This window comes from Variovorax sp. Soil_C_26 (genome assembly GCF_057657075.1).
This window is the reverse complement of the sequence record NZ_JBDGJC010000005.1, coordinates 1-52,541: the sequence shown is the minus strand read 5'-3', so window position 1 is coordinate 52,541 and position 52,541 is coordinate 1. Positions and strand designations below refer to the sequence as shown.

Below are 52,541 nucleotides of genomic sequence, written 5' to 3'. Positions count from 1 at the left end.
ATAGAGACTGCGCGCCGCCAGCAGTCGCTCGCGGTCGAACAGACCCGGAAACTGCGCCAGCTTGGCCAGCGCCTTGGGCTTCATGGTCGCGAGGAACATGCGCGTGTAGACCAGGCGGTTGAAGCCGCGGCCGATCGCCTGGCCGCCCGCCGCGAGGTCGAGCGGCGCGCACACCGAGGCCACGGCGGCCACGACGGCGCGCGCGCTCTCGCCCGCCTCGCAGGCCCAGCGCAGCAGCGCGTTGCCGCCGAGCGAGACGCCCGCGGCCAGCACCGGGCCGCCGCCCTGGCGCACATGCTGGTCGCGCAGGCGGCGCAGGATCCAGTCGATCTCCTCGTGGTCGCCAGAATGGTAGGCGCGCGGCGCGAGGTTGAGTTCGCCGCTGCAGCCCCTGAAATGCGGCACCGCGAACGCCATGCCGCGCTCGCTTGCGAAGGCGGCGAAGGCCTCGGCATAGTGGCTGCGCGACGATCCCTCGAGCCCGTGGAACAGCACCAGCAGTGGTCGCGCGCCGGGCTGCGACGCGAGCGGCTCGGCAAAATCCACGTCGATGAAGTCGCCGTCGGGCGTGGCCCAGCGTTCGCGGCGGTAGGCCGGGGGCGGCCCATGGAAACGCCGGGCATAGAGCGCCGGCCAGATGGTCTGCAGGTTGCCGCCGGGCAGCCAGCGCGGGGCCGCGTAGTCCACCGGAATCCTCCGTCAGTGCAGCGTCTGGGGCGACTCGCTCGCGTCGTTCGGTTCGCGCGCGCTGCCGGGGCTCGCATGGTGCGCCACGAGGCGCCAGCCCTCGGCGGCCTTGTGATAGACGTTGGTGGCGAGCACGAAGGCGTGCCGGGGGCCTTCGGCCGTGAGCACCTCGATGCGTTCGAGCACGTTGTGCACCGCGCTCCCGAGCGACTCGATCTTGCGCACGCGCGCCGGCGTGGCATGAATGGCGCCGTTCGCGAACATCTGCTCGAAAGCCGCGCGGATCGCCGTCGCGCCGACCAGCCGGGGACCGCCCGGATGGACGCAGAACACCTCGTCCTCGTCGGCCCAGCAGGCCATCAGCGCATCGATGTCGCCGCGCTGCAGCGCCTCGTAGAAGGCGGCTTCGACGTCGTCGGCGGTGCCGCCGACGGCCGCGGCCGCACGGAGTGGTGTTTTGGGCATGGCGTGATTTTGCCGCGCCGCCCGTGACGGCGGTGCTGCACCCCTTCTCATTCCCCCACGGGCAGACCCAGCCAACGCGCGGCCACGGCCTGCATGTCGCCCTGCGCGGCCTGCCACACCAGTTCGGGCGACGCCACGTGCACGCCCGGCGGTGCGATGCGCAGCGCGAGCTCGACGAGGGCGGCCACCTTCGACGCGCGCACCGGCTGCTCGCTGCTCGGCACCATGTAGCGCAGCGTCGACAGCATCCATGCGGCCAGCCGCTCGGCAGGGTTGGCGAGGCGCGCGTCGGCGGGCTTGCGCGCCGAGCGCACGATGATCACGCGCTGGAAGCCGCAGGCCACGACCGCATGCTCGTCGAGGTTCGCCAGGCCGCGCTTGAGCGCCTCGGGCAGGCGGCCCTGGTCGTGCGGCTGCACGATGGCCAGCGTGCGCACGCCACTCGCACGCAGCCAAAGCGCCAGCGCGGGCAGGTCGCCGGGCTGCGGTGCCCAGAAGGCGCGCTCGCGGTCGTGGTAGAGGCGCGGCGGATCGAAGGCGACGACGGCGGTATCGGCCGGCGCCAGCGGCCATTGCGCGAACGGCACGGCCGGGTCGGCCATGCAGGTCTCGACGCCGCGCATGCCATCGCGCACCGGCTCGCTGGCCAGGAGCCGCACGCGCGCGAAGCGCTTGTTGCCGGCAAAAAGATGCAGCAACTCCTGACCCAGCGCACCGGTGGCCCCGGCGATCAGCACGGTGCCCATGGGCGCCTTCGCTGCGGGCGGCAGTGCGCGGTTCGCGGCCTGCAGGGCCTGGAGGGGATCGAGGGACATGGCCGGCTATGCTACCTTCCGGCTCTTCTGCGGAGGTAATGCAAATGATGTTCGTGAAACGCTGGTTCCTGATTCTTGCCGCTGTGCTCTCGCTCAGCGGTTGCGGCTACAACCAGTTCCAGTCGCTGGACGAAGCCAGCAAATCGGCCTGGAGCGAGGTGCTCAACCAGTACCAGCGGCGCGCCGACCTGGTGCCCAACATCGTCGCCACCGTGAAGGGCGAGGCCAGTTTCGAGCAGGACACGCTGACCCAGGTGATCGAGGCGCGCGCCAAGGCCACGTCGATCCAGGTCACGCCCGAAACGCTCAACAACCCCGAGGCGTTCAACAAGTTCCAGCAGGCGCAGGGCGAGCTGTCGTCGGCGCTGTCGCGGCTCATGGTGGTGTCGGAGCGCTACCCCGAACTCAAGGCCAACCAGGCCTTCCGCGACCTGCGCGTGACGCTCGAGGGCACCGAGAACCGCATTACCGTGGCGCGAAACCGCTACATCCAGACGGTGCAGGAGTACAACGTGCTGGCGCGCAGCTTCCCGACCAACCTCACTGCGATGGTCTTCAGCTACGACCCGAAGCCCAACTTCTCGGTACAGAACGAAGCGCAGATCTCGACGCCGCCGACGGTCGATTTCTCGGCGCCGAAGAAGTAACACGGCCGGTCGATGGGCTTCGCCCTGACGATTCGCCACGCGCTGGCCGCCGTCCTGCTGGGGGCGGCCGCGTGGGCCGGTCTCGTGGCCACGGCCGCGGCGCAAGACTTGCTGCCCGTGCCCGCGCTCACCGCGCGCGTGATCGACCAGACCGCGACGCTCGGTGAAGCCGAGCGCGCCGAACTCGACGCCAAGCTCGCCGCCTTCGAACAGCGCAAGGGCTTGCAGATGGTGGTGCTGATGGTCCCCACCACCGCGCCCGAGGACATCGCGAGCTATGCCAACCGCGTCGGAAATGCCTGGAAGATCGGCCGCCGCGACGTCGGCGACGGCATCCTGGTGATCGTGGCCAAGGACGACCGCCGCATGCGCATCGAAGTGGCCAAGACGCTCGAGGGTGCTGTGCCCGACCTGGCGGCGATCCGCATCATCGACGAGGAGATGAAGCCGCGCTTTCGCAACAACGACTTCGCGGGCGGCGTGAATGCGGCCGTGGCCCGGCTGATCGGCCTGGTCGACGGCGAGGCGCTGCCCGAGCCGTCGCAGGGAGGCGGTGCGGGCACGGGCGATGGCGACATCGACTGGGAAAACCTTGCGATCTTCCTGTTCATCGGCGTATTCGTCGCGGCGCCGATCCTGCGTTCGATGGCGGGCAAGAAGCTCGGCTCGGTGGTGATGGGCGGCGGCATCGGCGTGGTCGCATTCCTCATCACCACCAGCGTGGTCATCGCGGTGCTGGCGGCCATGGCCGCCTTCATGGTGTCGCTGTTCTCCGCCGTGGCCGCATCGAGCCCGCGGCTCGGCAGCCGCAGCGGTCGCAGCGGCGCGAGCACCGGCGGGTTCGGCGGCTGGGGCGGCGGTGGTGGCGGCGGCTGGAGCAGTGGCGGCGGCGGCGGTGGCTTCAGCTCCGGCGGTGGCGGCGATTTCGGCGGCGGCGGCGCCTCGGGGGATTGGTAGGCATGGCAGCAGCAGCAACGACGACGACGACCCCAGGCTTCTTCGGCAAGCTGGGCCGCATCTGGCGCCATCGGTGGATGGACGAGTCCGACGTGCGGCGCGTGCTCCCCCCCGACGCCCTGGAGCGGCTGGGCGCGCGCGTGGCCGCGAGCGAGCGCCGCCACAGCGGCGAGATCCGCATCTGCATCGAGGCGGGACTGCCCTGGTCGTACCTGCGGCGCCACGCCGCGCCGCGCGAACGCGCCGTGACGCTGTTCGGCAAGCTGCGCGTGTGGGACACCGCGAACAACAACGGCGTGCTGATCTATCTGCTGCTGGCCGAGCACGCGATCGAGATCGTGGCCGACCGCGGCATCAGCGCGCAGGTCGATGCGGCCGAATGGGCCGCCATGGCCCGGCGCATGGGCGCGGCCTTCCGCGAAGGCCGCTTCGAGGACGGGCTCACGCAGGCGCTGGGCGAGGTCTCGGCGCTGCTGGTGGCGCACTTTCCGCTGGCCGACGACCAGCCCGACAGCAACGAACTGCCGGACGAACCCGTGGTGCTCTGATTTGTCTTTCTCCCTCCCCCGCCGGGGGAAGGAGCCGGATTCGTTAGCCCTCGCCCGGCAGCGCCCACACCGCGTCGCCACCCACCGCATGGAAGCGCCGCCCCGGCGCCCGCTCCACCAGCCAGCCGCCCGTGAACTCGCCGAAGGCCGGCAGCACCGCCTGGCCCGCCTCGCTCACGAAACACGGCAGTCGCACGCTGTCGCGCCCCGGCCCGTAGAGCCGGCACACCGGGTGCAGGTGGCCTGCCAGCACGAAATGGCCCGCATGCGGCTGCGGATGGTGGCAACAGGCGAACGGGCCGAGCAGCCAGGGCTCGTCGACCACGTCGATGGCGAGGGCCGCGGGCGGATCGCCAGCGCGGCTGTCGTGGTTGCCGCGCACCAGCGTCATGCCGACCTGCGCATGCATCGCGCGCCAGTCGGCCAGCGCCGCGAGCACCTCGCGCGTGCGCGCCTGCGCCGCGTGCAGGAAGTCGCCCAAAAACACGATGCGCTGCGGCGCGAGGCGCGCGATCAGCGCGTCGAGCCGGGCCAGGTTCTGCCGCGTGGTGCCGCCGGGCACGGGCTGGCCGAGGGCGCGGTAGGTCGCGGCCTTGCCGAGGTGCAGGTCGGCCACGAACAGCACGCGCGCGTCCGGCCACCAGACGGCGCGCTCGGGCAGCAGGTGCAACGACGCGCCCGCCCATTCGACGGCGAGCGCGGCGGCGGGGGCATGCGGGGAACTCACGGCTTGCATTTTCGCCCGGCGGACCCCAGTTCGTCGGTATGACCGGATCGCAACCCCTGCACATCGTCTGCCCACACTGCCACACCACCAACCGCGTGCGCGCGGACCAGTTGGGCAGTGCCCCTGACTGCGGCAGCTGCCATCGGCCGCTGTTCGCGGGCCATTCGACGGCCCTGCCCGACGAGAGAACCTTCGACCGGCACATCGCGCGCAGCGAGATCCCGGTGCTGGTCGACTTCTGGGCGCCCTGGTGCGGCCCCTGCCGGCAGATGGCGCCGGCCTACGAGCAGGCGGCGGCGCAGCTCGAGCCGCAGGTGCGGCTCGCCAAGGTCGACACCGAGGCGGTGCCGGCGCTGGGCACGCGCTTCAACATCCGCAGCATCCCGACGCTCGCGCTGTTTCGCGGCGGCCGCGAGGTGGCGCGGCAGGCTGGGGCCATGGGCGCAGCGGACATCGTGCGCTGGGTGAAGACGCACGGCGCCGGCTGACGCGGCAAGGTTGCTCACAGCGGCGGCAAGGGCCGGGAGCGCTGTGACGGCGGCCTGCGCGCGCGGCGCGGCGCCGCCGGCGCTTTGCCCGGGCCTTCCTGCCCGAAGGCGAGCGTGCCCTTCACGCGCTCCACGCCGCCGGCCGTGACCACCCCGCCCGCGGCTTTCTCGAGCTGCTCGACCATGCGCGCGATGCGGTCGGCCACGTTCTCGTTCGAGAGCTTCTCGCGGAACAGCTCGACCATGAGCGGGAATGCAAATGGCGTCGGCCGCTCGAGCGGCTGGAGCACCAGCCGCTGGCCCGCCATGCGCGCGAGGCTCGCGCCGAGGCGTCCGATCTCGAGCTCCTGCGCGAGCAGTTCCTGCTCGGCCTGCAGCAGCAGCCGGTTGGCCGGGTCGTACTTGCGGAACACCTCCCAGAAGAGCGATGACGAGGCCTGGAGCTGCCTGCTGCTGCGCTTCTCGCCCGGGTAGCCCTGGAACACCAGGCCGGAGACGCGCGCGATCTCCCGGAAACGGCGCTGCGCGAGTTCGCCCGCATTGAGCGAGGCCAGCACCTCGTGCAGCAGTTCGGCGTGCGCATCGTCGCCCTGCGGCAATGCCAGCACCTGCGGCAGCAACGCGGGCCAGTCGACCGGCACCGCGCTCAGCAATTCGAAGCCGTAGTCGTTCACCGCGATCGAGAAGGTGCGGGCCTCGTGCTGCGCGACGCGCCATGCGAGCAGGCTCGCGAGCCCCATGTGCACCTGCCGCCCCGCGAAGGGGTAGAGGAACAGGTGCGAGCCTTCGCGCGTGGTGAGCGTCTCGGCGAGCAGGGTCTGCGGGGTCGGCAGTGCCGACCATTGCTGCTGGATGTCGAGCAGCGGCCGCACGCATTGCAGCTCGGGCGAGCCGTAGCGTCCCTCGCCGGCCAGTGCGAGCTGCTGCACCACGGCGTCGGCCAGCGTCGACGAGAGCGGCATGCGCCCGCCGTTCCAGCGCGGCACCGCGGCGCGCCTGCCGGTGGCGCGCCGCACCCAGGCCGTCATGTCGTGGATGCGCACGAGTTCGAGCAGCCGCCCGCCGAAGAGGAAGCAGTCGCCCGGCTTCATGCGCGCGACAAAACTCTCCTCGACGCTGCCGATGCGGCCGCCACCGAGGTACTGCACCGCCATGCTCGCATCGCTCACGATGGTGCCGATGTTCATGCGGTGGCGCCGCGCGAGCCGCGTGTCGGGCACGCGCCACACACCCTCGGCATCGGGAATGGCACGCCGGTAGTCGGGGTAGGCCGCGAGCGAAGGCCCGCCCTGCGACACGAAGTCGAGGCACCAGGACCAGCTCTCGCGCGAGAGCCCGGCATAGGCCGCCGTGCCGCGCACCTCGTCGTAGAGATCGTCGGGGCGGAAGCCGCCGCCGAGCGCCACCGTGACCAGGTGTTGCACCAGCACGTCGAGCGGCTGCTGCGGCGTCTGGCGCGCCTCGATGTGGCCGGCGGCAATGGCCGCGCGCGCTGCGGCGCCTTCGACCATCTCGATGCTGTGCGTGGGCACCAGCGTGATCCGCGACGGGCGTCCCGGCGCGTGGCCCGAGCGGCCCGCGCGCTGCAGCAGCCGCGCCACGCCCTTGGGCGAGCCGATCTGCAGCACGCGCTCGACCGGCAGAAAGTCCACGCCGAGGTCGAGGCTCGAGGTGCAGACCACGGCCTTGAGTTCGCCGCTCTTGAGCCCGAGCTCGACCCATTCGCGCACCGCGCGGTCGAGCGAGCCATGGTGCAGCGCGATGGTGCCGGCCCATTCCGGCCGCGCCTCGAGCATGGCCTGATACCAGATCTCGGCCTGCGAACGCGTGTTGGTGAACACCAGCGTGGTGCTGCTCGTGGCGATCTCGTCGAGCACCTGCGGCAGCATCGTGAGGCCCAGGTGGCCGCCCCACGGGAAGCGCTCGGCGCGGCCCGGCAGCAGCGAATCGACGACGAGCTTCTTGGGCACCGCGCCTTGCACGAGCACGCCCTCTTCGCTCTTCGCGCCACCCAGCAGGGCATGCATGGCTTCCTGCAGGTTGCCGAGCGTGGCCGACATGCCCCAGACCGAGAGCCCGGCATTCCAGCGCCGAAGCCGCGCGAGCGCGAGCTGCACCTGCACGCCGCGCTTGTTGCCGAGCAGCTCGTGCCATTCGTCGACCACCACCATGCGCACATGGCCCAGCACCTCGCTGGCGTCGGCGCGTGCGAGCAGCAGCGACAGGCTCTCGGGCGTGGTGACGAGCGCCGTGGGCAGGCGCTCGTTCTGCGCGCTGCGCTCGGCCGACGAGGTGTCGCCGCTGCGCGCACCGGCGCTCCAGCGGTGGTGCGCCTCGGCGCCGAGCGCCTCGAGCGGCTGCTGCAGCGCGCGCAGCGTGTCAGCGGCGAGCGCGCGCATCGGCGTGATCCACAGCACCGTCAGCGGCGGGGCGATGGCCTTGCCGCTGCGCGACGGTAGTGCGGGCGCCGTCGAGAACGCCTGCAGTGCGCCGAGCCACACGGCGTAGGTCTTGCCCGCGCCCGTGGTGGCGTGCAGCAGGCCGGACCTTCCTTCGACGATGGCCTTCCACACCTCGCGCTGGAACTTGAACGGCTTCCAGCCGCGGCCTGCGAACCATGTGTCGAGCGCGGCCTTGACGTTCTTGCTCCTTCCCCCTTTGGGGGAAGGTTGGGATGGGGGCTCGCGGCCTTCGAGCGACGGCTGACGCCGGATGCGCCGCCTGCCCCCACCCCTGCCCTCCCCAAAAGGGGGAGGGAGAGAGTCGGGGTCCGATGCAGCGGTCATACCGGCAGCAGCGCTGCCAGCGTCTGCAGCGTGTCGGCGTCTTCCACCAGCTTGTCCTCGCGCCAGCGCAGCATGCGCGGAAAGCGCACCGCGATGCCGCTCTTGTGGCGCGTGCTGCGCGCGATACCCTCGAAGCCGAGCTCGAACACCAGCGTGGGCGCGACGCTCTTCACCGGCCCGAAGCTTTCGACCGTGGTCTTGCGGATGATCGCGTCCACACGCCCCATCTCGGCGTCGGTGAGGCCCGAGTAGGCCTTGGCGAAGGGCACGAGCTTGCGCCCCTCCTGCCCGGGCGGGCCGTCCCACACCGCGAAGGTGTAGTCGCTGTAGAGGCTCGCACGCCGGCCGTGGCCGCGCTGCGCATAGATCAGCACCGCGTCGACGCTGAGCGGATCGATCTTCCACTTCCACCAGACGCCCACGTCCTTGGTGCGGCCAACGCCGTACTGCGCATGGCGGCGCTTGAGCATCATGCCTTCCACGCCCATGCTGCGCGCCGCCTCGCGCTGGCGCGCCAGGTCTTGCCAGTCGGCGCCGTCGAGCACGGGGCTCGGCAACAGCGAAGGATGCTGCAGCTGCGCGACGAGCTCGTCGAGCCGCGCGCGACGCTCGGATTGCGGCAGCGCGCGCAGGTCGCGCCCTTCCCATTCGAGGATGTCGTAGGCCAGCAGCACCACCGGAACCTCGCGCAGCAGCTTGGCGCCGAGGGTCTTGCGCCCGATGCGCTTCTGCAGCTCGGCAAAGGGCTGCACGCGACCGTCGCGCCAGACGGCGATCTCGCCGTCGAGCACCGTGCCGTCGGGCAGCGCCTCGCCCAGCACGGCCAATTCGGGAAAGCGCTCGGTCACGAGTTCTTCGCCGCGCGACCACAGCCAGACCTCGCCCGCGCGCTTGACGAGCTGCGCGCGGATGCCGTCCCACTTCCACTCGACGATCCAGTCCGAAGGCGGGCCGAGCGTGGCGTCGAACTGGTCGAGCGGCAGATTGAAAGGATGCGCGAGAAAAAACGGATAGGGCTGGCCGCTGGTCTTCAGCACCTGCTCGGCATCGGACTCGGGCGCGATCAGCGCGCGATAGTCCGCCGCGCGCGGACGGCCGCCGATGTGGGTGTAGCCCATGAGCCGCTGCGCCACGCGCTTGGGATCGATGCCGCCCACGGCCGCGAGCGCCTGCGTGACCTGCAGTTTCGAGACGCCGACGCGGAAGGCGCCGGTGATGAGCTTGAAGTACACCAACCTCTCCTCGGCCGCGAGCCGGGCCCACTGCGCGCGCAGCCGCGAAGGCAGCGCGTCGGGCGCCGACTTGCCGGCCTCACGCAGCGGCAGCAGGTGGTCCTCCACCCACGCTGCCAGGCCGAGGTCGTGCGCCTCGGTGGGCAGCGGCAGCAGCAACGCGATGGTTTCGGCCAGGTCGCCGACGGCGTCGTAGCTTTCGTCGAACAGCCACTCGGGCAGGCCCGCCGCCTCGCGCGCGAGCAGCCGCAGCAGCTTGGTCGGCACCAGCTGGCGCGGCTTGCCGCCCGCGAGGAAATACACGGCCCATGCCGCATCGGCGGGATCCGCTTCGCGCAGGTAGCGCTGCAGCGCGGCCTGCTTCGCGAGGTTCGAGGTGCTCGCGTCGAGCTCGCGGTAGAGCGCGGCGAAGTCCTTCATGGTTTTGCTCCTTCCCCCTCCGGGGGAAGGTCGGGATGGGGGCCGGCGGCGGCGGATACGTCCTGATCGTCCTCGTCGCCATACTCCGTCTTGAAGCCCTGCGCATCGAGCCCGTTCTCGCGCAGCCAGCGCACCATCACCTGCACGCTGCCGTGCGTGACGAACACGCGCTCGGCACCGGTGCCCGCGATGGCCTGCTGCAAGCCGGGCCAGTCGGCATGGTCGGACATCACGAAGCCGCGGTCCACGCCGCGCCGCCGCCGCGTGCCGCGCAGCTGCATCCAGCCGCTCGCGAACGCATCGGCGTGCTGGCCGAAGCGCTTCATCCACGGCGTGCCCTGTGCCGAGGGCGGCGCCAGCACGAGCGCACGCTTCAGCAAGGCCGCATCCACGCCCGGATCGGTGACGCGCAGCGTCGCGGGCAAGGCCACGCCCGCCGCGCGGTACACCGCGTTGAGCGGCTCGACGGCGCCATGCACCACGATCGGCCCGATCGATGCGTCCACGCCGTGCAGGATGCGCTGCGCCTTGCCGAAGGCATAGCAGAAGAGCACCGATGCACGCCCGGCCTCGGCGTTGGCGCGCCACCAGGCGTCGATCTCGGCAAAGAGCGCGGCCTGCGTGGGCCAGCGGTAAATCGGCAGGCCGAAGGTCGACTCGGTGATGAAGGTGTCGCAAGGCACGGGCTCGAAGGGCGCGCAGGTGCCGTCGGGCTCGGTCTTGTAGTCGCCCGACGCCACCCACACGCGCCCGCCGTGTTCGAGCCGCACCTGTGCCGACCCCAGCACATGGCCCGCGGGATGCAGCGACACGCGCACCCCGTGGTGCGCGATGGCCTCGCCATACGGCAGCGTCTGCAGCGCGATGTCGGCGCCGAGCCGCGTGCGCAGCGTGCCGGCGCTGTCGGCGTGGGCCAGGTAGTGCACATGGCCGATGCGCGCATGGTCCGAATGCGCATGCGTGATGACGGCGCGTGCCACCGGCCGCCAGGGGTCGATGTAGAAATCGCCGGGCGGGCAATACAGCCCCTCGGGCCGGGCGACGACGAGATCTTCAGCGGGCATGGCACGCCATCGTAGGCGCCGCAGGGCTGTCTTGCCGCCGAAGCTCGGCCGCGATGCGGTGTGGGCCGGCGCCTACTTGCCCCCTACCAGCCGCGGCCCGCAGGCGCTACCAGGCGGTCCACTTCGCGTCGCTCGCCGCCGAGGCCACGGTGCGCTCGATGAAGCGCACGCCGCGTGCGCCGTCTTCCACGCGCGGATAGTCGGCCGCGAGGGCATCGGCCGGCTGGCCGGCGAGGCGCGCACGGATGTCGGCGGCCACGCCGGCATAGATGTTGGCGAAGGCCTCGATGAAGCCTTCGGGATGGCCGGCCGGCAGCCGGCTCGCGCGCTGCGCCGATTCGCAGAGCCAGGGCGCGCCGCGCGTGAGGATGCGCTTTGGCCCGTCGTGCGGCAGGTGCACGAGCTGGCTCGGCTGCTCCTGCCGCCAGGCGAGCGTGCCGAGCGTGCCCGAGATGCGCAGGCGCAGGTCGTTCTCGAGGCCGGTGTTGATCTGCGAGGCGATCAGCACGCCGCGCGCGCCGCCCCGGAAGCGCAGCAACAGGCTGCCGTCGTCGTCGAGCATGCGGCCCGGCACCAGCGCACCGAGGTCGGCGCAGAGGCTCTCGATCTCGAGGCCGGTGACGCTTGAGACGAGGTTCTCGGCATGCGAGCCGATGTCGCCGATGGCGCCCGCGGCGCCGCTCTTCGCGGGGTCGGTGCGCCAGTCGGCCTGCTTGTTGCCGCTGCCTTCGAGCTGGCTCGCGAGCCAACCCTGGTTGTATTCGACGACGATCTTGCGGATCTCACCGAGTTGGCCTGAGCGCACCATCTCGCGCGCCTGGCGCACCATCGGGTAGCCGGTGTAGTTGTAGGTCACGCCGAAGACCGTGCCCTGCTTCGCCACGCTCGCCACCAGCGCATCGGCCTGCGCGCGCGTGTGCACGAGCGGCTTGTCGCACACCACGTGGAAGCCGGCCTCGACGAAGGCCTGCGCCACTGGAAAGTGCACGTGGTTCGGCGTGACGATCGAGACGAAATCGATGCGCTCGTCCGCGGGCCGCGCCAGCTCGTCGGCTAGAAGCGCCTGCCAGTCGCCGTGGTTGCGGTCGTCGGCAAGGCCGAGGTCGGCGCCCGACGCGCGCGCCTTCTCGGGGCTCGACGACAGCGCGCCCGCGACGAGCGTGATCTGGCCGTCGAGCGCCATGGCCTTGCGGTGCACGGCGCCGATGAAGGCGTCGCGGCCGCCGCCGACCATGGCAGCGCGGAGCTTGCGAAGGGGTGTGTCGCTCATCAATCTTCTCGATCTTGCTGGCTTGGTCGTTGTTCCCTCTCCCTCTGGGAGAGGGTTAGGGTGAGGGCATCGGCGCTGGCGCGCGCACGGCGTTTGCCATCGCTGCCGCCCTCACCCCGACCCTCTCCCGGAGGGAGAGGGAGTGAAGCGATCGGCCACTGGGCCGATGGCATTCAGAAGGGAGAGTTCGGATGGTAGAAGTCCTTCGCGTTCTCCTTGGTGATCAGCACCGAGGGAATGATCGTCGTCGCGGGCAGCTTCTCGCCCTTCAGCCGCGCTTCAGCCGTGAGCTTGATCGCGTCGTAGATGAACTTGGGCGAGTAGCTCACGTCGGCGCCGATGCGCTTGTCCTTGCCGTCCATGATGGTCTTGACCATGCCCTTGGCGCCCGCGCCGCCGAACACGATCTTGATGTCGTCGCGCTTGGCCTGCTCGATGGCCTTGAGCACGCCCACGGCCATGTCGTCGTCGGCGGCCCAGATCGCGTCGATCTGCTTGAAGCGCGTGAGGTAGTCCTGCGTGACCTTGAAGGCGTCGTCGCGGTTCCAGTTGGCGTACTTGGCGTCGAGCAGCTTGATGTCCGGATGGTTCTTGAGCACGGCGTTGAAGGCGTCCATGCGCTCGTTGTCGAGCGTGGTGGCAATGCCGCGCAGCGCGACCACGTTGCCCTTGCCGCCGAGCTGCTTGACGATGTACTCGGCCGGAATACGGCCGAAGGCCGTGTTGTCGCCGGCCACGTAGGCGTCCTGCGCGCTCGTGTCGGTCAGGCCGCGGTCGACCACGGTCACGTAGGCGCCCTTGGCCTTGACCTGCGCCACTGGCTTGGTCAGCGCGGCCGATTCGAACGGAAACACCACCAGCGCGTTGATCTTGGTGACGGTCGAGAGATCTTGCAGCTGGTTGGCCTGCTCGGGCGCGTTGGCCGCGGTCTTGATCGTGATCTTCAGGTCCTTGTGCTGCTTCTCGAGGTCCTTCTTCGCCTGGTTGGCCCAGTAGTTGATGCCGCCCATGAAGCTGTGCGTGGCTGCGGGGATCGAAACGCCGAGGTTGACCTTCTCGGCGGCGAGTGCGGGCAGGCTGGCGAACGCCGCAGCGGCAACTGCCGTGAGTGCGAGGCGTCGGGTGAAAGTCGTCATGCTGGATGTCTCCTCTTGGTGGGTGGAATGGAACGGGAAAGGAACGAACTCACGAGAACTAGCGGCGTCCGCGCTGCAGGAACGCGACGATGATGATCACGAAGCCCTGCACCGCGGCGTTGAGGTACACGCTGATGATGCTGGTGAGGTTCAGGATGTTGCTGATGACCGAGAGCAGGATGGCGCCCACGACAGTGCCCGTGATGCTGCCCGCGCCGCCCTTGAGCGCGGTGCCGCCGACGATCACCGCGGCGATCGCCTCGAGCTCCCAGAGCAGGCCCGTGGTGGGCGACGCCGAACCGAGGCGCGGCACATAGAGCAATGTGGCGATGCCCACGCACACGCCGAGCAGCATGTAGGTCATGATCTTCACGCGGTCAACGTCGACGGCGGCATAACGCGCAACCTGTTCGTTCGAGCCGATGGCCTGCACGTAGCGTCCGTAGGCCGTGCGGTTGAGGATCACGCCGCCGACGATCGCCACGGCCACGAACACCCACACGGGCACCGGCACGCCCGCAAGGCTTGCGTAGTACACCGGCGCGTAGAGGTCGGACAGGTCGTTGTCGAGCGTGAGCGCGCCGCCGTCCGCAAAAAATGTGAGGTAGGCGCGAAAGATGCCCAGCGTGCCCAACGTCACGATGAAGGGTTCGATGCGCCCCTTGGTGATGAGCAGCCCGTGCGCCAGCCCGAACAGCGCACCGAGCACCACTGCGAGCACCGCGCCCATCACCACCGCCATCAGCGGCGAGCCCGAGGCCGGACCGGCCCAGTTGATGAACATGATCACGCTGCCCGCGATGAGCGCGGCCATCGAACCCACCGACAGGTCGATGCCGCCCGAGATGATCACGAAGCACATGCCCACCGCGATGATGCCGATGAAGGCCGTGCGCGTGAGCACGTTCATCGCGTTGTCGACGGTGGCGAAGTCGCTGTTGAGCAGCGTGCCGGCGATGCACAGCAGCGCGAGCCCGATGACCGGACCGAGCCCGTGCAGGTGCTCGGTCCAGCGCGTCCGGCCCTGGCCGCGGTGCTGCCCGCCTTCAGGCTGCGGCGGAGGTGTCTGCTGTTCCGGTGGCATGAGCGATGAGCTCCTCTTCTGTCAGTTGGCCCGCGTCGAGCGTGGCGACCAGTCGGCCTGCGCGCATCACCGCAACGCGGTGGCACAGGCCGATCAGCTCCATCAGCTCCGACGAGACGACGATCACCGCGAGCCCTTCACGGGCCAATCGCTGGATCAGGAAATAGATGTCGCGCTTGGCGCCCACGTCGACGCCGCGCGTGGGCTCGTCGAGCACCACCACCTTCGGCTTCGGCTGCAGCACCTTGGCGAGCGCGAGTTTCTGCTGGTTGCCGCCCGAAAGCGACGAGGCGCGCACGTCGAGCGAGCCGGTACGGATGCCGTAGTCCTTCACGGCCTCGGCGAGCGCGCCGCGCTCGGCGTCGGGCTTGAGCCATGGCGTCGCGTAGCGCTCCAGCGCCATCAGCGTGAGGTTCTGGCGCAGGCCGAAATCCACGTGCAGGCCTTTGCCCTTGCGGTCTTCGCTCAGGTAGGTAAGGCCGTGCTTCGCCGCATCGCGCGGATTGCGCCAGCCCCTGCCGTGGGGCACCGGGCGGCCGAGCATCTCGACCTCGCCGCTCGCGGGCCGCAGGCCGAGCAACCCCTCGAACAGCTCGGTGCGGCCGGCGCCGACCAGGCCCGCGAAGCCGAGGATCTCGCCGGCGCGCACCTCGAAGCCGATGTCCTGTGCCCAGCCGGGCACGCTGAAGCCGCGCACGCGCATCGCCGGCGCGCTGTGCGTGTGCACCGGGTCGCGCGGCGGGTACAGGTCGGCGAGCTCCCGGCCCACCATGAGGTTGGCCATCTTCTGGCGCGAGACCTCGGCCGTGGCCGCCTGCGCCACGAAGCGGCCGTCGCGCATCACGATCACCTCGTCGGTCACGCGCTCCACCTCGTCGAGCTTGTGCGAGATGTAGACGATGGTCACGCCGTCGGCGCGCAGCTGCGCAATGAGCTTGAAGAGGCGCTCGGTCTCGCCGGGCGTCAGCGTGGCGGTCGGCTCGTCCATGATCAGGAGCCGCGCGCGCCGCGCGATGGCCTTGGCGATCTCGACGAGCTGCTTCTCGGCCACGATGAGCCGGCGCACCTTGGTGCGCGGATCGATGGCCAGGCCGACGGCCGCGAGCGCGGCGGCGGCCTCGCGCTCCATGCCCGCGTCGTCGAGGAAAAGCCCCTTCTTCCTTTCGTGGCCGAGGAAGATGTTCTGCGCCACGCTGAGGTCTTCGGCGAGGTTGAACTCCTGATGGATCAGCACGATGCCGAGCGCTTCGGCATCGCGCGAGCCTGTAAAGCTGCGCGCCTCGCCGTTGACCCGCAACGTGCCGCCGCTCAGGCTTTCGTAGCCCGAGAGGATCTTCATCAGCGTGGACTTGCCCGCGCCGTTCTCGCCGAGCAGGCCGTAGACCTTGCCCGGCTGGAGCGCAAAACTCACGCCGTGCAGCACCTGCACCGGGCCAAAGGCCTTCACCACGCCATCGAACTCGACGGCGACGCTGCCGTTCGTCGCACCCGCAGCGGTCATGGCGCCACCCCCCGGACCTTGAGCGTCTCGTGCATGGCGAGCACACCGGCGCCGATCAGCCCGCCCTGCGTGCCGAGCGGCGTGTACTGGATCTCCAGGTGCCGCGTCGACAGCGCGAGCGAGCGCTGGTACACGCTCTGCCGCACGGCCGCGAGAAACAGCGGCCCGATCCGCGTGATGCCGCCGCCGATGAACACATGCGACGGATTGAAGAAATTGACGACGGAAGCGAGCATCTGGCCGATCAGGTTGCCGGCACGCTGGATGATGCCGTTGGCCGCGGTGTCGCCGGCGCGGCTGGCCTGACCGACGTCGACCGCGTCGATGCGGCCGCGTTCGCGCAGGCATGCGGCGAGCATGTCGCTTTCGCCGGCTTCGGCCGCTTGCACCGCCATGCGCGTGATCGCGGGGCCGGCGGCCATCGCCTCGACGCAGCCGAGGTTGCCGCAATGGCAGCGCGGCCCTTCCTGGTCGACGCAGATGTGGCCCACGTCGCCGGCCGACCCGGCCGCGCCGCGGTACACCTCGCCATGGCAGACGATGCCGCAGCCGATGCCGGTGCCGATCTTGATCACGAGGAAGTTGCTGAGCGAGCGCTTGCGCTGCCAGAGTTCGCCGAGGGCCATCAGGTTCACGTCGTTGTCGACGAAGACGGGCGCCGCATAATCTTCGCGCAGGTAGTCGCGGATCGAGAAACTGTCCCAAGCCGGCATGAGCGGCGGGTTCACGAGCTGGCCGATGTCGAAGTTGACGGGGCCGGGCACGCCGATGCCGATGCCCAGCACGTCCTTGGCGCCCGCGTCGCAGCGGGCGAGCAGTTCGCGCATCAGCGTGCGCACGCGCGCCAGCACCACGGCCGGACCCTCGCGCACGTCGGCGGGCTCTTCGTGCTGCGCAAGCACCGTGAGGTCGGGCCGCAGCACGGCCACGTCGAGGCTGGTGGCGCCGATGTCGATGCCGACCAGCACGCCGAGCCCGGCATGCAGTTGCAGGTTCTCGGCACGCCGCCCACCCGACGAGCGCTGCAGGCCCGCTTCGGCGAGCAGGCCCTGGTCGACGAGGCCCGCGATCAGCGCGTTGGCCTTGCTCTTGGAGAAGCCGAGCTGCTCGGCCATGGCATGGCGCGAGCCGCCGGCCGACCAGAAGGTCGTTTCCAGCAGCCGCATTTCATCGGCGGTAATGCCACTCCAGCGTGCCACGCGTGATGTCTCCGGTGTTCTCTTGTCGTCTGGCGGCGAATACTAGGCGCGGCGCTTCAGCCAGACAAGGCTTAACTTCGATCTATTTCAGGCCAAAGCTGGTTTCGATCCGGGCCCCATGAGGCCAGACGCAAAAAAGCCGCCCGGAGGCGGCTTTTCATGTTCGAGCCGGTGACCGGCTACTTCTTCTGGCGGTACTTGCGCAGTGCCGCGATCTGGGCGGCCATGACCGCCAGCTCGGATTGCGCCATCGCGATGTCGATGTCGCTCTTGGCATTCTTGAGCGCTTCCTCGGCGGCAGCACGGGCCTGGTTGGCCTTCTCGTCGTCGAGGTCCTTGCCGCGGATTGCGGTGTCGGACAGCACGGTGACCGTGCCGGGCTGCACTTCGAGGATGCCGCCAGCCACGAAGACGAATTCCTCGCCGCCGTCGGCCGTCTCGATGCGCACCGCACCGGGGCGGATGCGCGTGATCAGCGGGGTGTGGCGCGGGTAGATGCCGAGCTCGCCGGCTTCACCGGGCAGCGCGACGAACGTGGCCTCGCCCGAGAAGATCGACTCTTCCGCGCTGACCACGTCGACGTGAATGGTGTTTGCCATGTGCGTTCCTGCGTCGCCTTAGGCGACTTTCTTGGCCTTCTCGAAAGCCTCGTCGATCGTGCCGACCATGTAGAACGCTTGTTCCGGCAGGTGGTCGGCTTCGCCGTTCACGATCATCTTGAAGCCACGGATGGTTTCCGACAGCGGCACGTACTTGCCGGGCGAGCCCGTGAACACTTCGGCCACGTGGAACGGCTGCGACAGGAAACGCTGGATCTTGCGGGCACGGGCCACGGCCAGCTTGTCGTCGGGCGCAAGCTCGTCCATGCCGAGAATCGCGATGATGTCGCGCAGTTCCTTGTAGCGCTGCAGCGTGCCTTGCACGGCGCGGGCCACGTTGTAGTGCTCTTCGCCGACCACGTTCGGGTCGAGCTGGCGCGAGGTCGAATCGAGCGGGTCCACAGCGGGGTAGATACCGAGCGAGGCGATGTCGCGCGACAGCACCACGGTGGAGTCCAGGTGGGCGAAGGTGGTGGCGGGCGACGGGTCGGTCAAGTCGTCGGCCGGCACGTACACGGCCTGGATCGAGGTGATCGAGCCGACCTTGGTCGAGGTGATCCGCTCTTGCAGGCGGCCCATTTCCTCGGCCAGCGTCGGCTGGTAGCCCACGGCCGAAGGCATGCGGCCCAGCAGTGCCGACACTTCGGTACCGGCCAGCGTGTAGCGGTAGATGTTGTCCACGAAGAACAGCACGTCGCGGCCTTCGTCGCGGAACGACTCGGCGATCGTCAGGCCGGTCAGCGCCACGCGCAGACGGTTGCCCGGGGGCTCGTTCATCTGGCCGTAGACCATGGCCACTTTCGACTCCTCGAGCTTCTCGAGGTTCACGACGCCGGAGTCGGCCATCTCGTGATAGAAGTCGTTGCCCTCGCGGGTACGTTCACCCACACCGGCGAACACCGACAGGCCCGAGTGTGCCTTGGCGATGTTGTTGATGAGTTCCATCATGTTCACGGTCTTGCCCACGCCGGCGCCGCCGAACAGGCCCACCTTGCCGCCCTTGGCGAACGGGCACACGAGGTCGATCACCTTGATGCCGGTTTCCAGCAGGTCTTGCGAAGGCGAGAGTTCGTCGTACGCGGGCGCCTTGCGGTGGATCGAGGCGGTGAGTTCCTGGCCGACCGGGCCGCGCTCGTCGATGGGCGAGCCCAGCACGTCCATGATGCGGCCGAGCGTGGCCTTGCCGACCGGCACGGTGATGGGCGCGCCGGTGTTCTTGACCATGAGGCCGCGGCGCAGGCCGTCGGACGAGCCGAGCGCAATGGTGCGCACCACGCCGTCGCCGAGCTGCTGCTGCACTTCAAGGGTCAGCGCGCTGCCCTCGAGCTTCAAGGCGTCGTACACCTTGGGCATCTGGTCACGCGGGAACTCCACGTCGACCACGGCGCCGATACATTGGACAATTTTTCCTTCAGCCATGGCGATTCCTTCTGGATCTCAATAATGTTGCGACAGGTTCTTGCAGAAGCGTCCTTGTGCCATTGCGGGCCGCTTTTGCAAGAATGCCGGCCAGGCCGGCACCCTTGATTTCAGATCGATGCGATCAGACCCCGGCCGCGGCAGCCGCGCCGGACACGATCTCGGAAAGCTCCTTCGTGATGCCGGCCTGGCGGGTCTTGTTGTAGACCAGCTTGAGTTCGCTGATCACGTTGCCTGCGTTGTCGGTCGCAGCCTTCATGGCCACCATGCGCGCAGAGTGCTCGGAAGCCATGTTCTCGGCCACGGCCTGGTAGACCAGCGACTCCACGTAGCGCACCAGCAGTTCGTCGATGACGCTCTCGGGATCGGGCTCGTAGATGTAGTCCCACGAGTGATGGCCTTCCTGCACCTGGAGCGAGTCCGCCGCCAGCGGCAGCAGGTGTTCGACCACCGGCTCCTGCTTGATGGTGTTGATGAACTTCGTGTAGCACAGGTACACGGCCGACAGCTTGCCCTCGGCGTACGCGTCGAGCAGGGTCTTGACCGGCCCGATGAGCTTGTCGAGGTGCGGCGTGTCGCCCAGATGGGTGACGTTCGCCACCACGCGTGCGCCGACGCGGTTCAGGAAGCCCAGGCCCTTGCCGCCGATGGCCACCGTCTCGATCGCAACGCCCGCGGCCTGCGCCTCGCGCAACTTGGTCGTCACGGCGCGCAACAGGTTGGTGTTCAGCCCGCCGCACAGGCCCTTGTCGCTCGTCACGATGATGAAGCCGATGGCCTTGGCCTCGTTCGTCTTCATGAACGTGTGAACGTACTCGGGATTCGCCTGGCCCAGGTTGGCCGCGATGTTGCGGATCTTCTCGCTGTAGGGGCGTGCCGCGCGCATGCGCTCCTGCGCCTTGCGCATCTTGGAGACCGAGACCATTTCCATGGCCTTGGTGATCTTCTTGGTGTTTTCCACCGATTTGATCTTGCCGCGAATCTCTTTACCTGCAGCCATCTTTTTAGCTCCTGAGCTTCTTCGCGGGGCAGCCGTGGAACCGGCTTTGCCGGGCCATTGGCTGCGCCCCCTCGAGGGGGAAACGGCCGAAGGCCGCTTCGGGGGTGAGCCAGTTCTTCATCAGGCGAACGACTTCTTGAACGCGGTGATCGCGCTCGTCAGTTCGGCCTCGGCATCCTTGTCGAGTGCCTTGGCTTGCTCGATCTTGTCGAGCAGGGCCGCGTGGCTGGTCTTCAGGAACTGGTGCAGGCCATGCTCGAAGGGCAGAACCTTCTTGATGTCCAGGTCGTCCATGAAACCCTTGTTCACGGCGAACAGCGTCGCGCCCATCAGCGAGATCGGCAGCGGGCTGTACTGGGCCTGCTTGAGCAGTTCGGTCACGCGGGCACCGCGGTCGAGCTGCTTGCGGGTGGCTTCGTCCAGGTCGGAAGCGAACTGCGCGAACGCAGCCAGCTCGCGGTACTGCGCGAGGTCGGTACGGATACCGCCCGACAGGCTCTTGATGATCTTGGTCTGTGCCGCCGAACCCACGCGCGACACCGAGATACCGGCGTTGATGGCGGGGCGAATGCCTGCGTTGAACAGGCTGGTTTCCAGGAAGATCTGGCCGTCGGTGATCGAGATCACGTTCGTCGGCACGAACGCGGACACGTCGCCGGCCTGCGTCTCGATGATCGGCAGCGCGGTCAGCGAGCCGGTCTTGCCCTTGACTTCACCCTTGGTGAAGGCTTCGACGTAGTCGGCGTTCACGCGGGCTGCGCGCTCGAGCAGGCGGCTGTGGAGATAGAACACGTCGCCGGGATAGGCTTCGCGGCCCGGCGGGCGGCGCAGCAGCAGCGAAACCTGGCGGTAGGCCACGGCCTGCTTCGACAGGTCGTCATAGACGATCAGCGCGTCCTGGCCACGGTCGCGGAAGTACTCGCCCATCGTGCAGCCCGAATAGGCCGACACGTACTGCATGGCCGCCGATTCGGAGGCCGAGGCGGCCACCACGATCGTGTAGTCCATGGCACCGGCCTGCTCGAGCGAACGCACCACGTTCTTGATCGACGACGCCTTCTGGCCGATGGCGACGTAGATGCAGGTCACGCCCTGGCCCTTCTGGGCAATGATCGCGTCGATGGCCACGGCCGTCTTGCCAGTCTGGCGGTCGCCGATGATCAGCTCGCGCTGGCCACGGCCGATCGGCACCATCGAGTCGATGGACTTGAGGCCGGTCTGCAGCGGCTGGTCGACCGACTTGCGGGCGATCACGCCCGGGGCGACCTTCTCGATCACGTCGGTCATCTTGGCGTTGATCGGGCCCTTGCCGTCGATCGGCTGGCCCAGCGCGTTGACGACGCGGCCGATGAGTTCGGGGCCGACGGGCACTTCCAGGATGCGGCCGGTGCACTTGACCGTGTCGCCTTCGGAGATGTGCTCGTACTCGCCCAGGATCACGGCGCCGACCGAGTCGCGCTCGAGGTTCAGCGCCAGGCCGAACGACGGCGTGCCGTCGGGGCTCGGGGGGAACTCGAGCATTTCGCCCTGCATCGCGTCGGACAGGCCGTGCACGCGCACGATGCCGTCGGTCACCGAGACCACGGAGCCTTCATTGCGGATGTTGGCGCTGACGCCCAGACCCTCGATGCGGCTCTTGATCAGTTCGGAAATTTCTGCGGGATTGAGTTGCATGACTCTTTCCTTCTTTCTGTAAATGGGGCCAACTGGCTGCCGCCCGCCCTCAGGCGGTCAGCGCCGCTTTCATTTGTTCGAGGCGCGCCTTGACCGAAGTGTCGAGCACTTCGTCGCCGACCACGGCGCGGATGCCGCCGATCAGCGAGGGGTCGAGTTCGACCCGTGTCGTGAGCTGGCGCCCAAAGCGCCGCTCCAGCGCCGCGCCCACTTCGGCCAGCGCTGCGTCGTCGATCGGGAAAGCGCTGTAGACCACGGCATCGGCAGCCCCGCTGCGCGCATTGCACAGGACACGGAACTGCAGCGCCACTTCGGGCAGCGTGGCGAGCCGGCCGTTGTCGATAACGGTGCGCAGAAAGTTCTTGCCCGCCTCCGGCAGCGGCTGCTTCAACATCCCGGTGACCAGCTCGAACACCTGCTCGGGCGGCACCTTCGGATTGGCAGCGAACTGCAGGAGCTGCGGATTGCCGGCAATGGCCGTCAGCGGGTCGAGCCAGCCGGCCGTGCCGTCGAGGTCTGCGACGCAGGCCTTGAACAGCGCTTCGGCGTAGGGACGGGCGATGGTCGCGAGTTCGGCCATGTCGTCCTCAGAGCTCGGTCTTCAGGCGGTTGAGCAGGTCGGCATGAACGCCGGCATTGACTTCCTTACGGAGAATCTGCTCGGCACCCTTGACGGCCAGTGCGGCCACCTGCTCGCGCAGCGCCTCACGCGCACGCACGGATTGCTGCTCGGCCTCGTCGCGCGCGGCGGCCACGATCTTGTTGGCCTCCTCGGTGGCGCGGCTCTTGGCCTCTTCGATGATCTGCTGGGCACGGCGGTCGGCGTCGGCCAGGCGGCTGGTGGTCTCGTTGCGAGACGCCACCAGTTCCTGCTCGACGCGCTGGTTGGCGGAGGCCAGTTCGGCCTTGGCCTTCTCGGCGGCCGCCAGGCCCGCAGCGATCTTTTGTGCTCGTTCGTCCAGGGCCTTCGCAATCGGCGGCCACACGAACTTCATCGTGAACAGCACAAGCAGCAGGAAGACGATGGCCTGAACGAACAGGGTCGCGTTGATACTCACGGCAACACCTTTCTGGAGTGGCGTTGAACGGAATTACTTCGGCAGCGCGGCGATGAACGGGTTGGCGAAGGCGAACAGCAGCGCGATGGCCACACCGATCAGGAATGCGGCGTCGATCAGACCGGCCAAGATGAACATCTTGGTCTGCAGGTCGTTCATGAGCTCGGGTTGACGAGCCGATGCCTCGAGGAACTTGCCGCCCATCAGCGCGATACCGATGGAAGCACCGATCGCGCCGAGACCGACGATCAAACCACAAGCCAGAGCGACGAGACCGAGAACGTTTTCCATGATGACTCCTTAGGACAGATTGAAAGCAAACGAAAAGAAAAAGGGGAACTCAATGCGCTTCATGAGCCTGGCCGAGATAGATCAAGGTCAGCATCATGAAAATGAATGCCTGAAGCGTGATCACCAGGATGTGGAAGATCGCCCAGACGGTACCGGCAACGACGTGCCCGATCGGCAACATCACTCCCGAGAACGAGGCTGCCATCGCGCCACCCATGAGCGCGATCAGCATGAAAACGAGTTCACCCGCATACATGTTGCCGAACAACCGCATGCCGTGCGAGACGGTCTTTGCGAGGTATTCGATGACCTGCATCAGCAGGTTGATGGGCCAGAGCACCGGGTGGGCACCGAATGGCGCCGTGATGAGCTCATGGCCCCAGCCGCCCAGACCCTTGATCTTGACGCTGTAGAACAGGCACAGCAGCAGCACCGAGGTCGACAGGCCGAGCGTGGTGGAGAGGTCGGCCGTGGGCACGACGCGCATGTAGGCATGGTGCGGATCGTGACCGGCGGCCTCGTAGGCCTTGGCCCAGAGCGAAGGCAGCAGGTCGACCGGCAGCAGGTCCATGGCGTTCAGCAGGAAGATCCAGACGAACACCGTGAGCGCCAATGGCGCGATGAACTGCCGGCTCTTGGCATTGCGGATGTTGGCCTTGGCCTGGTTGTCGACCATCTCGACCAGGATCTCGACGGCCGCCTGGAAGCGCCCGGGCACGCCGGGCGTGGCCTTGCGCGCGGCGAGCCACAGCACGAAGCAACCCAACGCGCCCACGGTCAGCGCATAGAGCACGGAGTCGAGGTTGATGACGTTGAAGTCGACGATCGCCTTCTGGACGACGGGATTGAGGCTCCAGTCAACTTGCCAGTGCTGGAGGTGGTGAACGATGTATTCACTCGCGGTCGGGGCGTTTCCTTCGGCGGCCATCTTTCAGCGTCTCTTCTTAAACAGTCAAATCCGGTTCAACAACCCGGGCCGCACCAACAGCGCCACCCAGTACATCTTCATGGCGGCCACCACGCCAGCCACCAAGGCCAGCCAGTTGATGCCCTCGATCAGCCACGGCGCTGCGGCCAGCAAGGCCACGGTCAGTCCGATCTTGATCATCTCCCACACAAAAAACCTCAACATGGCCGCAGACTGCGCAACGGCAACACCCGCCCTGCGCACACCCCGGACGAACAACGCCGCCGGGATCGCCACCGCCATGGCCCCATAAAAACCCGAGACCGCCGCGCCGATGCGCTGCGTCCAGATCCATGCCGCTCCAGCCACAAGCAATCCCACGGCCACCTGGGCCCCAATCACCCACCAGGGCGACAATTCGGGATTTTTCTCGCGAAGCCGCTGCGCCTCCTCGGCGGTCAGTGGCTTGAAGTCGGAGACTTCGGCATCGATCTCGGAGACGGGAGCGTTGGTTGTCATTGGAATGCCGCTCGCGCTGTCAGCCGGGAATTTAACAAAGCCATTGATTATAAGTAGAAACCCAGGCGCCTCGGCCACTTCAGGCCTCACGTTTGAAAAAGGGTCGCTGCATGCCACCCGGAAGCCAACCCGGCCACAGCGCCGCCAGGGGGACCGGCCGATAATTCCGGCATGCATCCCCTCACCGCCGCTCTCCCCTCCACCACCTGCTACCTCGACGGCGAATACACCGCCCTGAAGGACGCGAAGGTCAGCGTTCTCGACCGCGGCTTCATCTTCGGCGACGGCATCTACGAAGTCGTCCCGGTCTACCACGGCCAGCCCTTCTGCTTCGAAGAACACATGGCGCGGCTCGACCGCTCGCTGGCCGAACTGCAGATCGCCAACCCGCTCTCGCTGGCCGAATGGCGCGACATCGTGATGCGGCTGGTCGCGCCGGGCGGCGAGGCGCCGCAATCCGTGTACTTCCAGGTGACGCGCGGCGTGGCGCCGCGCGAACATGGCATGACCCGCGGCATTCGCCCCACGGTGTTCGTGATGGTGAATCCGCTGCCGCCCGTGGCCGATGCGGTGCGCGCCAAGGGCGTGGCCTGCGTGAGCGCGGCCGACTTCCGCTGGCAGAAGGCCCACATCAAGAGCACCAGCCTCCTGGGCGCGGTGCTGGCGCGTCAGATCAGCGTCGAGGCCGGCGCCGCCGAAACCGTCATGTTCCGCGACGAATGGCTCAGCGAAGCCTCGTCGAGCAACGTCTGGATCGTGAAGGACGGCAGCCTGCTGGGGCCGCCCAAGGACAACCTGGTGCTGACCGGCATCCGCTACGGCCTGCTCGAGCGCCTGTGCGCCGAGCACGGCATTCCGTTCGCGCTGCGCCGCATCGCGCGCGACGAGGTGTTCGCCGCCGACGAGTTGCTGCTGTCGTCGGCCACCAAGGAAGTGCTGCCGGTCTCCACGCTCGACGGCCAGCCCATTGGAAATGGCCGCCCCGGCCCCATCTACCAAGCCTTGTATGCAGCCTATCAAGAGGCCAAGCAGCGCAACGCCCGACAGCAGCACCCAACACAAGGAGCGACCACCGCATGAACGACATCAGCATCACCGACACCGGCACCACGGCCGCTCCCGACCCGCGCAAGGAGTCGCTGATCGAGTACCCGTCGCAGTTCCCGATCAAGGTCATGGGCGCCAAGGCCGACGGCTTCGTGCATGCCGTGACCCAGATCGCCGAACGCTTCGACCCGGCTTTCGACGCCACCACGGTCGAGTTGCGCAACAGCAAGGCCGGCAACTACCTGGGCGTCACGATCACCGTGACCGCCACCAGCCGCGAGCAGCTCGACGACCTGTACCGCGCGCTGTCGAGCCATCCGATGGTAAAGGTCGTCCTTTGACGCGATGACCGCCGGGACCGCAGAACGCGCGGCGGACGCGGCCGGCGTGGCCATCGAGGTGCAATGGCTCGGCCGCGCCGACTACGCGGCCACCTACGAGGCCATGCGCCGGTTCACGCACGAGCGCCACCCCGCAACGCCCGACGCGCTCTGGCTCTGCGAGCACGAGCCCGTCTTCACGCAGGGGATCGCGGGCCGGCAGGACCACATCCTCGCGCCCGGCGACATCCCCGTGGTGCAGACCGACCGCGGCGGGCAGGTGACCTTCCATGGCCCGGGCCAGGTGGTCGCCTATCCGCTGATCGACCTGCGGCGCGCGGGCTACTACGTGAAGGAGTACGTCTACCGCATCGAGGAATCCGTGCTGCGCACGCTGGCGCATTTCGGCGTGACCGGGCACCGCGTCGCGGGCGCGCCGGGCATCTACGTACGGCTCGACGACCCGTTCTCGCACGCGGCGCTGACCGGCCCGCGGCCCGCGGCCGAACCGTTTCGCGGCCTCGGCAAGATCGCCGCGCTGGGCATCAAGGTGAGCCGCCACGCCACCTACCACGGGGTGGCGCTCAACGTCGGCATGGACCTCGAACCCTTCTCGCGCATCAACCCTTGCGGCTACGCCGGGCTGCAAACGGTCGATCTTTCTACAATCGGGGTCCAAACCACATGGGAAGACGCTGCCCGGGTGCTGAGCCAGAAGCTCGCCACCTACCTGGCACGTTGACACGCCAATGAGCACCACCACCGAAGCCGTTCCCGCACCCGTCGTGCGAGAGGCGCAAAGCGCCGAAAACTACAACCCGATGGCCAAGCAGAAGGCCGCGGCCAAGCTCTCGCGGATTCCCGTCAAGGTGGTCCAGGGCGGCGAAGTGCTCAAGAAGCCCGAGTGGATCCGGGTGAAGGCCGGCAGCCCCACTACGCGCTTCTACGAGATCAAGCAGATCCTGCGCGAGAGCAACCTGCACACGGTCTGCGAAGAAGCCTCGTGCCCGAACATCGGCGAATGCTTCGGCAAGGGCACGGCCACCTTCATGATCATGGGCGACAAGTGCACGCGCCGCTGCCCGTTCTGCGACGTGGGCCACGGCCGCCCCGATCCGCTCGACAAGGACGAGCCGCTCAACCTCGCCAAGACCATCGCCAAGCTGCGCCTGAAGTACGTGGTGATCACCAGCGTCGACCGCGACGACCTGCGCGACGGCGGCAGCCAGCATTTCGTCGACTGCATCCGCAACGTGCGCGAGCTCTCGCCGGCGACGCAGATCGAGATCCTGGTGCCCGACTTCCGCGGCCGCGACGACCGCGCGCTCGAGATCCTCAAGCTCGCGCCACCCGACGTGATGAACCACAACCTCGAGACCGCGCCGCGCCTCTACAAGGAAGCACGCCCGGGCAGCGACTACCAGTTCAGCCTGAACCTGCTCAAGAAGTTCAAGGCGCTGCACCCGAAGGTGCCGACCAAGAGCGGCATCATGGTGGGCCTGGGCGAGACCGACGAAGAGATCCTGCAGGTGATGCGCGACATGCGCGCGCACGACATCGACATGCTGACCATCGGCCAGTACCTGTCGCCGTCGGGCTCGCACCTGCCGGTGCGCCGCTACGTGCACCCCGACACCTTCAAGATGTTCGAGGAAGAGGCCTACAAGATGGGCTTCTCGCACGCGGCGGTGGGCGCCATGGTGCGCTCGAGCTACCACGCCGATCAGCAGGCGCACGCGGCCGGCGTCTGAGCCCTTGTTGCGACGGGCCGCCGCAGGGCGCCCGTCGCGCGCGGCTCACCGATCGCTGTCCTTCTTCGCTATCCTGCCGGCTGGCCAAGATGAAGGACTGATTCTCTCCATGCACACCGCTGTTCAAGCCCTGATGGAACGCGACTTCGGCACCATTGCCGACCTGATTCGCCTCCATGCCCGACATTCCCCCGACCACGCCGCGCTGGCCGATGCGCAGCACACGTTGAGCTACGGCGCGCTCGACGCGCTGATGGACCGCATCGCGGCCGGCCTGCAGCGCGACGGCCTCACGGCCGGCGACGCGATCGCCGTCTGCGCCCTCTCGTCGGTGCACTACGCGGCCGTGTTCCTCGGTGCGCTGCGCGCGGGCGTCGCGGTCGCGCCGCTGGCGCCCGGCTCCACGCCCGCCAGCCTGGCGCGCATGATCGCCGACGCCGACGCGCGCATTCTCTTCACCGACGCCTCGGCCGCCGAGGTCGTCGGCCCCGCGCAGCCGGACGGCATTTTGCGCGTGGCGCTAGACGGCTCGCAGGCGGGGTGCAACCTCGAGGACTGGCTCCCGCCGGCCGGCACGACGCTCCGCGCCGCCGAGGTGCAGCCCTCGACGCCCTTCAACATCATCTATTCGTCGGGCACGACGGGCGAGCCCAAGGGCATCGTCCAGGGGCACGGCATGCGCTGGGCCCATGTGCAGCGCGGCGCCCAGTACGAATACGGGAGCGACACCGTCACGCTGCTGTCGACGCCGCTCTACTCCAACACCACGCTGGTGGTGTTCTTCCCGACCATCGCCTTCGGCGGCTGCGTGATGCTGATGCCCAAGTTCGACGCGCTCGGCTACCTGCAGCTCGCCGAGAAGCACCGCGTGACGCACACCATGCTCGTGCCGGTGCAATACCAGCGCCTGATGGCGCACCCGCGCTTCGGCGAGCACGACCTGTCGTCGTTCCGCTTCAAGTTCAGTACCAGCGCGCCTTTCAATGCGGCGCTCAAGGCCGACGTGCTCGCGCGCTGGCCCGGCGGGCTGATCGAGTTCTACGGCATGACCGAAGGCGGCGGCACCTGCATCCTCGAGGCGCACCTGCACCCGACCAAGCTGCACACGGTGGGGCAGCCGGCAACGGGCAGCGACATCCGCCTGATCGACGAGGACGGCAACGAGCTGCCGCGCAACGACCCCGAGGCCGCAGGCGAGGTGGTGGGCCACTCGGCCGGCATGATGACCGGCTACCACCGCCAGCCCGAGAAGACGCGCGAGGCCGAATGGTTCGACGCCACGGGCAAGCGTTTCATCCGCACCGGCGACGTGGGCCGCTTCGACGCCGACGGCTTCCTGACGCTGTTCGACCGCAAGAAGGACATGATCATCAGCGGCGGCTTCAACATCTACCCGAGCGACCTCGAGGCCGTGCTGCGCGGCCATGCCGCCGTGGCCGACGTCGCGGTGGTCGGCGTGCCGTCCGAACAGTGGGGCGAGACACCGGTGGCTTTCGTGGTGCGCCGCGAGGGCGACGGCACCGCGGCGAGCGAACTGCTGCAATGGACCAACGCCCAGCTCGGCAAGACGCAGCGCCTCGCGGACCTGCGCCTGATCGACGAACTGCCGCGCAGCGCGATCGGCAAGGTGCTCAAGCGCGAGCTGCGTGAGCTCGCGCGCTGACGCGAGCGACGGGCCGCCCCGCGAGGGCGGCGGCCACGGGTTGCTGTGGGTGCTGGCCGCGGTGGCCGTGGCTTTCGCGGTGCTTCGGCCACGCGCACCGATGGACTGGCTCGCGCTCGTCGACTGGCAGACCATCGGAGCGCTCGCGGGCCTGCTCGCGATCACCCAGGGCGTGGAAAAGAGCGGCATGCTCCAGGCCGCCGCGCAGCGCCTGCTGGCCCGCACGCACGACCAGCGCAGCCTCGCGCTCTGGCTGACCGGCGGCGCGGCGCTGCTGTCGGCGCTGGTGACCAACGACGTGAGCCTGTTCCTGCTGGTGCCGCTCACGCGCGTGCTCGCGACCCAGGCGCACCTGCCGCTCGCGCGGCTCGTGGTGCTCGAGGCGCTGGCCGTCAATGCGGGCTCGGCGCTCACGCCGATCGGCAATCCGCAGAACCTCTACCTCTGGCACCGGTCCGGCGAAAGCTTCGTGGCCTTCATGGGCATGATGCTGCCGACGGTCGCGGTGATGCTGTTCTGGCTGTTCGTGGCGGTGTGGCTGCTCGTGCCGCGCACGCCGGTCGCGCTCCGGCCCCAGGCCGAGGCCGCGCCGCTGCAGCCGAAGCTGCTGGGCCTCGCGGCGCTGCTGTTCGTCGGTTTCGTCGTTGCGCTCGAACGCCGCTGGCTGCTGCCGGGGCTGGGCGTGGTGCTGGCTGCGTTCCTGGTGTTCCATCCGCGCGTGCTGCGCGACGTCGACTGGGCACTGCTCGCGATCATCGCGCTGATGTTCGTGGACCTGCGGCAGCTCGCCGAGCTGCCGGTCATGGACGCGCTGCTGAACCACTGGCCGATCACGGAAGGCTGGCGCGCCTATCTGGCGGCCATCGCCGCCTCGCAGCTCATCAGCAACGTGCCCGCTGCGATCCTGCTCGACGGCCATGTGCGCGACCTGCCCGCGCTCGCGGCGGGCGTGAGCGTGGGCGGTTTCGGCTTCGTGCTCGGCTCGCTGGCCAACCTGATCGCGCTGCGGCTTGCGAAGGTGCCGCACGGGCTGCGCGAGTTCCACCGCATCAGCATTCCGTTTCTTCTGGTGGTGGGGATTTCGGCACTGCTGCTGCGGCTGGCGTGACAATCGGTCGCCTGCCTGCCGCCATGCACACGCCCACCCCGCCCCAACTTTCCGTGCGCCACTACGGCCCGTCGCGCGGCAGCCATGCGCACGACCATTTCCAGGTGCTGATCGGCCTCGAGGGCCTGCTGCAGATCGAAGTCGAGGGCCACGGCGCGGGCATCGGTGTGGGCGCCGCGCAGGTGATCGCGCCCGGCGACCGGCACGACTTCGAGGCGCGCTGCGGCGGCAGCGCGTGCTTGGTGCTCGACACGCCGAACGCGCATTGGGCGCATTGCGCCGGACGGGCGCCGTCCGACCCGGCGCAGCTGCATGCGCTCGCGCGCTATCTCGCGCATTGCCTGCGCAAGGAGCCGCAGCCGTTTTCGCAGGCTCTGCTGCACGGGCCGGCGCTGCTGCTCGAAACCTGGCGCCCCGATGCACCGGTCGCCGCTGCGCGCCGCCGCCGCATCGACTGGGCCGCGCTCGCGGCCTGGGCCGGGGCGCGACTGCACGAGCCGCTCACCGTGGCCGACCTGGCGCGCGTGGCCTGCCTGAGCCCGAGCCACCTGGCGCAACGCTGCCGCGAGGAGCAGCACACGAGCCTGATGCACTGGCTGCGATCGCTGCGGCTGGCGCAGGCGCGCGAACTGCGGCGCGAGGGGCTGAGCGTGGCCGAGACGGCGCGCCGCACGGGCTACCGATCCCCGTCGGCACTGACGGCCGCACTGCGCCGTTGACTTTGCCTTCCTCCCTCCCCCGCTGGGGGAGGGCAGGGGTGGGGGCACGGCGGGAAGGAGCAAGACCGTCGTTGCACGACGATGTGCAGTCATTTCGCGACGACCGCATGGCGTAGCCTCGGCGTTCATGTCCGCCACCTTTTACGCCCTGCTCGCCATCGCGCTCTGGGCCACGCTCGCTTCGCTCGGCACCGCGCTGTCGCACCTGCCGCCGTTCCTGCTGACCGGGCTCGCACTGATCATCGGCAGCATGCCGAGCTGGCCGCTGGTGCTGCGCGACCGGGCCGCCTGGCGCGTGCCGCCGCGCACGCTGGCGCTGGGCGTCTACGGCCTTTTCGGCTTCCACTTCCTGCTGTTCATCGCGCTGCGGCATGCGCCGCCGGTCGAGGCCAACCTCGTCAACTACCTGTGGCCGCTGTTCATGGTGGTGCTTGCGCCGGTGCTGCTGCCGGGCGTGTCGCTGCGGCTGCTGCACGTGGCGGCGGCATTGCTCGGCTTCGCGGGCGCGGCGGTAGCGATCCTCGGCACGCGCGGCGGCGCGGGCGGCGGCGCCGAGGCGCTCCACGGCTACTGGGGCTTCGTGCCGGCACTGGGTTCGGCCTTCATCTGGGCCAGCTACTCGCTCTGGACAAAGCGCGTGCCGGCGTTTCCGACCTCGGCCATCGGCCTGTTCGGGCTGGTCTCGGGCGCACTCTCGCTGGCCTGCCATGCGGTGCTCGAGGCGCCGGTGGCACTGTCGGGCCACGACTGGCTGCTGCTCGCGCTGTGCGGGCTCGGTCCGCTCGGCGCAGCCTTCTTCGTCTGGGACATGGCGCTCAAGCGCGGCGATCCGCGGCGCATCGGCATCCTGAGCTACCTCACGCCGCTGGGCTCGACGGCGCTGCTGCTGCTCGTGACGGGCCGACCGCTGACCGGGAGCATCGCCCTGGCCGCGGTGCTCATCATCTCGGCGGCGGTGATGGGCACGCGCGCGCGCTGACTGAATGGCTCTCGTCCGACGAAGCCGCGCGTTTTTATGACTAGAGTGGAGGCTCAGGAAAAAAGGAGCTCCCCCATGGACAAGAACAAGAACGAGGATTTCGAGATCACGCCCAAACTGGTGTTCGACCTGAACCTGGCGCTCTACCTCGACCTCGTGGCCGCACTCGAAGGCGCGGGTGCCGTCACCTACCGCCAGATGGCGGCCCGGGTGCTCAACATCAGCATGGACGCGCGCGCCGACGGCGAAACCGGGCTGGCCACCGCACTCGAAGGCGTCGCCAACGGCTTTGCGGGCCAGGGCGGCGGCCTGTCGGTCGAACTGCTGAAGGCCGCGCGCAGTCTGCGCGAGGACGACGCCATGGGCGACATCCCGATGCGCCCAGGCGAAGGCTGAGAAGCCCGCGGGCGCGTCAGTCTGCCGCCACCTGCAGCACCAGCTTGCCGAAGTTCTCGCCGCTGAAAAGCCGGTTCAGCGCTTCCGGGAAGGTGTCGAGCCCGACCACCACGTCTTCCTTGCTCTTCATGCGGCCGTCCTTCAGGTAGCCCGCGAGCTCGGCCACGGCAAGGTGGTAGCGGTCGGCATAGTCGAACACCACGATGCCTTCCATGCGCGCGCGGTTCACCAGCAGGCTCAGGTAGTTGCGCGGGCCGGCCGAAGGCATGCTGTTGGCGTTGTTGTACTGGCTGATCGCGCCGCAGATGATCACGCGGGCCTTGCGCGCGAGCCGCGCGAGTACCGCGTCGAGGATCTCGCCGCCGACGTTGTCGAAGTAGATGTCCACGCCCTTCGGGCAATGCGCCTTGAGCCCCTCGCGGACCGCGCCGGGCCCGGCCTTGTAGTCGATGCAGGCATCGAAACCCAGCTCTTTCACGACCCAGTCGCACTTGGCGGCGCCGCCCGCGATGCCGACCACGCGGCAGCCCTTGATCTTGGCGAGCTGGCCCACGGTCTGGCCCACGGCACCGGCAGCGCCCGAAATGACCACCGTCTCGCCGGCCTTGGGCTGGCCCACCTCCATCAGGCCGAAGTAGCCGGTCATGCCGGGCATGCCGAGCACGTTGAGCCACTGGTGAAGGGTGCCCATGCCGAGGTCGATCTTCGAGAGGCCACTGCGCTGGATGTCTTCTTGCGCGACGAGCGAATATTCCTGCACGCCGAGCGTGCCGTAGACGGTGTCGCCCACCGCGAACTGCGGGTTCTTCGACGCCGCGACGCGGCCGACGCCGCCGGCGCGCATGACCTCGTCGATGGCCACCGGCGCGATGTAGCTCCGGGCATCGTTGAGCCAGCCGCGCATCGCCGGATCGAGCGAGAGCGACAGAGTCCGCACCAGCACCCCGCCCTCGGCAGGCTCGCCGACCGACTCGGTGGTGAAGCGCCAGTGCTCGCGCGTGGCGGCCCCCTCGGGGCGCTTGGCGAGGCGAACCTGGTGGTTGACGAGAGGGCTGCTCATGGGAGTCTCCTTGTTCGATGGCGCTGCAGGGAGGCGCATCGTAGCCCTGCGGCGCGCAGCGCCTGGTAGCGCAGGCGACAGCGCGATCGCGCCTACAGCCGCACGATGATCCGGAGCCCGGGCTGCGCGTTGCGCACCGTCATGCTGCCGCCGTGCGCCTCGGCGATCAGCCGGCAAAGGTACATGCCGAGCCCGACGCCGCCGGTCGTCCGCGCACGCGCGCCGTCGGTGCGGTAGAAGGGCTCGGTCAGCCGTTCGAGCTGCGCCTCCTCGACGCCCGGGCCGTGGTCGCGCACCTCGATCTCGACGCCCTGCAACGCGGGTCCGTCGAGCACCGCGCGCAGCGCCACGCTGGGCGCGCGCGGCGCATCGGTGCTGTAGCGCAGTGCGTTGTCGAGCAGGTTGCGCAACAGCAGCCGGATGCGCGTGCGGTCGACCGAGTGCGGCGGCAGGCCTTCGGCCAGGTCGAGGTGCAGCTTGTGCGCGCCCGGCATTTCGGCCACGGTGTCGCGCACCAGGCCCGCAAGGTCGACCGGCTCGCGCAGCAGCGCCACATGCGGGCTCGCGAGCCGCTCGCTCTCGAGCAGGTCGCTGATCAGGTCGCGCATTTCGTTGAGGTCGCGCAGCAGCGCCTCGCGCTCGGCCGCGCCCTCGGCCCTGGCCGGCAGCAGCTCGGCATTCAGCCGGGCACGCGTGAGCGGCGAGCGCAACTCGTGGCTCAATGCGAGCAGCAGCCCGCGCTTGGCGTCGAGCATGGCCTGGATGTCGTTGGCCATGGTGTTGATGCGCTCAGCCAGGTCGCCGAGGTCGTCGTTGCGGCGCACCGGAATCGGTGCGGTGAACTCGCCGCGGCCGAAGCGCTGTGCACCTTCGCGGATGTCGATCAGCGGGCGCAGCAGCCGGTTCACATAGGCATAGCCGAGCACCACGAGCAGCAGCAGCATGCCGAGCGTGGCCCAGCCTGCAGCGCGCGGCGCGTTCTGCCAGAGCCGGGGCGACCAGCCGAAGATCACGCGATGGCCGTCGGCGGTCGGGCGGATGAACCATTTCTCGCCCGAGGGCTCGTCGTCGTCGCGGCCGTGCATCCAGCCGGCGCGGCCGTTGCCTCCGTCGTTGTCATGCGGGTGGGAATCCCAGTTGACCGCGGGCCCGACGATGCGGATCGTGATCGGCAGCCGCGCCACCAGGGCCTGTGCGCGCGCCACCTCGGGCGGTGTGCCGATCTCGGCCACGAGCCGGTCGGCATAGTCGACCAGCATCGGCTTCGCCGCCTCGGCCCAGCCGGTCGAGAACGCTCTTTTCATGCCGCCCATGAAGACCGCCGCCATGACGAGCGCGAGCAGCATGAACATCATCACGATCCGGATGCGCAGCGACCGGCGCCAGCGGCGCTTGCCCTGCACCTTCTCGTGCCACTGCGCATGCCACTCCCGGTGCAGTTCCTCGCCGCGGCAGGCAATGCCGTGCCAGGCCTCGCGCAGCCCGCGCCGGCGCTCGGCCTTCATGCAGGCTCGCTGCTGCGCGCCACGGCCAGCGCATAGCCGGCATTGCGCAGTGTCTTGATGCAGTCCAGCGGCTCGAGCTTCTTGCGCAGACGGCTCACCACGATGTCGACCGCGCGCGTGTAGAGCTCGGCTTCGTGGCCGCGCAGCCGGTTCAGGATGTCGTCGCGGCTGAACACCTTGCCGGGTTCGGCCGTGAGCAGCGCCAGCAGCTCGAATTCGGTGCCGGTGAGCTCGACGCGCTCGCCCTGCCGCGTCACCTGCCGCCGGTCGAGATCGAGCGTCAGGCCGTCGAACACGCGCAGCTGCGTGCCGGCCGGCGCGGGCGCCGCCGCGCGCTGGCGCCGCAGGATGGTCTGCACCCGCGCCACCAGCTCGCGCGGCTCGAAGGGCTTGGGCACGTAGTCGTCGGCACCGAGCTCGAGGCCCACCACGCGGTCCATCACCTCGCCGCGCGCCGTGAGCATGACGATCGGAATGTCGCTCTCCTTGCGGATCTCGCGGCACAGTTCGAAGCCGTCCATCTCGGGCAGCATCACGTCGAGGATGGCTGCGTCGTAGCTTTCGGCGCGCAACCTCGCGAGCCCTTCGCTCGGCCGCATCGCACTCTCGAGCGTGCAGCCGAAGCGTGCGAAGTAGGTCGCAAGCGGCGCGGCGAGGTGCTCGTCGTCGTCGATCAGCAGGATGCGCGGCATGGCGGGATTGTGCCTTCTGGCGAACAGTTGACTGACGATCAGGCCTGCGGGCATGTCGGCACCCCCGCCGGTGTCGGTGGTGTCCGTGTGGCGTGCCATCGCGGCATCCTCACCACGGGTCGGGCCTTCCGAGGCGGCCCAGGTGTGTCGCGCCGAAGCCCGCGGCATAGCGCAGGCCGAAACCGAGCGCGCGGTCGATCCCGATGTGGGCGCACCAGATGAGCCCGCCGGCCACGGCCCAGGGGGCGGCTGCCAGCACGCCGAAGGCAAGCAGCCCCACCGCGCCCAAATAGGAATGCGTGGTGTTGTAGAGCGCAGCGCCGATGCGCGGGCCCGCCCAATAGCCCAGCAGCGCGAGGTCGGGCGCCAGCAGCCACAGCGCGAACACACCCCAGCCGGAGCCGAACTGCGCATAGGCGGCCAATGCTGCGCCGAGCACCATGACGCCTTCGAGCCGCAGCAGCGTGCGCACGCCGCCGGCCACCGCCGCATCCTGCGCCCCCGCCGAAGCGGCGCTGCCAGCATGGGCCGAACGACTCGGACGAAGCGTCAGGTCGGGCGCCGACGCAAGTCGCGCGAAGACCGGCGCGGCGAGCCTAGCCATGGTGCTTCCAGCGGCGGCCGCCACGCGCCATGAAGTCACGCACCTTCTGCTGCTGCGCGGGATTCAGGTAGTCGAAGAAATCGGCCGCGGCGGCAATGACTTCAGGACTTCCGCTGCGCAGCGCCGCAGTCTTCTCTTCGACCAGCCGGGCGGCACCCGCCTGGTCGAGCTTGTCGCCGGCGAACAGGGCTCGAAACTGCGAACGCGGATCCTCGCCGCCGCGCATCGCCTCGCGCTGCGCCTGCAGCTTTTCGGCGAGCACCGTGAGCTTCTGCTTCTGTGCCGTATCGAGCTCCAGCTTGCCGCCGATGCGCTCGACCATCTTGGCGCGGAACTCCGCGCTGTCGCCGCTGCCCCAGCCATGGCGGTGGCTGGCACAGCCCGCGATGCTGCCTGCGACGACCGCGAGGCCGGCGAAACCGAAAAGGGTGCGCTTGATCCAGTGTTTCATGATGTTCCTTGATGGGCCCGGGGCCGGCTGCCCCGCGGGGCCGGGTTTCAGAGCCTGCTGCTGCCGGCGGCCGAGGCGCGTGCGTCGAACGGGTTCTGCAGGGTCGAGATGACCTTGCTGTTCACGCGCGAACCGGACGTCACGTTCTGGTCGGGCTGGGCTGCCGTGCGGATGGCCTCGGCCACGACGCTGGCACGGTCCTTCGAGACCGCCACGGTCTCGGGGCCGCGCGAGCCGCGCACGACGTTCTGGTTGGGCGCGGAAGCGGTGCGCACGGCCTCGGCATTGACGTCGGCGCGGCTCATGGCCGAAACGGCGGGATGCACGCCTTCATAGGTTTCGGCCTTGGCGCCGGCCGCAGCGAGCATGGCGAAGGATGCGACGGCAACGAGTTGCGGGAACTGCGAATACTGGGAGAGGGATTTCATGTCAGGTCTTTCTTTCGGTGGTGAAGAGGAGACCTGATGGTGCTTGCCGCGGCGCGGCAAGTCCTTTCGCCGCGGTTTCGGCGTGTTTCGTTTCTTTTCAGTGCGCGCGGCCGGCGCGCGCGCCGTCAGCCCGCCAGGGCCGCGGCCGGGTCGTCCGATTCGAGCACGCCCTGCGCCCAGGCTTCGAGCTTGGTGGTGTCGGCACGCAGCACTTCCTGCTTGACCGCGAGGATGCGCGAGGGATGCATCGAGAAGCTGCGCAACCCAAGGCCCAGCAGCAGGCGCGTGAAGGCCACATCGCCCGCCATTTCGCCACACACCGCCACGCCCTTGCCTTGGCGGCGGCATTCGGCAATGGTGTCGGCCACGAGCTTCAGCACGGCGGGATGCGCCGGGTCGTAGAGATGCGCCACGGCTTCGTCGGCACGGTCGATGGCCAGCGTGTACTGGATCAGGTCGTTCGTGCCGATCGAGAGGAAGTCGAAGTACTTCAGGAAGGTCTTGAGCATGAGCGCCGCCGCCGGAATCTCGATCATCGCGCCGAGCTTCACCTGGCCGTGCACGGCGCCGCGGTTGTCGAGCTCGGCGCGCGCGAAATCGATCAGCGACAGCGTCTGGCGGATCTCGCTGACGTGCGCGAGCATCGGGATCAGCAGGTGGATCTCGCCGTGCGCGGCCGCACGCAGGATGGCGCGCAGCTGGGTGAGGAACATCGCGGGATCGGCCAGGCTCCAGCGGATCGCGCGCAGGCCGAGCGCGGGGTTCAGGTGTTCCTGCTTGAAGCTGCCCTTGCCGTCGAGCGGCTTGTCGGCGCCCACGTCGATGGTGCGGATCGTCACCGGCATGCCCTGCATGCCCTCGACCGCGCGCTTGTAGGCCTGGTACTGCTCTTCCTCGTCGGGCAGACGGGTCTGGCGCTGCGACTCGCGGCCCATGAACAGGAACTCGCTGCGAAACAGCCCCACGCCCACGGCGCCGGCCTTCATGGCGCCGACGGTGTCCTCGGGCAGCTCGATGTTGGCGAGCAGGTCGACGCGCTGGCCGTCGAGCGTGACCGCGGGCTTGTGGCGCAGGCGCGCGAGCCGGCCGCGCTCGAGATCGCCCTGGCGCTGCTTGAAGCCGTATTCGGCCAGGATGATCGGCGAAGGGTCGACGATCATCACCCCCGCATCACCGTCGATGATCACCCAATCGTCCTGGCGCACGAGCTGGCTGGCCGAGCGCGCGCCCACCACGGCCGGAATGTCCATGCTGCGCGCGATGATCGCCGTGTGCGAGGTGCGCCCGCCGACGTCGGTGACGAAGCCGGCGAACACGCTCTTCTTGAACTGGAGCATGTCGGCGGGCGAGAGATCGTGCGCGATCAGCACCAGCGGCACGTCGAAGCCGTCGCCGGCCGTCGGGTCGTCGTCTTCTTCGGAGGCCGGGCGCTTGCGGCGCGGCGGGCTCGGCGCGAGCACCGCGGCCGTGCCCTTCATGCGATGCAGCAGCCGCTCGACGACCTGTTCGAGGTCGGCCTTGCGCTCGCGCAGGTACTCGTCCTCCATCTCGTCGAACTGGCGCGCGATGATCTCGAGCTGCGTGGTCAGCGCCCATTCAGCGTTGTAGAGCCGGTCGGTGATCCAGTGCTTCACGCCACCGGTGAGCGCCTCGTCCTGCAGCAGCAGCTGGTGCACCTCGAGCAGCGCCGCGAGCTCGTGCGGCGCATCGTTGGGGCCCATCTGCGACACGCTGGTCTGCAGTTTGGCGAGCTCCTCGGCCACCTGGTTGCGCGCGCTGCGCACACGGTCGATCTCGGTTTCTATCTGCTCGGGCTTGATGAAATAGTGCGCCACGTCGATGCGGCTGGACACCACCAGCACCGCACGCCCGATGGCGATGCCACGCGCAACGGGAAGGCCGTGGATCGAGATCGTCATGCCGGGACCTTATTCACCCTCGCCGAACTTGTCGTCGATCAGCTGGAGGAGGGCCTGCATGGCCTCTTCCTCCTGCGGACCGTTGGTCTCCAGCTCCACCGTGGCGCCGATCCCCGCGGCCAGCATCATCACGCCCATGATGCTCTTGGCGTTGATGCGGCGATCGCCGCGCGAGAGCCACACTTCGCAGGGAAAGCTGCCGGCGAGTTTGGTGAGCTTGGCAGATGCACGCGCGTGCAAGCCCAACTTATTGCTGATGGTCACGGATTTCTTGATCACTGTGCTTTCTCTTGGCCTGATTCTGGGGAGCCGCCACCGCCACCTGCATGACGCCCGCGGTGCCGCCCGCGATGGCGCGCTGCACCAGCGAGTCGAGCGGCTCATGGCGGTAGGTCACGGCGCGCAGCAGCATCGGCAGGTTGACCCCCGCGATCAGCCGCGAACGCACGCCGTCCACAAGCTTCTGCGCCACGTTGCAGGGCGTGGCACCGAACACGTCCGCGAGCACCAGCACCTGCGAACGCGGCGCGTGGAGCTGCTGCGCGAGCGTGATGCGCGCGGCAGCCAGCGTTTCCTCGGGCGACACGTTGGGCAGCACGTCGAGCGCGACGATGTGCTGCTCGCAATCGGGGAACACATGCAGCGCGCACCGCCGCAGCGCCTGCGCGAACGGTGAGTGGGCAATGATGAGGATGCTGCTGTTCATGCGGGACGGTGGAGGACGCGCTGATTATGCGGGGCGCTCTGGCGGAAGTAGAGGGGGAACATCACGCAGCAGGCGTCCCGCGGTTCAGGGAAGGCGCAGACCCTCGAAAAAGGCTCCCGCCGCGTCTGACGCCGAAGGGCGGCCGAGCACGGTTGCCTGGTACAGCGCCACCCGCCCGTCTTTCTGCCGTTGCGCGAACCAGAGCACCTGGAGCGGCGCGGCGCCCGGCTGCGGCGGCGCAGCCTCGAGCCGCACGGGCGCCGGCGTGGTGGCCGCGTTCTTGAGCGTGGCCGGCGCTTCGCGCGCCTGGGCTTCGCCCAGCTGACTGCGCGTGGCGGCACGCCAGGCGATGAGCCAGGCTTCGGCCTGGGCCGGGTCGTTCGCGGACGCATGGGCCACGGCAAAGGTCGCGCCACCCGCTTCGCAACCCGCCATCGCGATGCGCACCGCTTCGGCGCCGAGGGGGAGGGCGCGCTCGGCCCGGTCGGGCTTGCAGGGCAGCAGCGCCACCAGGCCAGCCTCGGCGATCGGCACCTCGCGCCAGTTGAAGGTGGGGCTGCAGGCGGCCAGCACGGCGGCGGCGGCCAGCGCAGGCCAGGAACGGGAAACGGGCAATGGCATCGACCGCGATTATCCGGCCGGCCGCCCAGGTCGGGCGCAGCGGCCCCATGCCTGCACGATCGGCATGGCGGAACTAAAATCGCGCCGCCCTTCTCCATCGGACGCCATGAAAAAATACATCGCCGCCACCGCCGTCGCCCTTGCCGTGGTGGCTGGCGTGGGCGTGTACTTCGGCTCCGGCGCCACCGCCGCACCGGCATCGACCTTCGTGCTGCTCGACGGCAGCAAGAAAAGCACCGATGACCTGAAAGGCAAGGTCACGCTGGTCAACTTCTGGGCCACGAGCTGCGTGACCTGCGTGGCCGAGATGCCCAAGGTGATCGCGACTTACGACAAGTACAAGTCGCAGGGCTACGACACGCTGGCGGTGGCGATGAGCTACGACCCACCGAGCTACGTCGTCAACTTCGCCGAAACCCGCAAGCTGCCGTTCAAGGTGGCGATCGACAACACCGGCAGCGTGGCCCAGGCCTGGGGCGACGTGAAGCTCACGCCCACCACCTACCTGGTCAACAAGAAGGGGGAGATCGTCAAGCGCTATGTCGGCGAACCCGATTTCGCCGAACTCCACAAGCTGATCGAGAAGCTGCTCGCGGAGGCTTGAGGCAGCCGCGTTGGGGCGTGAAAAAGCCCGCCGGCTGGCGGGCTTTGTTTCGACGGATTCGTGCCCGGTGCGTTGGATCAGGGCGCAGCGGTCTTGGCGCTTTCCACCGCAGGCTTGTCGCCGACTGCCTTGGCGGATTCAGCGCCGGGCGCCTTCGCAGCACCGGTTTTCGGGGATTCGACCGGCTTCACGGGGGCGGCCTTCGGTGCCGCGTCCTTTGTGACTTCGGCCGGTTTCACAGCGACCGGCGTCGGTGCCACGGCAGGCGCGACCGTCACCTCCTTGGCCTTGTCGGCGGTCTTGGCGCTGGCTTCCTTCGCGGGCTCGGCCGGCTTCACTGCCGCAGCGGCCTTCGGGGCTGCTTCCTTTGCGACTTCGGATGGCTTCACAGCGACCGGCTTCGGCGCCGCGGCCGCTTCGCCCCTCATCTCCTTGGCCTTGTCGGCGCTCTTGGCGCTGGCTTCCTTCGCGGGCTCGGCCGGCTTTGCGGCCGCGGCCTTTGGTGCGGCTTCCTTCGCCACTTCGGCCGGCTTCACAGCAACCGGCTTGGGTGCCGCGGCGGCGGCGCCCATCGTTTCCTTAGCCTTGTCAGCGGGCTTGGCGCCGGCTTCCTTTTTGGCCTCGACCGGCTTCACAGCGGCGGCCTTGGGGGCCTCGGCGGCACCGGACGCTGCGTCCTTGGCCTTGTCCATGGACTTGGCACCAGCCTCTTTGGGCGCCTCGGCCGCCTTTGCGGCACCCGGCTTCGCAGCCGTTGCTGCTGCGCCGGCTGGTTCCTTTACCTGGGCATCCTGGGCCGAAGCGGGCGTCACGAAGACGGCCATTGCCAAAGAAACGGCCACGGCCATGCGGGTGTAGGCAAACTCAGTCATTCGAATTCCTTCCTGTTGGTTGATCGCATCGGGAGCGGCATGCGCTCCCGATCGACAGCCAAGCATGGCGCCGATTGCGCGCCATCGTCGTCAGAAAAGGTGTATTTCGACTCTGATGTCTGCCATTGGCGGCGAATTGCGGGAATTTTCCGCGGCACACCTCACCGCCAGACCTTTGTTAGCGGTCACCGATTGCGGAAATCGTCGTGGCAGGCCTTGCAGCTCGCGGCCGCCGAGCCGAACTGCGCCTTCAACGCGTCGAGGTTGCCCGCCTTGGCGGCCACCGCCAGCTTGCCGGTTTCGGCGATCATCTTGTCCTGGAGCTCCTTGAACTTGGCGGCTTCCTTCCACACTTCAGGCTTGCTCTTGCCGCCCTCGGTGCCGGCGCCGAAGCCGGCCCACGGTAGCTTCGCCATCTCGGCCACGATCTCGGCGTTGGCGCTGGCGGCCGCGGCGTCATACGGGGCGCGGCCGTTGGCCATGGCACCGACGCGGCCAAAATGCTGTCCCATCACGAACAGCGCACTCTGGCGGTACTTGATGGCGTCTTCGGTCTTGGCAAACTGGGCCGCGGCCGGCAGCGACAGGGCGGCGCATGAAGCGGCCAGGGCATACAAAGCAAGTCGAATCATCGGGAGTCCTCGTTGTGGGTTCGACACCGTCGAGCGCGGCGCCGGGCCGAGTGTAGGGGCAGCACTGCCGCGCCGCATAGCAACAACCCGATGCATGCGGCGGCGCGGACTTTGCTAATCTGCGCCTTCCGCAGATTTCTGCGCAGCCTGCCTTTTCGATGACCGACTCCTCCGCGGCCGCCCCGTCCAGCGAGCCCGTTCCCACGCGCATCTGGGACCTGCCGACGCGCGTCTTCCACTGGGCGCTGGGCGTCGCAGTAATCGGCCTGATCGCCACCGGCCTCGGCGGGGTGATGGAGTGGCACTTCCGCCTCGGCTACGCGGTGCTCGCGCTGTTGCTGTTCCGCCTGCTCTGGGGCTTCGTCGGCGGGCGGTGGTCGCGCTTCGCGTCGTTCTTCTATGGCCCCGGGTCCGTCCTGGCCTACCTGCGCGGGCGGGCCCATCCCGACCATCTCATCGGGCACACGCCGCTGGGCGCGCTGTCAGTCTTTGCCGTGCTCGCGGTGCTCGCGTTGCAGGTCACCACGGGCCTCGTTGCCGACGACGAGATTGCCGCGGCGGGGCCGCTCACCCGCTTCGTCTCCGGCGAGGTCGTGAGCCTCGCCACGGGCTGGCACAAGGGTTTCGGAAAGACGATCGTGATGGTTCTGGTTGGCCTGCATGTGGTGGCCGTGCTTTTCTACGTGCTCGTGAAACGACACCGGCTGGTGCGGCCGATGCTCTCGGGCGACAAGCTGATCGCCGCCAATGCACCCACCGCCCGCGTGACGCCGAGTCGCGACGACACCGCCTCGCGTGGGCTCGCGCTAGCGCTGTTCGCCGTGTGCGCCGGCATCGCGTACTGGATTGCCACCCTGCGCCTATGAGCTTTTCGGTTTCACGCCCCCTGCCACTGTCGGACACGCCGGCCGTCGTGCTGCTGACGCCCGACGATCCCGTCGAGTTCGACGCCGCCCGCGCGCTCTTCCGCGACTATGCGGCTTCGCTGAAGATCGACCTGTGCTTCCAGAACTTCGAGGAGGAGCTGGCGACACTGCCCGGCGACTATGCCGAGCCGCGGGGCGCGCTGCTGCTCGCGCTGGTCGACGCGGCGCACATCAAGGAAGAAACCGGCCAGCGCGCGCCGACCCTGCGGCGCGCCAACGGTGCAGTGGCGCATGTGGCCGGCTGCTGCGCACTGCGGCCGCTCGACAACACCGACTACGCCAACGCCGCCGAGATGAAGCGCCTCTTCGTGCGGCCCGGCTTCCGCGGCCTGGGCGTGGGACGACAACTCGCCGAGGCGATCCTCGACGCGGCACGCGGGGCCGGCTATGGCTGCGTGCTGCTCGACACGCTCGACGATATGGAGTCGGCGCGCGCCCTCTACGAAGACCTGGGCTTCGTAGAGGTGCCGCCGTACTATCACAACCCCATTGCGGGGGCGCACTACCTGAAGGCGGATCTTTATTAGCCGCGCGCTTGCGCCAGCAACGTGTCGGCGTCGCTCACTTCGAACTTGCCGGGCGCCTCGACGTTGAGCGCGGCAACCTTGCCGTCCTTCACGAGCATCGAGTAGCGGTTGCTGCGCAGGCCCATGCCGCGGCCGGTCAGGTCGAGCGTGAGGCCGGTGGCCTTGGCGAACTCGGCACTGCCGTCGGCGAGCATGCGCACCTTGGTGCCGGTCTTCTGGTCGCGCGCCCAGGCGCCCATCACGAACGCGTCGTTCACGCTCACGCACCAGATCTCGTCCACGCCCGCGGCCTTGAAATCGTCGAAGTGCTGCACATAACCCGGCACGTGCTTGGCCGAGCAGGTGGGCGTGAAGGCACCGGGCAGCGCGAACAGCGCGATGGTCTTGCCGGCCGCGGCCTTGCTCACCTCTACCGGGTTGGGGCCGATGCTGCAGCCCTCGCCCTCCACTTCCGAATATTCCTGCAGGGTTGCCGAAGGAAGGGTGTCGCCGACTTTGATCATCTGAATGCTCCTGAAAAAGAAAAACGGCCCACATTGTGGGCCGTTTCGCGAGGGGCTGTTGCCAGCCGGGGATCAGACCAGAAGGGCCTTCTGGACCAGGCGGGTCACGACCCAGTTCTTGGTCTTCGAGATCGGGCGGCTTTCGGTGATCTCGATGGTGTCGCCCAGCTTGTACTCGCCATTTTCGTCATGGGCGTGGTACTTGCTCGTCTTCGCCACGATCTTGCCGTAGAGCTCGTGCTTCACACGGCGCTCGACCAGCACGGTCACGGTCTTGGCACGCTTGTCGCTGACCACCTTGCCGATCAAGGTGCGCTTGAGGGATTTTTTAGCTTCCGTCATGTTCACTCCTTACTTGGCGGCTTGGGTTTCTTGGCTCTTCTGAGCAAGAATGGTCTTGGCGCGAGCGATGTCACGGCGCGTCACGCGCAGCGTGGCGGTGTTCGACAGCTGTTGCGTGGCTTTCTGCATGCGCAGACCGAAATGGGCCTTCTGCAGGTCCTTGATCTCGGCTTTCAGGCCTGCAACGTCCTTCTCGCGAAGGGTTGCAGCCTTGGTCACCTTGGCGGGCGCCGCGGTGTCTTTTTTCTTACGTGTTGCCATGGATGTTCTCCTCTCAGGCGCCGAGCTGGCGAGCGACGAACGTCGTGCGCAGCGGAAGCTTGGCGGCAGCCAGGCGGAACGCTTCGCGGGCGAGTTCTTCGGGCACGCCGACGATCTCGAACACGATCTTGCCAGGCTGGATCTCGGCGACGTAGTACTCCGGATTGCCCTTGCCGTTACCCATCCGGACTTCGGCGGGCTTGGTCGAGATCGGCTTGTCCGGGAACACGCGGATCCAGATACGGCCACCGCGCTTCACGTGACGCGAGATCGCGCGACGAGCGGCTTCGATCTGGCGCGCCGTGAGGCGGCCGCGATCGGTGCATTTGAGACCGAAGTCACCGAAGGCAACCGAGTTGCCCCGGGTTGCGATGCCGGTGTTGCGGCCCTTTTGTTCCTTGCGGAACTTTCTTCGTGCAGGTTGCAGCATGTTTTGTTACTCCGTGAGGGCCCCAGGTGCTTGCGCACCCGGGAGCGACCGATTACTCGGTCTTGGCACCGTCCGCTGCTGCAGCGGGCGCGGCTTTTCGGACGCGCTTAACGGCGGGTTTCGAGTCTGCACCGGCTGCGCCGGTTGCTTCTGCGGGCTTGTCGCTGCCATCGGCCGGCGCGGTGTTGCCACCGATCGGGCCACGGGCACCGGCACGCGGGCCGGGACCACGACGGTCCGAACCCGGACGGTCGCCACCCGGGCGGCCATCGCGGCGCGGACCGCGCGGACGACGTTCTTCTTCGGGACGCGGCGTTTCGACCGCCGGCAGGTCGTTACGACCCAGCGTGTCGCCCTTGTAGACCCAGACCTTGACGCCAATGACGCCGTAGGTGGTCTTGGCTTCCGAGGTGCCGTAGTCGATGTCGGCGCGCAGCGTATGGAGCGGCACGCGACCTTCGCGGTACCACTCGGTGCGGGCGATCTCGATGCCGTTCAGGCGGCCAGCCGACATGATCTTGATGCCTTGGGCACCCAGACGCATAGCGTTCTGCATGGCGCGCTTCATGGCGCGGCGGAACATGATCCGCTTCTCGAGCTGCTGCGTGATGCTGTCGGCGATCAGCTGCGCATCGATTTCGGGCTTGCGCACTTCTTCGATGTTGACGGCCACCGGCACGCCGAGCTGCTTGCCCAGTTCGCGCTTGAGGTTCTCGATGTCTTCGCCCTTCTTGCCGATCACGACGCCCGGACGAGCCGAGTAGATCGTGATGCGTGCGTTCTTGGCGGGACGCTCGATCATGACGCGCGACACCGAAGCGTTCTTCAGCTTCTTCTTGAGGTATTCGCGCACCTTGATGTCTTCGGCCAGCATGCCCGCGAAATCGCGGTCGCTTGCGTACCAGCGGCTGGACCAGTTACGGGTCACCGCAAGGCGGAAGCCGGTCGGATGGATTTTCTGTCCCATATTTCTTCCAGGCGTTCTTAGTTGCCAACCGTCACGTACACATGGCACGTGGGCTTGCTGATGCGGTTACCGCGACCCTTGGCGCGCGCCGTGAAGCGCTTGAGCGTGGCGCCCTGCTCGACGTAGATGGTCTTGACCTTCAGTTCGTCGATGTCGGCACCGTCGTTGTGCTCGGCGTTGGCGATGGCCGACTCGAGCACCTTCTTGATGATCACAGCGGCCTTCTTCTGCGTGAATTGCAGAACGTTGAGCGCTTGATCGACCTTCTTGCCGCGGATCAGGTCAGCGACCAGACGGCCCTTGTCGACCGAGAGGCGGACACCGCGGAGGACTGCACGTGTTTCAGACATGGTCGTTCCTTACTTCTTCTGGACTTTCTTGTCCGCGGGGTGCCCCTTGAACGTGCGCGTGAGCGCAAATTCGCCGAGCTTGTGGCCGACCATCTGGTCGGTGATGTACACGGGCACGTGCTGCTTGCCGTTGTGTACGGCAATGGTCAGGCCGATGAATTCGGGCAAAACCATCGAGCGACGCGACCAGGTCTTGATCGGCTTCTTGTCCTTGGTCGTCACGGCCTTGTCGGCCTTGGCCACGAGGTGGTGGTCGACGAACGGACCCTTTTTGAGAGAGCGAGTCATTGGCTATCCCTTACTTCTTGCGACGCGACACGATGAAGACCTGCGTGCGCTTGTTGTTACGGGTGCGATAGCCCTTGGTCAGGTTGCCCCATGGGTCGACAGGATGGCGGCCTTCGCCAGTCTTGCCCTCGCCGCCACCATGCGGGTGGTCGACCGGGTTCATCACCACGCCGCGAACGGTCGGGCGAATACCCATGTGACGCTTCACACCGGCCTTGCCGAGTTGGCGCAGGCTGTGCTCTTCGTTGGCCACTTCGCCGATGGTCGCGCGGCATTCGATGTGGATGCGACGCACCTCACCCGAACGCATGCGGACCTGGGCGTAGACGCCTTCCCGAGCCAGCAGCGTGGCCGACGTGCCGGCCGAACGTGCGATCTGCGCGCCCTTACCGGGTTGCAGCTCGATGCAGTGGATCGTCGAACCCACCGGAATGTTGCGGATCGGCAGCGTGTTGCCGGCGCGGATCGGGGCTTCCGAACCGCTCAGCAGCGTTGCACCGGCTTCCAGACCGCGCGGGGCGATGATGTACCGGCGCTCGCCGTCGGCGTAGCAGACCAGGGCAATGTGGGCGGTGCGGTTCGGGTCGTATTCGATGCGTTCGACCTTGGCCGGGATGCCGTCCTTGTTGCGCACGAAGTCGACAACGCGATAGTGATGCTTGTGACCACCGCCGCGATGGCGAATCGTGATGTGACCGTTGTTGTTGCGACCGGCAGCCTGGAACTGCGGCTCGAGCAACGGCGCGTGAGGGGCACCCTTGTACAGGTGGTCCCGCGAGATCTTCACCGCGCCGCGTTGGCCCGGCGAAGTGGGTTTCATCTTGATGACGGCCATGATTAAGCGCCTTCCCCGACGAGGTTGAGCTCTTGACCTGGCTTCAGGATCACATAGGCCTTGCGAACGTTGTCGCGGCGGCCGATGGACTTGCCAAAGCGCTTGGTCTTGCCCTTGGTGTTGAGCACCGACACGCCCTGGACTTCGACCTTGAACATCAGTTCAACTGCGGCCTTGATCTCGGGCTTGGTGGCGTCTTGCAGCACCTTGAAAGTGACAGCGTTCGACTTCTCGCCGACCATCGTGGCCTTTTCGGACACGATCGGGGCGACCAGCACCGCCATCAGGCGGCCTTCTTCGAACGTACGTTCAGCAGCGGTAGGGTTCACGCGGCTCATGCGAACATCTCCTTGAGCTTGTCGACGGCACCCTTGGTGACCAGCACCTTCTTGTAGTGAACCAGCGACACCGGATCGGCGTAACGGGGCTCGACCACGAGGATGTTGACCAGATTGCGCGAGGCAAGGTACAGGTTTTCGTCGACTTCTTCGGCGATCACGAGCACGGACTCGAGATTCATTGCCTTGAAACGGGCGGCCAGCGGCTTGGTCTTGGGCGAATCCACAGTCAGCGAATCCACCACGGCCAGACGGCCTTCGCGAGCCAGCTGCGAGAAGATGGAGGCCATGCCGGCGCGGTACATCTTCTTGTTGATCTTCTGCGAGAAATTCTCGTCAGGCATGTTCGGGAAGATCCGGCCACCCCCGCGCCACAGCGGCGAGGACGTCATACCGGCACGGGCGCGGCCCGTTCCCTTTTGCTTGAAAGGCTTCTTCGTCGAGTGCTTGACCTGCTCGCGGTCCTTCTGAGCACGCGTGCCCTGGCGGGCGTTGGCCTGGAATGCAACGACGATCTGGTGGACCAGGTCTTCGTTGTAATCACGGCCGAACACGGTCTCGGGGGCGTCGAACTTCGACGCGGCCTGGCCCTGTTCGTTCAGGAGTTCGAGTTGCATTACTTCGCTCCTTCGGCCGCTTGCGGCTTGGCCTTGATGGCGGGACGCACGGTGACGAAGCCGCCCTTTGCGCCCGGGATCGCGCCCTTGATGAGCAACAGTTGACGTGCTTCGTCGATGCGGAACAGGTCGAGGTTCTGCGTCGTGCGGGTGACGTCGCCGAGGTGGCCCGTCATGCGCTTGCCGGGGAACACGCGACCGGGGTCCTGCGCCATGCCGATCGAGCCGGGCACGTTGTGCGAACGGCTGTTGCCGTGCGACGCGCGTTGCGAGCTCATGTTGTGGCGCTTGATGGTGCCGGCGAAGCCCTTGCCGATCGAGGTGCCCTGCACGTCGACCTTCTGGCCAACGGCGAACACGCTGCTCGCGGCGATCACGGCGCCAGGCTTGTGCTGGTCGGCGGTATCGGCGGGAACGCGGAATTCGCGGATGATTTCACCAGCTTCGACACCCGCCTTGGCGAGGTGGCCGGCTTGCGGCTTGGTCACGCGCGAAGCCTTGCGCGAACCGAACGTCACTTGCAGCGCGACGTAGCCGTCGGCCTCTTGCGACTTGATCTGGGTCACACGGTTGTTGGACACATCCACCACCGTGACAGGAACTGCGTCCCCGTCATCGGTGAAGAGACGCATCATCCCCACCTTGCGGCCCAGCAACCCGAGGGAGTTGCTCAGACTCATTTGTTTTCTCCAAAAAATGGATCCTCTTTCGCCGCTGCCACTTCAATTGGCAACAGCGTTTAGCCGGTCGACCGATGGTTTCGCGGCTTGCGAAAGAAGGTTGATAAATCTCCGCCCTCCACTGTGCAGGCGTTTTCGCGCAGGCGCAATTTGGGCAGAGCCGGCGATTATAGCCCGGTCCGCCAGGTTGGCGCAAGCGACCGTTCGCTGCCTATTTGACAGGCAGTGTGATGATGCGCTCGCCGTCGGGCGTGGTTTTCATCTCTCCCGTGGACTTCAGCGCGGGCGCCGACCCGCCGGTCTGGATCGGGATGGAAATCACGCTCGAGACGCCACCCTGGCTGATGAACACGTTGAGGTAGGCCAGGCCTTGGCGTTCGCTCGCGACGCGCACGGTGGCCGTGCTTCGGCCTTGCGGCAGCGTCAGCGTCGCGCTCCCTTGCAGGCTGAGGCCCGAGTCGGGGGTCAACTGGACCGTGGCGCCGTCCGGTGCGGTCACACCGTCGAACTGCAGGACCACGGGCGTGGGCTGGCCGGGCTGCGGCGTGGCACCGACCTGGTACTGGACAACGACGCCGGAGCCGCCGGGCTTCTGGCCGGCGGTGCCCGGCGGCACCGCGCCCTGCTGCCCGCCTTTCGGCGACGAGGGCCCGCCGCTGGCCAGGACCGTTGCCGGCACGGCCGCCGCCAGTACCAGGCACACAATGGCCAAGGACGGATTGGAACGGAAGTTCATGGCGGCCTTTCGTCTTGCTGCTATTGGATGGAGACGTTGAAGCATCTCTGCGTTCCGGGATTGCCGAGGTCGGACACGGCCAGGACGTAGTCGCCGCCGGACAGGGAGACCGTGCTGTCATTCCGGGCGACCGACCCGCCGCGGAAGATCTCGAAGGAGGCTGCAGAGCCCGGCGGGCCGCTGACGGTGACCACGTAGCTGCGACTATCGGGCGCCGTGAAGCGGACGTAGGAGTAATTACCGAGCTTGTTGCCCAGGCCGGCCTGGCTGGAGACGCAGGCCCGAACCGGCGGCGCGCCCACGCTGGTGCGCCTGTACAGCGGGATCGTGTCGGGAATCCCGCCGCTATTGCTTTCCGCCTCGCCATAGGGATCGTTCGTCGCGGCGATGTTCTGCCCGGCGAGCAGGGCGGCCAACGCCCCCGCGCTGCCCGGCGCCGTCGCATTGAAGGCGGCCGCGAAGCTGTGGATCGAAGTCACGGCGGCGCCGCTCCTGAACTGGAAGCCGGTCAGCGTGTCATGGATCGGCTTGAAGCCGACTTGCTGGTCGAGGTTCCAGAGGATCGACTGGATCGACGGTTCCCGGTACCAGCCCGGTATGCTGGTCGCACCGGCCGACAAGTCCATATTGAGCGATCCAATAGAGTCCGACTGCCCGGCACCCAGCGAATCGACGTAGTTCCGACGCGCCAGCGCAATGCCCGACCACGCATTGCCGAAGCCTTCGGAGAAAGCCAACCGGCGATCGAGCAATTCCTGCTGCGCATGGGAGCCGCCCATCGAATCGTCACGGCTGAAGGCCGACTGGTAGTAGTGCCCCCATTCGTGGGCGATCACCGAGCTGTCGTACTCGTCGGTGTCGGCGTCTTCCTTGCCGAGCACGTAGATTTCGCGTCCGCTGTCGCGGTTCCAGAAAAATGTCGTGCCGATTTGTCCCGCGGGCAGGTTGATCACGGGTCCCGTCTTCGCATTGTTGGGGCTCCAGAAGACCTTCAGCGGCGGGAATGCCGACGCGGGCGCGACCGACAAGACCTTTTGCATCGCGGTGTAGACGGTATCGAGGATCGCAAACGGTGCGGCCGCTCGCTCGCCGGTGTAGCCCGAACCGCCCCAGCCCGAGGGCGCATGCAGGTCGCGCACCTGGGCGGCCGCGCCGGAAGAGAAAGCACCGGTCTGCAGCGCGTAGAGGGCGCTCGAACGGGTGTTGTCCCGCACCGTGACGTCCCAACTGGCCCCAGGACCGCTGCGGATCAGCTGCGCGCGCACGCGCACCGAGATCATTGCGTTGGCTGGCACCGGGACCGCATAGGCACCGCTGTCGGTGGTGGTGGTGGTGGAGAGCACCGCCGAAGTGCCCGCATCGAGCACTTCCACCATGGCGCCGCGTACCGGCTTGGGAGCCGAAGCGGCGTACACCAGCGGACCGCTCTGGTTCGGTACGAATTCGTAGGTGGCGGTGCCGCTCAGGACCACCGAGCCCGGCGCCGGCGCCACCGGCAGTGGAAAGCCGATCAGTCCGCCCCCGCCGCCTCCCCCTCCCCCACCCCCACCGCAGCCAGCGAGAAAAAGGACGGCGATGCAGGCCGCCACACATGCCAGAAAGCGCTTGTCGTTCATTGCTGGTCCGTCCTTGTTCCAGTCGCGGTCGATGCCCCCTTGAACAGCAGGCCGTTGGGCGAGGATGCCACATCCAGGAAAGCAAACAAAAAGCCCGCCTGCATTTCTGCAGGCGGGCTCGCGCTGGTTGACGCGGAGAAAGCCGGATTACTGCAGCTTGATCTCGACGTCGACGCCAGCCGGCAGGTCGAGCTTCATCAGCGCGTCCACGGTCTTGTCGGTCGGGTCGACGATGTCCATCAGGCGCTGGTGCGTGCGGATCTCGAGCTGGTCACGCGACGTCTTGTTGACGTGCGGCGAACGCAGGATGTCGAAACGCTTCATGCGGGTCGGCAGGGGCACGGGGCCCTTGACGATCGCGCCAGTGCGCTTGGCGGTGTCGACGATTTCGGCTGCCGACTGGTCGATCAGCTTGTAGTCGAATGCCTTGAGGCGGATGCGGATTTTTTGCTTGGTGGCCATGGTGCTTCCTTTGCGTCCGGCTTAGATGTCGAGGATCTTTGCCACGACGCCCGAACCCACGGTGCGGCCGCCTTCACGGATGGCGAAGCGCAG

The 52,541-nt window shown here is 68.0% G+C and carries 64 protein-coding genes (1 of these 64 running past the window's edge); 16 read left to right on the top strand and 48 right to left on the bottom strand.

The window, feature by feature from the left end; genetic code table 11:
* The 3 genes in view from AC3A6G_RS15990 to AC3A6G_RS15980 are tightly spaced (at most 47 nt apart) and all read right to left on the bottom strand, a layout consistent with a single transcriptional unit that may run on beyond the window.
* Positions 1–687, bottom strand: partial view of a YheT family hydrolase gene (locus tag AC3A6G_RS15990; protein ID WP_487874026.1) — the 5' portion only. 327 nt of this gene lie to the left of the window's left edge; only the first 687 of its 1,014 coding nucleotides appear in the window; the start codon lies at positions 685–687; its stop codon lies off the left edge, out of view.
* A 12-nt stretch (positions 688–699) separates the two neighbouring features.
* Positions 700–1,152: a YybH family protein gene (locus tag AC3A6G_RS15985; RefSeq protein WP_487862501.1), complete on the bottom strand. Its 453-nt coding sequence runs from the start codon at positions 1,150–1,152 to the stop codon at positions 700–702.
* 47 nt (positions 1,153–1,199) lie between these two features.
* Positions 1,200–1,967 (bottom strand): Rossmann-fold NAD(P)-binding domain-containing protein, encoded by a 768-nt coding sequence (locus AC3A6G_RS15980; RefSeq protein ID WP_487865979.1) that lies wholly within the window; start codon positions 1,965–1,967, stop codon positions 1,200–1,202.
* Between the two features lie 47 nt (positions 1,968–2,014).
* On the opposite strand from AC3A6G_RS15980, the gene AC3A6G_RS15975 reads away from it, so the two are divergent.
* Genes AC3A6G_RS15975 through AC3A6G_RS15965 form a run of 3 tightly spaced genes read left to right on the top strand, consistent with a single transcriptional unit; the run spans position 2,015 to position 4,119 of the window.
* Complete coding sequence (locus AC3A6G_RS15975) at positions 2,015–2,614, top strand: LemA family protein (RefSeq protein ID WP_487862552.1); 600 nt, start codon at positions 2,015–2,017, stop codon at positions 2,612–2,614.
* A 12-nt stretch (positions 2,615–2,626) separates the two neighbouring features.
* Positions 2,627–3,571 (top strand): TPM domain-containing protein, encoded by a 945-nt coding sequence (locus AC3A6G_RS15970; RefSeq protein WP_487874025.1) that lies wholly within the window; start codon positions 2,627–2,629, stop codon positions 3,569–3,571.
* A 2-nt stretch (positions 3,572–3,573) separates the two neighbouring features.
* Entirely contained in the window at positions 3,574–4,119 is a 546-nt protein-coding gene (locus AC3A6G_RS15965; protein ID WP_487862498.1) for a TPM domain-containing protein, read from the top strand.
* A 43-nt stretch (positions 4,120–4,162) separates the two neighbouring features.
* Here the strand turns inward: AC3A6G_RS15965 and pdeM are convergent, their stop codons facing one another.
* A complete protein-coding gene (gene pdeM / locus AC3A6G_RS15960; RefSeq protein WP_487862497.1) occupies positions 4,163–4,855 on the bottom strand; it encodes a ligase-associated DNA damage response endonuclease PdeM in 693 nt (230 codons plus the stop codon).
* A 29-nt stretch (positions 4,856–4,884) separates the two neighbouring features.
* Between pdeM and trxC the strand changes: the two genes are divergently transcribed.
* Entirely contained in the window at positions 4,885–5,334 is a 450-nt protein-coding gene (gene trxC, locus AC3A6G_RS15955) for a thioredoxin TrxC (protein WP_487862496.1), read from the top strand.
* Positions 5,335–5,348: 14 nt separating this feature from the next.
* Here trxC and AC3A6G_RS15950 read toward each other — a convergent pair whose 3' ends face one another.
* From AC3A6G_RS15950 to AC3A6G_RS15870, 17 genes are all read right to left on the bottom strand, one after another.
* Complete coding sequence (locus tag AC3A6G_RS15950; protein ID WP_487874024.1) at positions 5,349–8,120, bottom strand: ligase-associated DNA damage response DEXH box helicase; 2,772 nt, start codon at positions 8,118–8,120, stop codon at positions 5,349–5,351.
* On the bottom strand, positions 8,117–9,772 hold the full coding sequence (locus AC3A6G_RS15945) for an ATP-dependent DNA ligase (protein ID WP_487874023.1): 1,656 nt from the start codon (positions 9,770–9,772) through the stop codon (positions 8,117–8,119). Before AC3A6G_RS15945 ends, AC3A6G_RS15950 begins: the two co-directional genes overlap by 4 nt.
* Positions 9,769–10,836 carry a ligase-associated DNA damage response exonuclease gene (locus AC3A6G_RS15940; RefSeq protein ID WP_487874022.1) on the bottom strand — a complete coding sequence of 356 codons (1,068 nt, stop codon included), beginning with the start codon at positions 10,834–10,836 and terminating at the stop codon, positions 9,769–9,771. Before AC3A6G_RS15940 ends, AC3A6G_RS15945 begins: the two co-directional genes overlap by 4 nt.
* A gap of 106 nt (positions 10,837–10,942) precedes the next feature.
* Complete coding sequence (locus AC3A6G_RS15935; protein WP_487874021.1) at positions 10,943–12,106, bottom strand: Gfo/Idh/MocA family protein; 1,164 nt, start codon at positions 12,104–12,106, stop codon at positions 10,943–10,945.
* Between the two features lie 173 nt (positions 12,107–12,279).
* A complete protein-coding gene (locus AC3A6G_RS15930; RefSeq protein ID WP_487862491.1) occupies positions 12,280–13,242 on the bottom strand; it encodes a substrate-binding domain-containing protein in 963 nt (320 codons plus the stop codon).
* A 58-nt stretch (positions 13,243–13,300) separates the two neighbouring features.
* The gene (locus AC3A6G_RS15925) at positions 13,301–14,326 is read right to left on the bottom strand and encodes an ABC transporter permease (protein WP_487865973.1); all 1,026 of its coding nucleotides are present in this window, start codon (positions 14,324–14,326) and stop codon (positions 13,301–13,303) included.
* Positions 14,289–15,827, bottom strand: coding sequence for a sugar ABC transporter ATP-binding protein (locus AC3A6G_RS15920; RefSeq protein WP_487865972.1), 1,539 nt, complete (start codon positions 15,825–15,827; stop codon positions 14,289–14,291). Before AC3A6G_RS15920 ends, AC3A6G_RS15925 begins: the two co-directional genes overlap by 38 nt.
* A complete protein-coding gene (locus AC3A6G_RS15915) occupies positions 15,824–16,993 on the bottom strand; it encodes an ROK family protein (protein ID WP_487862551.1) in 1,170 nt (389 codons plus the stop codon). The genes AC3A6G_RS15920 and AC3A6G_RS15915 overlap by 4 nt, the downstream gene beginning before the upstream one ends.
* A 212-nt stretch (positions 16,994–17,205) precedes the next feature.
* Positions 17,206–17,625, bottom strand: coding sequence for a F0F1 ATP synthase subunit epsilon (locus tag AC3A6G_RS15910; protein WP_487862488.1), 420 nt, complete (start codon positions 17,623–17,625; stop codon positions 17,206–17,208).
* An 18-nt stretch (positions 17,626–17,643) separates the two neighbouring features.
* The gene (gene atpD, locus AC3A6G_RS15905; protein WP_487862487.1) at positions 17,644–19,044 is read right to left on the bottom strand and encodes a F0F1 ATP synthase subunit beta; all 1,401 of its coding nucleotides are present in this window, start codon (positions 19,042–19,044) and stop codon (positions 17,644–17,646) included.
* 124 nt (positions 19,045–19,168) lie between these two features.
* Entirely contained in the window at positions 19,169–20,044 is an 876-nt protein-coding gene (gene atpG / locus AC3A6G_RS15900) for a F0F1 ATP synthase subunit gamma (RefSeq protein WP_487862486.1), read from the bottom strand.
* 120 nt (positions 20,045–20,164) lie between these two features.
* The gene (atpA, locus tag AC3A6G_RS15895; RefSeq protein WP_487862485.1) at positions 20,165–21,718 is read right to left on the bottom strand and encodes a F0F1 ATP synthase subunit alpha; all 1,554 of its coding nucleotides are present in this window, start codon (positions 21,716–21,718) and stop codon (positions 20,165–20,167) included.
* Between the two features lie 49 nt (positions 21,719–21,767).
* A complete protein-coding gene (locus AC3A6G_RS15890) occupies positions 21,768–22,298 on the bottom strand; it encodes a F0F1 ATP synthase subunit delta (protein ID WP_487865971.1) in 531 nt (176 codons plus the stop codon).
* 7 nt (positions 22,299–22,305) lie between these two features.
* Positions 22,306–22,776 (bottom strand): F0F1 ATP synthase subunit B, encoded by a 471-nt coding sequence (locus tag AC3A6G_RS15885; RefSeq protein WP_487862483.1) that lies wholly within the window; start codon positions 22,774–22,776, stop codon positions 22,306–22,308.
* Positions 22,777–22,809: 33 nt separating this feature from the next.
* Entirely contained in the window at positions 22,810–23,067 is a 258-nt protein-coding gene (gene atpE, locus AC3A6G_RS15880) for a F0F1 ATP synthase subunit C (protein ID WP_487862482.1), read from the bottom strand.
* Between the two features lie 49 nt (positions 23,068–23,116).
* Positions 23,117–23,995: a F0F1 ATP synthase subunit A gene (gene atpB / locus AC3A6G_RS15875; protein ID WP_487862481.1), complete on the bottom strand. Its 879-nt coding sequence runs from the start codon at positions 23,993–23,995 to the stop codon at positions 23,117–23,119.
* A 24-nt stretch (positions 23,996–24,019) separates the two neighbouring features.
* Positions 24,020–24,493 (bottom strand): ATP synthase subunit I, encoded by a 474-nt coding sequence (locus tag AC3A6G_RS15870; RefSeq protein ID WP_487862480.1) that lies wholly within the window; start codon positions 24,491–24,493, stop codon positions 24,020–24,022.
* A 171-nt stretch (positions 24,494–24,664) separates the two neighbouring features.
* Here AC3A6G_RS15870 and AC3A6G_RS15865 point away from each other — a divergent pair, with 171 nt between their 5' ends.
* The 9 genes from AC3A6G_RS15865 to AC3A6G_RS15825 all read left to right on the top strand — a co-directional run bounded on the left by AC3A6G_RS15865 (position 24,665) and on the right by AC3A6G_RS15825 (position 32,476).
* Entirely contained in the window at positions 24,665–25,573 is a 909-nt protein-coding gene (locus AC3A6G_RS15865) for a D-amino acid aminotransferase (protein ID WP_487862479.1), read from the top strand.
* On the top strand, positions 25,570–25,881 hold the full coding sequence (locus tag AC3A6G_RS15860; protein ID WP_487862478.1) for a YbeD family protein: 312 nt from the start codon (positions 25,570–25,572) through the stop codon (positions 25,879–25,881). The genes AC3A6G_RS15865 and AC3A6G_RS15860 overlap by 4 nt, the downstream gene beginning before the upstream one ends.
* 4 nt (positions 25,882–25,885) lie before the next feature.
* On the top strand, positions 25,886–26,602 hold the full coding sequence (gene lipB, locus AC3A6G_RS15855) for a lipoyl(octanoyl) transferase LipB (RefSeq protein ID WP_487874020.1): 717 nt from the start codon (positions 25,886–25,888) through the stop codon (positions 26,600–26,602).
* Between the two features lie 7 nt (positions 26,603–26,609).
* Positions 26,610–27,611, top strand: a complete 1,002-nt coding sequence (gene lipA, locus AC3A6G_RS15850; protein ID WP_487865967.1) for a lipoyl synthase — start codon at positions 26,610–26,612, stop codon at positions 27,609–27,611.
* A 133-nt stretch (positions 27,612–27,744) separates the two neighbouring features.
* The gene (locus tag AC3A6G_RS15845; RefSeq protein ID WP_487862550.1) at positions 27,745–29,274 is read left to right on the top strand and encodes a class I adenylate-forming enzyme family protein; all 1,530 of its coding nucleotides are present in this window, start codon (positions 27,745–27,747) and stop codon (positions 29,272–29,274) included.
* Entirely contained in the window at positions 29,258–30,382 is a 1,125-nt protein-coding gene (locus AC3A6G_RS15840; protein WP_487874019.1) for an SLC13 family permease, read from the top strand. The genes AC3A6G_RS15845 and AC3A6G_RS15840 overlap by 17 nt, the downstream gene beginning before the upstream one ends.
* Before the next feature lie 23 nt (positions 30,383–30,405).
* On the top strand, positions 30,406–31,101 hold the full coding sequence (locus AC3A6G_RS15835; RefSeq protein ID WP_487874018.1) for a helix-turn-helix transcriptional regulator: 696 nt from the start codon (positions 30,406–30,408) through the stop codon (positions 31,099–31,101).
* 127 nt (positions 31,102–31,228) lie between these two features.
* Positions 31,229–32,080 (top strand): DMT family transporter, encoded by an 852-nt coding sequence (locus AC3A6G_RS15830; RefSeq protein ID WP_487865964.1) that lies wholly within the window; start codon positions 31,229–31,231, stop codon positions 32,078–32,080.
* Positions 32,081–32,155: 75 nt separating this feature from the next.
* Positions 32,156–32,476 carry a hypothetical protein gene (locus tag AC3A6G_RS15825; protein WP_487862472.1) on the top strand — a complete coding sequence of 107 codons (321 nt, stop codon included), beginning with the start codon at positions 32,156–32,158 and terminating at the stop codon, positions 32,474–32,476.
* Positions 32,477–32,492: 16 nt separating this feature from the next.
* Here the strand turns inward: AC3A6G_RS15825 and AC3A6G_RS15820 are convergent, their stop codons facing one another.
* From AC3A6G_RS15820 to AC3A6G_RS15775, 10 genes are all read right to left on the bottom strand, one after another.
* The gene (locus AC3A6G_RS15820) at positions 32,493–33,536 is read right to left on the bottom strand and encodes an NADP-dependent oxidoreductase (RefSeq protein WP_487874017.1); all 1,044 of its coding nucleotides are present in this window, start codon (positions 33,534–33,536) and stop codon (positions 32,493–32,495) included.
* A 92-nt stretch (positions 33,537–33,628) separates the two neighbouring features.
* The gene (locus tag AC3A6G_RS15815) at positions 33,629–35,041 is read right to left on the bottom strand and encodes a HAMP domain-containing sensor histidine kinase (protein WP_487874016.1); all 1,413 of its coding nucleotides are present in this window, start codon (positions 35,039–35,041) and stop codon (positions 33,629–33,631) included.
* Positions 35,038–35,733, bottom strand: coding sequence for a response regulator transcription factor (locus AC3A6G_RS15810; RefSeq protein WP_487874202.1), 696 nt, complete (start codon positions 35,731–35,733; stop codon positions 35,038–35,040). Before AC3A6G_RS15810 ends, AC3A6G_RS15815 begins: the two co-directional genes overlap by 4 nt.
* A 109-nt stretch (positions 35,734–35,842) precedes the next feature.
* A complete protein-coding gene (locus tag AC3A6G_RS15805) occupies positions 35,843–36,337 on the bottom strand; it encodes a DUF4260 domain-containing protein (protein ID WP_487874015.1) in 495 nt (164 codons plus the stop codon).
* Complete coding sequence (locus AC3A6G_RS15800; RefSeq protein ID WP_487874014.1) at positions 36,330–36,788, bottom strand: Spy/CpxP family protein refolding chaperone; 459 nt, start codon at positions 36,786–36,788, stop codon at positions 36,330–36,332. Before AC3A6G_RS15800 ends, AC3A6G_RS15805 begins: the two co-directional genes overlap by 8 nt.
* A 47-nt stretch (positions 36,789–36,835) precedes the next feature.
* Positions 36,836–37,216 (bottom strand): DUF4148 domain-containing protein, encoded by a 381-nt coding sequence (locus tag AC3A6G_RS15795; protein WP_487862467.1) that lies wholly within the window; start codon positions 37,214–37,216, stop codon positions 36,836–36,838.
* 125 nt (positions 37,217–37,341) lie between these two features.
* Positions 37,342–39,135, bottom strand: coding sequence for a phosphoenolpyruvate--protein phosphotransferase (gene ptsP / locus AC3A6G_RS15790; RefSeq protein WP_487865959.1), 1,794 nt, complete (start codon positions 39,133–39,135; stop codon positions 37,342–37,344).
* Positions 39,136–39,144: 9 nt separating this feature from the next.
* Positions 39,145–39,414 (bottom strand): HPr family phosphocarrier protein, encoded by a 270-nt coding sequence (locus tag AC3A6G_RS15785; RefSeq protein ID WP_487862465.1) that lies wholly within the window; start codon positions 39,412–39,414, stop codon positions 39,145–39,147.
* On the bottom strand, positions 39,383–39,841 hold the full coding sequence (locus tag AC3A6G_RS15780; protein ID WP_487862464.1) for a PTS sugar transporter subunit IIA: 459 nt from the start codon (positions 39,839–39,841) through the stop codon (positions 39,383–39,385). Before AC3A6G_RS15780 ends, AC3A6G_RS15785 begins: the two co-directional genes overlap by 32 nt.
* An 84-nt stretch (positions 39,842–39,925) precedes the next feature.
* The gene (locus tag AC3A6G_RS15775) at positions 39,926–40,462 is read right to left on the bottom strand and encodes a hypothetical protein (protein ID WP_487865958.1); all 537 of its coding nucleotides are present in this window, start codon (positions 40,460–40,462) and stop codon (positions 39,926–39,928) included.
* A gap of 106 nt (positions 40,463–40,568) precedes the next feature.
* Between AC3A6G_RS15775 and AC3A6G_RS15770 the strand changes: the two genes are divergently transcribed.
* A complete protein-coding gene (locus AC3A6G_RS15770) occupies positions 40,569–41,066 on the top strand; it encodes a TlpA disulfide reductase family protein (protein ID WP_487862462.1) in 498 nt (165 codons plus the stop codon).
* Positions 41,067–41,143: 77 nt separating this feature from the next.
* Here AC3A6G_RS15770 and AC3A6G_RS15765 read toward each other — a convergent pair whose 3' ends face one another.
* Together AC3A6G_RS15765 and AC3A6G_RS15760 are read right to left on the bottom strand one after the other, a co-directional pair.
* On the bottom strand, positions 41,144–41,914 hold the full coding sequence (locus tag AC3A6G_RS15765) for a histone (protein ID WP_487874013.1): 771 nt from the start codon (positions 41,912–41,914) through the stop codon (positions 41,144–41,146).
* Between the two features lie 209 nt (positions 41,915–42,123).
* Positions 42,124–42,570 (bottom strand): c-type cytochrome, encoded by a 447-nt coding sequence (locus tag AC3A6G_RS15760; RefSeq protein WP_487865956.1) that lies wholly within the window; start codon positions 42,568–42,570, stop codon positions 42,124–42,126.
* Positions 42,571–42,728: 158 nt separating this feature from the next.
* Here AC3A6G_RS15760 and AC3A6G_RS15755 point away from each other — a divergent pair, with 158 nt between their 5' ends.
* A complete protein-coding gene (locus tag AC3A6G_RS15755) occupies positions 42,729–43,436 on the top strand; it encodes a cytochrome b/b6 domain-containing protein (protein WP_487865955.1) in 708 nt (235 codons plus the stop codon).
* Positions 43,433–44,023 (top strand): GNAT family N-acetyltransferase, encoded by a 591-nt coding sequence (locus AC3A6G_RS15750; RefSeq protein ID WP_487862458.1) that lies wholly within the window; start codon positions 43,433–43,435, stop codon positions 44,021–44,023. The genes AC3A6G_RS15755 and AC3A6G_RS15750 overlap by 4 nt, the downstream gene beginning before the upstream one ends.
* Here the strand turns inward: AC3A6G_RS15750 and AC3A6G_RS15745 are convergent.
* From AC3A6G_RS15745 to AC3A6G_RS15675, 15 genes are all read right to left on the bottom strand, one after another.
* Positions 44,020–44,526 carry a redoxin family protein gene (locus tag AC3A6G_RS15745; protein ID WP_487874012.1) on the bottom strand — a complete coding sequence of 169 codons (507 nt, stop codon included), beginning with the start codon at positions 44,524–44,526 and terminating at the stop codon, positions 44,020–44,022. The two genes, AC3A6G_RS15750 and AC3A6G_RS15745, sit on opposite strands and share 4 nt — an antisense overlap.
* Before the next feature lie 72 nt (positions 44,527–44,598).
* Positions 44,599–44,868, bottom strand: a complete 270-nt coding sequence (rpsQ, locus tag AC3A6G_RS15740) for a 30S ribosomal protein S17 (RefSeq protein ID WP_487862456.1) — start codon at positions 44,866–44,868, stop codon at positions 44,599–44,601.
* A 9-nt stretch (positions 44,869–44,877) separates the two neighbouring features.
* Positions 44,878–45,087, bottom strand: coding sequence for a 50S ribosomal protein L29 (gene rpmC / locus AC3A6G_RS15735; RefSeq protein ID WP_487862548.1), 210 nt, complete (start codon positions 45,085–45,087; stop codon positions 44,878–44,880).
* Between the two features lie 55 nt (positions 45,088–45,142).
* Positions 45,143–45,559 (bottom strand): 50S ribosomal protein L16, encoded by a 417-nt coding sequence (gene rplP, locus AC3A6G_RS15730; RefSeq protein ID WP_021012789.1) that lies wholly within the window; start codon positions 45,557–45,559, stop codon positions 45,143–45,145.
* Positions 45,560–45,611: 52 nt separating this feature from the next.
* Complete coding sequence (rpsC, locus tag AC3A6G_RS15725) at positions 45,612–46,526, bottom strand: 30S ribosomal protein S3 (RefSeq protein WP_280814123.1); 915 nt, start codon at positions 46,524–46,526, stop codon at positions 45,612–45,614.
* A gap of 17 nt (positions 46,527–46,543) precedes the next feature.
* Entirely contained in the window at positions 46,544–46,876 is a 333-nt protein-coding gene (gene rplV / locus AC3A6G_RS15720) for a 50S ribosomal protein L22 (RefSeq protein ID WP_007838134.1), read from the bottom strand.
* A 9-nt stretch (positions 46,877–46,885) separates the two neighbouring features.
* Positions 46,886–47,164 carry a 30S ribosomal protein S19 gene (gene rpsS, locus AC3A6G_RS15715; protein WP_007838132.1) on the bottom strand — a complete coding sequence of 93 codons (279 nt, stop codon included), beginning with the start codon at positions 47,162–47,164 and terminating at the stop codon, positions 46,886–46,888.
* A gap of 10 nt (positions 47,165–47,174) precedes the next feature.
* On the bottom strand, positions 47,175–47,999 hold the full coding sequence (rplB, locus tag AC3A6G_RS15710; RefSeq protein ID WP_055807934.1) for a 50S ribosomal protein L2: 825 nt from the start codon (positions 47,997–47,999) through the stop codon (positions 47,175–47,177).
* Between the two features lie 2 nt (positions 48,000–48,001).
* A complete protein-coding gene (gene rplW, locus AC3A6G_RS15705) occupies positions 48,002–48,337 on the bottom strand; it encodes a 50S ribosomal protein L23 (RefSeq protein WP_487862455.1) in 336 nt (111 codons plus the stop codon).
* Positions 48,334–48,954 (bottom strand): 50S ribosomal protein L4, encoded by a 621-nt coding sequence (gene rplD / locus AC3A6G_RS15700; protein WP_487862454.1) that lies wholly within the window; start codon positions 48,952–48,954, stop codon positions 48,334–48,336. The genes rplW and rplD overlap by 4 nt, the downstream gene beginning before the upstream one ends.
* Entirely contained in the window at positions 48,954–49,634 is a 681-nt protein-coding gene (rplC, locus tag AC3A6G_RS15695) for a 50S ribosomal protein L3 (protein WP_487862453.1), read from the bottom strand. Before rplC ends, rplD begins: the two co-directional genes overlap by 1 nt.
* 211 nt (positions 49,635–49,845) lie before the next feature.
* A complete protein-coding gene (locus AC3A6G_RS15690; protein ID WP_487874011.1) occupies positions 49,846–50,370 on the bottom strand; it encodes a hypothetical protein in 525 nt (174 codons plus the stop codon).
* A 20-nt stretch (positions 50,371–50,390) separates the two neighbouring features.
* Positions 50,391–51,986 (bottom strand): hypothetical protein, encoded by a 1,596-nt coding sequence (locus tag AC3A6G_RS15685; protein WP_487874010.1) that lies wholly within the window; start codon positions 51,984–51,986, stop codon positions 50,391–50,393.
* A 147-nt stretch (positions 51,987–52,133) separates the two neighbouring features.
* The gene (gene rpsJ, locus AC3A6G_RS15680) at positions 52,134–52,448 is read right to left on the bottom strand and encodes a 30S ribosomal protein S10 (protein WP_007838118.1); all 315 of its coding nucleotides are present in this window, start codon (positions 52,446–52,448) and stop codon (positions 52,134–52,136) included.
* A gap of 21 nt (positions 52,449–52,469) precedes the next feature.
* The coding region (locus AC3A6G_RS15675; RefSeq protein ID WP_487861899.1) for an EF-Tu C-terminal domain-related protein at positions 52,470–52,541 on the bottom strand (72 nt) is incomplete at its 5' end.

Excerpts from the sequence above, each read along its gene's own strand:
- AC3A6G_RS15985 (WP_487862501.1), bottom strand. The coding sequence starts at position 1,152 with ATGCCCAAAACACCACTCCGTGCGGCCGCGGCCGTCGGCGGCACCGCC.
- AC3A6G_RS15980 (WP_487865979.1), bottom strand. The coding sequence starts at position 1,967 with ATGTCCCTCGATCCCCTCCAGGCCCTGCAGGCCGCGAACCGCGCACTG.
- AC3A6G_RS15975 (WP_487862552.1), top strand. The coding sequence starts at position 2,015 with ATGTTCGTGAAACGCTGGTTCCTGATTCTTGCCGCTGTGCTCTCGCTC.
- AC3A6G_RS15970 (WP_487874025.1), top strand. The coding sequence starts at position 2,627 with ATGGGCTTCGCCCTGACGATTCGCCACGCGCTGGCCGCCGTCCTGCTG.
- AC3A6G_RS15965 (WP_487862498.1), top strand. The coding sequence starts at position 3,574 with ATGGCAGCAGCAGCAACGACGACGACGACCCCAGGCTTCTTCGGCAAG.
- pdeM (WP_487862497.1), bottom strand. The coding sequence starts at position 4,855 with ATGCAAGCCGTGAGTTCCCCGCATGCCCCCGCCGCCGCGCTCGCCGTC.
- trxC (WP_487862496.1), top strand. The coding sequence starts at position 4,885 with ATGACCGGATCGCAACCCCTGCACATCGTCTGCCCACACTGCCACACC.
- AC3A6G_RS15950 (WP_487874024.1), bottom strand. The coding sequence starts at position 8,120 with ATGACCGCTGCATCGGACCCCGACTCTCTCCCTCCCCCTTTTGGGGAG.
- AC3A6G_RS15945 (WP_487874023.1), bottom strand. The coding sequence starts at position 9,772 with ATGAAGGACTTCGCCGCGCTCTACCGCGAGCTCGACGCGAGCACCTCG.
- AC3A6G_RS15940 (WP_487874022.1), bottom strand. The coding sequence starts at position 10,836 with ATGCCCGCTGAAGATCTCGTCGTCGCCCGGCCCGAGGGGCTGTATTGC.
- AC3A6G_RS15935 (WP_487874021.1), bottom strand. The coding sequence starts at position 12,106 with ATGAGCGACACACCCCTTCGCAAGCTCCGCGCTGCCATGGTCGGCGGC.
- AC3A6G_RS15930 (WP_487862491.1), bottom strand. The coding sequence starts at position 13,242 with ATGACGACTTTCACCCGACGCCTCGCACTCACGGCAGTTGCCGCTGCG.
- AC3A6G_RS15925 (WP_487865973.1), bottom strand. The coding sequence starts at position 14,326 with ATGCCACCGGAACAGCAGACACCTCCGCCGCAGCCTGAAGGCGGGCAG.
- AC3A6G_RS15920 (WP_487865972.1), bottom strand. The coding sequence starts at position 15,827 with ATGACCGCTGCGGGTGCGACGAACGGCAGCGTCGCCGTCGAGTTCGAT.
- AC3A6G_RS15915 (WP_487862551.1), bottom strand. The coding sequence starts at position 16,993 with ATGCGGCTGCTGGAAACGACCTTCTGGTCGGCCGGCGGCTCGCGCCAT.
- AC3A6G_RS15910 (WP_487862488.1), bottom strand. The coding sequence starts at position 17,625 with ATGGCAAACACCATTCACGTCGACGTGGTCAGCGCGGAAGAGTCGATC.
- atpD (WP_487862487.1), bottom strand. The coding sequence starts at position 19,044 with ATGGCTGAAGGAAAAATTGTCCAATGTATCGGCGCCGTGGTCGACGTG.
- atpG (WP_487862486.1), bottom strand. The coding sequence starts at position 20,044 with ATGGCTGCAGGTAAAGAGATTCGCGGCAAGATCAAATCGGTGGAAAAC.
- atpA (WP_487862485.1), bottom strand. The coding sequence starts at position 21,718 with ATGCAACTCAATCCCGCAGAAATTTCCGAACTGATCAAGAGCCGCATC.
- AC3A6G_RS15890 (WP_487865971.1), bottom strand. The coding sequence starts at position 22,298 with ATGGCCGAACTCGCGACCATCGCCCGTCCCTACGCCGAAGCGCTGTTC.
- atpE (WP_487862482.1), bottom strand. The coding sequence starts at position 23,067 with ATGGAAAACGTTCTCGGTCTCGTCGCTCTGGCTTGTGGTTTGATCGTC.
- atpB (WP_487862481.1), bottom strand. The coding sequence starts at position 23,995 with ATGGCCGCCGAAGGAAACGCCCCGACCGCGAGTGAATACATCGTTCAC.
- AC3A6G_RS15870 (WP_487862480.1), bottom strand. The coding sequence starts at position 24,493 with ATGACAACCAACGCTCCCGTCTCCGAGATCGATGCCGAAGTCTCCGAC.
- AC3A6G_RS15865 (WP_487862479.1), top strand. The coding sequence starts at position 24,665 with ATGCATCCCCTCACCGCCGCTCTCCCCTCCACCACCTGCTACCTCGAC.
- AC3A6G_RS15860 (WP_487862478.1), top strand. The coding sequence starts at position 25,570 with ATGAACGACATCAGCATCACCGACACCGGCACCACGGCCGCTCCCGAC.
- lipB (WP_487874020.1), top strand. The coding sequence starts at position 25,886 with ATGACCGCCGGGACCGCAGAACGCGCGGCGGACGCGGCCGGCGTGGCC.
- lipA (WP_487865967.1), top strand. The coding sequence starts at position 26,610 with ATGAGCACCACCACCGAAGCCGTTCCCGCACCCGTCGTGCGAGAGGCG.
- AC3A6G_RS15845 (WP_487862550.1), top strand. The coding sequence starts at position 27,745 with ATGGAACGCGACTTCGGCACCATTGCCGACCTGATTCGCCTCCATGCC.
- AC3A6G_RS15835 (WP_487874018.1), top strand. The coding sequence starts at position 30,406 with ATGCACACGCCCACCCCGCCCCAACTTTCCGTGCGCCACTACGGCCCG.
- AC3A6G_RS15830 (WP_487865964.1), top strand. The coding sequence starts at position 31,229 with ATGTCCGCCACCTTTTACGCCCTGCTCGCCATCGCGCTCTGGGCCACG.
- AC3A6G_RS15825 (WP_487862472.1), top strand. The coding sequence starts at position 32,156 with ATGGACAAGAACAAGAACGAGGATTTCGAGATCACGCCCAAACTGGTG.
- AC3A6G_RS15820 (WP_487874017.1), bottom strand. The coding sequence starts at position 33,536 with ATGAGCAGCCCTCTCGTCAACCACCAGGTTCGCCTCGCCAAGCGCCCC.
- AC3A6G_RS15815 (WP_487874016.1), bottom strand. The coding sequence starts at position 35,041 with ATGAAGGCCGAGCGCCGGCGCGGGCTGCGCGAGGCCTGGCACGGCATT.
- AC3A6G_RS15810 (WP_487874202.1), bottom strand. The coding sequence starts at position 35,733 with ATGCCGCGCATCCTGCTGATCGACGACGACGAGCACCTCGCCGCGCCG.
- AC3A6G_RS15805 (WP_487874015.1), bottom strand. The coding sequence starts at position 36,337 with ATGGCTAGGCTCGCCGCGCCGGTCTTCGCGCGACTTGCGTCGGCGCCC.
- AC3A6G_RS15800 (WP_487874014.1), bottom strand. The coding sequence starts at position 36,788 with ATGAAACACTGGATCAAGCGCACCCTTTTCGGTTTCGCCGGCCTCGCG.
- AC3A6G_RS15795 (WP_487862467.1), bottom strand. The coding sequence starts at position 37,216 with ATGAAATCCCTCTCCCAGTATTCGCAGTTCCCGCAACTCGTTGCCGTC.
- ptsP (WP_487865959.1), bottom strand. The coding sequence starts at position 39,135 with ATGACGATCTCGATCCACGGCCTTCCCGTTGCGCGTGGCATCGCCATC.
- AC3A6G_RS15780 (WP_487862464.1), bottom strand. The coding sequence starts at position 39,841 with ATGAACAGCAGCATCCTCATCATTGCCCACTCACCGTTCGCGCAGGCG.
- AC3A6G_RS15775 (WP_487865958.1), bottom strand. The coding sequence starts at position 40,462 with ATGCCATTGCCCGTTTCCCGTTCCTGGCCTGCGCTGGCCGCCGCCGCC.
- AC3A6G_RS15770 (WP_487862462.1), top strand. The coding sequence starts at position 40,569 with ATGAAAAAATACATCGCCGCCACCGCCGTCGCCCTTGCCGTGGTGGCT.
- AC3A6G_RS15765 (WP_487874013.1), bottom strand. The coding sequence starts at position 41,914 with ATGGCCGTGGCCGTTTCTTTGGCAATGGCCGTCTTCGTGACGCCCGCT.
- AC3A6G_RS15760 (WP_487865956.1), bottom strand. The coding sequence starts at position 42,570 with ATGATTCGACTTGCTTTGTATGCCCTGGCCGCTTCATGCGCCGCCCTG.
- AC3A6G_RS15755 (WP_487865955.1), top strand. The coding sequence starts at position 42,729 with ATGACCGACTCCTCCGCGGCCGCCCCGTCCAGCGAGCCCGTTCCCACG.
- AC3A6G_RS15750 (WP_487862458.1), top strand. The coding sequence starts at position 43,433 with ATGAGCTTTTCGGTTTCACGCCCCCTGCCACTGTCGGACACGCCGGCC.
- AC3A6G_RS15745 (WP_487874012.1), bottom strand. The coding sequence starts at position 44,526 with ATGATCAAAGTCGGCGACACCCTTCCTTCGGCAACCCTGCAGGAATAT.
- rpsQ (WP_487862456.1), bottom strand. The coding sequence starts at position 44,868 with ATGACGGAAGCTAAAAAATCCCTCAAGCGCACCTTGATCGGCAAGGTG.
- rplP (WP_021012789.1), bottom strand. The coding sequence starts at position 45,559 with ATGCTGCAACCTGCACGAAGAAAGTTCCGCAAGGAACAAAAGGGCCGC.
- rpsC (WP_280814123.1), bottom strand. The coding sequence starts at position 46,526 with ATGGGACAGAAAATCCATCCGACCGGCTTCCGCCTTGCGGTGACCCGT.
- rplV (WP_007838134.1), bottom strand. The coding sequence starts at position 46,876 with ATGTCTGAAACACGTGCAGTCCTCCGCGGTGTCCGCCTCTCGGTCGAC.
- rpsS (WP_007838132.1), bottom strand. The coding sequence starts at position 47,164 with ATGACTCGCTCTCTCAAAAAGGGTCCGTTCGTCGACCACCACCTCGTG.
- rplB (WP_055807934.1), bottom strand. The coding sequence starts at position 47,999 with ATGGCCGTCATCAAGATGAAACCCACTTCGCCGGGCCAACGCGGCGCG.
- rplW (WP_487862455.1), bottom strand. The coding sequence starts at position 48,337 with ATGAGCCGCGTGAACCCTACCGCTGCTGAACGTACGTTCGAAGAAGGC.
- rplD (WP_487862454.1), bottom strand. The coding sequence starts at position 48,954 with ATGCAACTCGAACTCCTGAACGAACAGGGCCAGGCCGCGTCGAAGTTC.
- rplC (WP_487862453.1), bottom strand. The coding sequence starts at position 49,634 with ATGAGTCTGAGCAACTCCCTCGGGTTGCTGGGCCGCAAGGTGGGGATG.
- AC3A6G_RS15690 (WP_487874011.1), bottom strand. The coding sequence starts at position 50,370 with ATGAACTTCCGTTCCAATCCGTCCTTGGCCATTGTGTGCCTGGTACTG.
- AC3A6G_RS15685 (WP_487874010.1), bottom strand. The coding sequence starts at position 51,986 with ATGAACGACAAGCGCTTTCTGGCATGTGTGGCGGCCTGCATCGCCGTC.
- rpsJ (WP_007838118.1), bottom strand. The coding sequence starts at position 52,448 with ATGGCCACCAAGCAAAAAATCCGCATCCGCCTCAAGGCATTCGACTAC.